Annotated in this window: 48 protein-coding genes (2 of these 48 only partly in view); 21 read left to right on the top strand and 27 right to left on the bottom strand. The window is 65.8% G+C overall.

Going from position 1 to position 55,942, the window contains the following annotated elements; genetic code table 11:
• The 3 genes from mreD to ACG0Z6_RS07050 all read right to left on the bottom strand — a co-directional run.
• A protein-coding gene (mreD, locus tag ACG0Z6_RS07060; protein ID WP_394459884.1) for a rod shape-determining protein MreD crosses the window boundary here: on the bottom strand, positions 1-485 show its 5' portion. The gene continues 37 nt to the left of window position 1, outside the view; only the first 485 of its 522 coding nucleotides appear in the window; it begins with the start codon at positions 483-485; its stop codon lies off the left edge, out of view.
• Entirely contained in the window at positions 482-1,498 is a 1,017-nt protein-coding gene (mreC, locus tag ACG0Z6_RS07055) for a rod shape-determining protein MreC (protein ID WP_394459882.1), read from the bottom strand. The genes mreD and mreC overlap by 4 nt, the downstream gene beginning before the upstream one ends.
• Before the next feature lie 62 nt (positions 1,499-1,560).
• On the bottom strand, positions 1,561-2,604 hold the full coding sequence (locus ACG0Z6_RS07050; protein WP_394459881.1) for a rod shape-determining protein: 1,044 nt from the start codon (positions 2,602-2,604) through the stop codon (positions 1,561-1,563).
• Positions 2,605-2,939: 335 nt separating this feature from the next.
• Here ACG0Z6_RS07050 and gatC point away from each other — a divergent pair, with 335 nt between their 5' ends.
• Genes gatC through gatB form a run of 3 tightly spaced genes read left to right on the top strand, consistent with a single transcriptional unit; the run spans position 2,940 to position 6,191 of the window.
• Positions 2,940-3,239: an Asp-tRNA(Asn)/Glu-tRNA(Gln) amidotransferase subunit GatC gene (gene gatC / locus ACG0Z6_RS07045; RefSeq protein ID WP_394459879.1), complete on the top strand. Its 300-nt coding sequence runs from the start codon at positions 2,940-2,942 to the stop codon at positions 3,237-3,239.
• A 7-nt stretch (positions 3,240-3,246) separates the two neighbouring features.
• On the top strand, positions 3,247-4,734 hold the full coding sequence (gene gatA / locus ACG0Z6_RS07040; RefSeq protein ID WP_394459877.1) for an Asp-tRNA(Asn)/Glu-tRNA(Gln) amidotransferase subunit GatA: 1,488 nt from the start codon (positions 3,247-3,249) through the stop codon (positions 4,732-4,734).
• Between the two features lie 8 nt (positions 4,735-4,742).
• Complete coding sequence (gatB, locus tag ACG0Z6_RS07035) at positions 4,743-6,191, top strand: Asp-tRNA(Asn)/Glu-tRNA(Gln) amidotransferase subunit GatB (RefSeq protein WP_394459875.1); 1,449 nt, start codon at positions 4,743-4,745, stop codon at positions 6,189-6,191.
• A gap of 51 nt (positions 6,192-6,242) precedes the next feature.
• Here gatB and ACG0Z6_RS07030 read toward each other — a convergent pair whose 3' ends face one another.
• The 3 genes from ACG0Z6_RS07030 to ACG0Z6_RS07020 all read right to left on the bottom strand — a co-directional run bounded on the left by ACG0Z6_RS07030 (position 6,243) and on the right by ACG0Z6_RS07020 (position 9,940).
• Positions 6,243-6,899, bottom strand: a complete 657-nt coding sequence (locus tag ACG0Z6_RS07030; protein ID WP_394459873.1) for a hypothetical protein — start codon at positions 6,897-6,899, stop codon at positions 6,243-6,245.
• Positions 6,896-7,570, bottom strand: coding sequence for an orotate phosphoribosyltransferase (gene pyrE / locus ACG0Z6_RS07025; RefSeq protein ID WP_394459871.1), 675 nt, complete (start codon positions 7,568-7,570; stop codon positions 6,896-6,898). The genes ACG0Z6_RS07030 and pyrE overlap by 4 nt, the downstream gene beginning before the upstream one ends.
• Before the next feature lie 126 nt (positions 7,571-7,696).
• Positions 7,697-9,940 (bottom strand): TonB-dependent receptor, encoded by a 2,244-nt coding sequence (locus ACG0Z6_RS07020; RefSeq protein WP_394459870.1) that lies wholly within the window; start codon positions 9,938-9,940, stop codon positions 7,697-7,699.
• A gap of 205 nt (positions 9,941-10,145) precedes the next feature.
• On the opposite strand from ACG0Z6_RS07020, the gene ACG0Z6_RS07015 reads away from it, so the two are divergent.
• The 6 genes from ACG0Z6_RS07015 (at position 10,146) to ACG0Z6_RS06990 (ending at position 16,677) form a co-directional block, all read left to right on the top strand.
• A complete protein-coding gene (locus ACG0Z6_RS07015) occupies positions 10,146-10,940 on the top strand; it encodes an exodeoxyribonuclease III (RefSeq protein ID WP_394459868.1) in 795 nt (264 codons plus the stop codon).
• Between the two features lie 67 nt (positions 10,941-11,007).
• Positions 11,008-12,000 (top strand): KpsF/GutQ family sugar-phosphate isomerase, encoded by a 993-nt coding sequence (locus ACG0Z6_RS07010; RefSeq protein WP_394459866.1) that lies wholly within the window; start codon positions 11,008-11,010, stop codon positions 11,998-12,000.
• Positions 11,997-12,584 carry a KdsC family phosphatase gene (locus ACG0Z6_RS07005; RefSeq protein WP_394459864.1) on the top strand — a complete coding sequence of 196 codons (588 nt, stop codon included), beginning with the start codon at positions 11,997-11,999 and terminating at the stop codon, positions 12,582-12,584. The genes ACG0Z6_RS07010 and ACG0Z6_RS07005 overlap by 4 nt, the downstream gene beginning before the upstream one ends.
• Positions 12,581-13,234 (top strand): LPS export ABC transporter periplasmic protein LptC, encoded by a 654-nt coding sequence (lptC, locus tag ACG0Z6_RS07000; RefSeq protein WP_394459862.1) that lies wholly within the window; start codon positions 12,581-12,583, stop codon positions 13,232-13,234. The genes ACG0Z6_RS07005 and lptC overlap by 4 nt, the downstream gene beginning before the upstream one ends.
• A complete protein-coding gene (locus ACG0Z6_RS06995) occupies positions 13,231-14,007 on the top strand; it encodes an SDR family oxidoreductase (RefSeq protein ID WP_394459860.1) in 777 nt (258 codons plus the stop codon). Before lptC ends, ACG0Z6_RS06995 begins: the two co-directional genes overlap by 4 nt.
• A 318-nt stretch (positions 14,008-14,325) precedes the next feature.
• Positions 14,326-16,677, top strand: coding sequence for a DUF5916 domain-containing protein (locus tag ACG0Z6_RS06990; protein ID WP_394459859.1), 2,352 nt, complete (start codon positions 14,326-14,328; stop codon positions 16,675-16,677).
• Positions 16,678-16,787: 110 nt separating this feature from the next.
• Here ACG0Z6_RS06990 and ACG0Z6_RS06985 read toward each other — a convergent pair whose 3' ends face one another.
• The gene (locus ACG0Z6_RS06985) at positions 16,788-17,276 is read right to left on the bottom strand and encodes an RNA recognition motif domain-containing protein (RefSeq protein ID WP_394459858.1); all 489 of its coding nucleotides are present in this window, start codon (positions 17,274-17,276) and stop codon (positions 16,788-16,790) included.
• A gap of 360 nt (positions 17,277-17,636) precedes the next feature.
• On the opposite strand from ACG0Z6_RS06985, the gene ACG0Z6_RS06980 reads away from it, so the two are divergent.
• Together ACG0Z6_RS06980 and ACG0Z6_RS06975 are read left to right on the top strand one after the other, a co-directional pair.
• Positions 17,637-18,425 carry a hypothetical protein gene (locus ACG0Z6_RS06980; protein ID WP_394459857.1) on the top strand — a complete coding sequence of 263 codons (789 nt, stop codon included), beginning with the start codon at positions 17,637-17,639 and terminating at the stop codon, positions 18,423-18,425.
• Between the two features lie 112 nt (positions 18,426-18,537).
• On the top strand, positions 18,538-21,060 hold the full coding sequence (locus tag ACG0Z6_RS06975) for a sensor domain-containing protein (protein WP_394459856.1): 2,523 nt from the start codon (positions 18,538-18,540) through the stop codon (positions 21,058-21,060).
• A 16-nt stretch (positions 21,061-21,076) separates the two neighbouring features.
• Here ACG0Z6_RS06975 and ACG0Z6_RS06970 read toward each other — a convergent pair whose 3' ends face one another.
• Together ACG0Z6_RS06970 and ACG0Z6_RS06965 are read right to left on the bottom strand one after the other, a co-directional pair.
• The gene (locus ACG0Z6_RS06970; RefSeq protein WP_394459855.1) at positions 21,077-22,453 is read right to left on the bottom strand and encodes a leucyl aminopeptidase family protein; all 1,377 of its coding nucleotides are present in this window, start codon (positions 22,451-22,453) and stop codon (positions 21,077-21,079) included.
• A 117-nt stretch (positions 22,454-22,570) separates the two neighbouring features.
• Entirely contained in the window at positions 22,571-22,918 is a 348-nt protein-coding gene (locus tag ACG0Z6_RS06965; RefSeq protein WP_394459854.1) for a thioredoxin domain-containing protein, read from the bottom strand.
• Between the two features lie 174 nt (positions 22,919-23,092).
• On the opposite strand from ACG0Z6_RS06965, the gene ACG0Z6_RS06960 reads away from it, so the two are divergent.
• The 3 genes from ACG0Z6_RS06960 to ACG0Z6_RS06950 all read left to right on the top strand — a co-directional run bounded on the left by ACG0Z6_RS06960 (position 23,093) and on the right by ACG0Z6_RS06950 (position 25,159).
• Positions 23,093-23,254 (top strand): hypothetical protein, encoded by a 162-nt coding sequence (locus tag ACG0Z6_RS06960; RefSeq protein WP_394459853.1) that lies wholly within the window; start codon positions 23,093-23,095, stop codon positions 23,252-23,254.
• Positions 23,255-23,504: 250 nt separating this feature from the next.
• Positions 23,505-24,266: a sulfite exporter TauE/SafE family protein gene (locus tag ACG0Z6_RS06955; RefSeq protein WP_394459851.1), complete on the top strand. Its 762-nt coding sequence runs from the start codon at positions 23,505-23,507 to the stop codon at positions 24,264-24,266.
• A 68-nt stretch (positions 24,267-24,334) separates the two neighbouring features.
• A complete protein-coding gene (locus tag ACG0Z6_RS06950) occupies positions 24,335-25,159 on the top strand; it encodes an HDOD domain-containing protein (protein ID WP_394459849.1) in 825 nt (274 codons plus the stop codon).
• A 12-nt stretch (positions 25,160-25,171) separates the two neighbouring features.
• Here the strand turns inward: ACG0Z6_RS06950 and ACG0Z6_RS06945 are convergent, their stop codons facing one another.
• From ACG0Z6_RS06945 to ACG0Z6_RS06935, 3 genes are all read right to left on the bottom strand, one after another.
• On the bottom strand, positions 25,172-26,455 hold the full coding sequence (locus tag ACG0Z6_RS06945; protein ID WP_394459847.1) for a GGDEF domain-containing protein: 1,284 nt from the start codon (positions 26,453-26,455) through the stop codon (positions 25,172-25,174).
• 81 nt (positions 26,456-26,536) lie between these two features.
• Entirely contained in the window at positions 26,537-27,508 is a 972-nt protein-coding gene (locus tag ACG0Z6_RS06940; RefSeq protein ID WP_394459844.1) for a pseudouridine synthase, read from the bottom strand.
• A 44-nt stretch (positions 27,509-27,552) separates the two neighbouring features.
• The gene (locus ACG0Z6_RS06935; RefSeq protein WP_394459842.1) at positions 27,553-28,863 is read right to left on the bottom strand and encodes a UDP-N-acetylglucosamine 1-carboxyvinyltransferase; all 1,311 of its coding nucleotides are present in this window, start codon (positions 28,861-28,863) and stop codon (positions 27,553-27,555) included.
• A 119-nt stretch (positions 28,864-28,982) separates the two neighbouring features.
• On the opposite strand from ACG0Z6_RS06935, the gene ACG0Z6_RS06930 reads away from it, so the two are divergent.
• Positions 28,983-30,686, top strand: a complete 1,704-nt coding sequence (locus ACG0Z6_RS06930) for an AMP-binding protein (RefSeq protein ID WP_394459840.1) — start codon at positions 28,983-28,985, stop codon at positions 30,684-30,686.
• On the opposite strand, the gene ACG0Z6_RS06925 is transcribed toward ACG0Z6_RS06930, so the two are convergent.
• Entirely contained in the window at positions 30,662-34,537 is a 3,876-nt protein-coding gene (locus tag ACG0Z6_RS06925) for a two-component regulator propeller domain-containing protein (RefSeq protein WP_394459838.1), read from the bottom strand. The two genes, ACG0Z6_RS06930 and ACG0Z6_RS06925, sit on opposite strands and share 25 nt — an antisense overlap.
• Before the next feature lie 90 nt (positions 34,538-34,627).
• On the opposite strand from ACG0Z6_RS06925, the gene ACG0Z6_RS06920 reads away from it, so the two are divergent.
• On the top strand, positions 34,628-35,020 hold the full coding sequence (locus ACG0Z6_RS06920) for a YkvA family protein (protein WP_394459836.1): 393 nt from the start codon (positions 34,628-34,630) through the stop codon (positions 35,018-35,020).
• An 18-nt stretch (positions 35,021-35,038) separates the two neighbouring features.
• Here ACG0Z6_RS06920 and ACG0Z6_RS06915 read toward each other — a convergent pair whose 3' ends face one another.
• The 7 genes from ACG0Z6_RS06915 to ACG0Z6_RS06885 form a co-directional block, all read right to left on the bottom strand.
• A complete protein-coding gene (locus tag ACG0Z6_RS06915) occupies positions 35,039-35,941 on the bottom strand; it encodes a hypothetical protein (RefSeq protein WP_394459834.1) in 903 nt (300 codons plus the stop codon).
• A gap of 109 nt (positions 35,942-36,050) precedes the next feature.
• Entirely contained in the window at positions 36,051-37,871 is a 1,821-nt protein-coding gene (locus ACG0Z6_RS06910) for an ABC transporter substrate-binding protein (protein WP_394459832.1), read from the bottom strand.
• Positions 37,872-37,883: 12 nt separating this feature from the next.
• Positions 37,884-38,327, bottom strand: a complete 444-nt coding sequence (locus ACG0Z6_RS06905; RefSeq protein ID WP_394459831.1) for a type II toxin-antitoxin system VapC family toxin — start codon at positions 38,325-38,327, stop codon at positions 37,884-37,886.
• Positions 38,324-38,563 (bottom strand): FitA-like ribbon-helix-helix domain-containing protein, encoded by a 240-nt coding sequence (locus tag ACG0Z6_RS06900; protein ID WP_394459829.1) that lies wholly within the window; start codon positions 38,561-38,563, stop codon positions 38,324-38,326. The genes ACG0Z6_RS06905 and ACG0Z6_RS06900 overlap by 4 nt, the downstream gene beginning before the upstream one ends.
• Before the next feature lie 52 nt (positions 38,564-38,615).
• The gene (locus ACG0Z6_RS06895) at positions 38,616-40,472 is read right to left on the bottom strand and encodes an ABC transporter substrate-binding protein (protein ID WP_394459827.1); all 1,857 of its coding nucleotides are present in this window, start codon (positions 40,470-40,472) and stop codon (positions 38,616-38,618) included.
• Between the two features lie 80 nt (positions 40,473-40,552).
• Positions 40,553-42,373: an ABC transporter substrate-binding protein gene (locus ACG0Z6_RS06890; RefSeq protein WP_394459825.1), complete on the bottom strand. Its 1,821-nt coding sequence runs from the start codon at positions 42,371-42,373 to the stop codon at positions 40,553-40,555.
• Complete coding sequence (locus tag ACG0Z6_RS06885; RefSeq protein WP_394459823.1) at positions 42,373-42,558, bottom strand: hypothetical protein; 186 nt, start codon at positions 42,556-42,558, stop codon at positions 42,373-42,375. Before ACG0Z6_RS06885 ends, ACG0Z6_RS06890 begins: the two co-directional genes overlap by 1 nt.
• A 388-nt stretch (positions 42,559-42,946) precedes the next feature.
• Between ACG0Z6_RS06885 and ACG0Z6_RS06880 the strand changes: the two genes are divergently transcribed.
• The 3 genes from ACG0Z6_RS06880 to ACG0Z6_RS06870 are packed head-to-tail and all read left to right on the top strand — an operon-like array spanning position 42,947 to position 46,631.
• Positions 42,947-43,885, top strand: coding sequence for an ABC transporter permease (locus ACG0Z6_RS06880; RefSeq protein WP_394459821.1), 939 nt, complete (start codon positions 42,947-42,949; stop codon positions 43,883-43,885).
• Between the two features lie 8 nt (positions 43,886-43,893).
• The gene (locus ACG0Z6_RS06875; RefSeq protein ID WP_394459819.1) at positions 43,894-44,931 is read left to right on the top strand and encodes an ABC transporter permease; all 1,038 of its coding nucleotides are present in this window, start codon (positions 43,894-43,896) and stop codon (positions 44,929-44,931) included.
• 5 nt (positions 44,932-44,936) lie between these two features.
• Positions 44,937-46,631, top strand: coding sequence for an ABC transporter ATP-binding protein (locus tag ACG0Z6_RS06870; RefSeq protein ID WP_394459816.1), 1,695 nt, complete (start codon positions 44,937-44,939; stop codon positions 46,629-46,631).
• A gap of 179 nt (positions 46,632-46,810) precedes the next feature.
• On the opposite strand, the gene ACG0Z6_RS06865 is transcribed toward ACG0Z6_RS06870, so the two are convergent.
• The 4 genes from ACG0Z6_RS06865 to ACG0Z6_RS06850 all read right to left on the bottom strand — a co-directional run bounded on the left by ACG0Z6_RS06865 (position 46,811) and on the right by ACG0Z6_RS06850 (position 49,190).
• Positions 46,811-47,287 carry a DUF2269 family protein gene (locus tag ACG0Z6_RS06865; RefSeq protein WP_394459814.1) on the bottom strand — a complete coding sequence of 159 codons (477 nt, stop codon included), beginning with the start codon at positions 47,285-47,287 and terminating at the stop codon, positions 46,811-46,813.
• Entirely contained in the window at positions 47,284-47,676 is a 393-nt protein-coding gene (locus ACG0Z6_RS06860; protein WP_394459812.1) for a DoxX-like family protein, read from the bottom strand. The genes ACG0Z6_RS06865 and ACG0Z6_RS06860 overlap by 4 nt, the downstream gene beginning before the upstream one ends.
• Entirely contained in the window at positions 47,673-48,563 is an 891-nt protein-coding gene (locus ACG0Z6_RS06855; RefSeq protein WP_394459810.1) for an NAD-dependent epimerase/dehydratase family protein, read from the bottom strand. The genes ACG0Z6_RS06860 and ACG0Z6_RS06855 overlap by 4 nt, the downstream gene beginning before the upstream one ends.
• Positions 48,564-48,638: 75 nt before the next feature.
• On the bottom strand, positions 48,639-49,190 hold the full coding sequence (locus tag ACG0Z6_RS06850; protein WP_394459808.1) for a GbsR/MarR family transcriptional regulator: 552 nt from the start codon (positions 49,188-49,190) through the stop codon (positions 48,639-48,641).
• A 251-nt stretch (positions 49,191-49,441) separates the two neighbouring features.
• On the opposite strand from ACG0Z6_RS06850, the gene ACG0Z6_RS06845 reads away from it, so the two are divergent.
• A complete protein-coding gene (locus ACG0Z6_RS06845) occupies positions 49,442-49,636 on the top strand; it encodes a hypothetical protein (RefSeq protein ID WP_394459806.1) in 195 nt (64 codons plus the stop codon).
• A 29-nt stretch (positions 49,637-49,665) separates the two neighbouring features.
• Here ACG0Z6_RS06845 and ACG0Z6_RS06840 read toward each other — a convergent pair whose 3' ends face one another.
• The 3 genes from ACG0Z6_RS06840 to ACG0Z6_RS06830 form a co-directional block, all read right to left on the bottom strand.
• Positions 49,666-50,157 carry a hypothetical protein gene (locus tag ACG0Z6_RS06840; protein WP_394459804.1) on the bottom strand — a complete coding sequence of 164 codons (492 nt, stop codon included), beginning with the start codon at positions 50,155-50,157 and terminating at the stop codon, positions 49,666-49,668.
• Between the two features lie 10 nt (positions 50,158-50,167).
• Entirely contained in the window at positions 50,168-51,511 is a 1,344-nt protein-coding gene (locus ACG0Z6_RS06835) for an O-antigen ligase family protein (RefSeq protein WP_394459802.1), read from the bottom strand.
• Positions 51,512-51,730: 219 nt separating this feature from the next.
• On the bottom strand, positions 51,731-54,571 hold the full coding sequence (locus ACG0Z6_RS06830) for a TonB-dependent receptor plug domain-containing protein (RefSeq protein WP_394459800.1): 2,841 nt from the start codon (positions 54,569-54,571) through the stop codon (positions 51,731-51,733).
• A gap of 504 nt (positions 54,572-55,075) precedes the next feature.
• On the opposite strand from ACG0Z6_RS06830, the gene ACG0Z6_RS06825 reads away from it, so the two are divergent.
• Positions 55,076-55,942, top strand: partial view of a tetratricopeptide repeat-containing diguanylate cyclase gene (locus ACG0Z6_RS06825; protein WP_394459798.1) — the beginning only. 1,215 nt of this gene lie beyond the right edge of the window; only the first 867 of its 2,082 coding nucleotides appear in the window; the start codon lies at positions 55,076-55,078; its stop codon lies off the right edge, out of view.

Genomic DNA, 55,942 nt, shown 5'->3' with positions numbered 1-55,942 from the left:
CGCTGCGGCGCCAAAAGCAGCAATGCCGCCAGAGGCCACAGCAAGGCCTCGGCCAGGGGCGCGACAAGACTGGCCCAGCCCGGCCACATGCCGCCCACCATCACCCGCACCACCATGGCCACGACATGGGCCAACACAAACAAGGGCAGCACATGCAGCGCCTGCGCCCCCAGCGTGAACCACAGCAGGCGACGGTGCAGCGCCACCGCGCCAAAGGCCAGCAGGCTGTAGGCCAGCGCGTGCTGACCCAGCAAAGCACCTTGATGGACATCCATCAACAAGCCAAACACAAAGGCCCAGCCCACACCCACGCGGCGTGGCTGGTGCACATTCCAAAACACCAAGGTGATGGCCAGAAAGTCTGGCAGACCCGGCCAGCGCCCCACCGGCACCATATTCATCAGCAAGGCCAAAAACAGGCTGGCACCGATGAACCAGGGGTTGGCAGGCAGCAGCAGCTGGCTGGTGCCACGCGGCATGATCATGGCTTGTGCCCTCCAGGCGCAGAGGCTTTGCCCGCTGCAGCCGAGGCCCCGGGCCGCGCGGCGGTGGCAGCAGCACGGGCCTTGTCGCGAGCCCTGTCGCGGGCATGCAAACGGGCCTGCGCCTCAGAGGCCGCAGCGGCGGCGGCTTCAGCCTTGGTGGCCTCGTGAATGGCCAGTGGCGTGAGCACCAACACATGGCGAGCGGAGTCCGGACGCGAGGTCGGCAGCAGGCGCACGCGGGCAAAGCTGCTGTCGCCACGGCGCTCGACTTCGCTCACCCGGGCCACGGCCAAGTCGCTGGGGTAGATGCCGTCCATGCCGGAGGTGGCGAGCAAATCGCCCACCTGGATGTCGGCATCAGCCGGTGTGAAGCGCAGCTCCATCACGCCACGCTCGCCACCAAACGCCACACCGCGCTGCTGGGTGCGCGTGTTGAGCACGGGGATGGAGGCGTCACGGTCGGAGAGCAAAGTCACCTCGGAAGACAGGGTGTAGACACGCGTGACCTGCCCCAGCACACCACCTTCGTTGACCACCGGTGCGCCGCGCTGCACGCCATGCTTGGAGCCGCGGTCCACCACCACGCGGCGCGAGTAGGCGTCGCCCGACTCGTACAGCACCTCGGCCGATTGCCCCGCCACGGTGAGCGCCTCGCGCAGCGTCAAGAGCTGGCGCAGGCGTTGGTTCTCGGCCTGCAGCTGCGCCGCACGGTTGAGCACCACGGCCTGCTCCGTCAGCTGTTGACGGGCGCGGTCTTCGGCCGCTTGAGCGGCCTCCATGCCCCGCAAATAGCTGCGCAACTGCTCCCAGGCATCCACCGGCCCGAGCAGCGTGCGCTGCAGGGGGTGCAGCACCAGCGCCAGTGCGCTGCGCGCCGGGTCCATCAGTTTGAAGCGGGCGTCGGCCACCATCAGGAACAAGGCCAGAGCCGTGCAGAAGGCCAGTTTGGTCAGCGCCGACGGCCCCTCTCGAAACAGCGGTGGCGGTCGGCGGTCCAGGGTTCCGAGTGGCATCGAAAAGTCTTCAGCCGCAAAAACAAGCGTGTGGGCGGCCGCACGGCCGCCGCAGGGGGGAATTACTCAGACGTGAAGATCGCGCCCAGACGCTCCATGCGTTCCAGCGCCATGCCGCAGCCGCGCACCACGCAAGTCAGCGGGTCTTCGGCCACCAGCACGGGCAGGCCGGTTTCTTCGGCCAGCAGGCGGTCCAAGTCGCGCAGCAGCGCGCCGCCGCCGGTGAGCATCATGCCGCGCTCAGCGATGTCAGCGCCCAGCTCGGGAGGCGTTTGCTCCAGCGCGTTTTTCACGGCCGAGACGATCTGGTTGAGCGGGTCGGTCAGTGCTTCCAGAATTTCGTTGGAAGAGATGGTGAAGCTGCGCGGCACGCCTTCGCTGAGGTTGCGGCCCTTGACTTCCATTTCCTTGACTTCCGAGCCAGGGAAGGCGCTGCCGATGTTCTTCTTGATGGCCTCGGCCGTGGGCTCACCGATCAACATGCCGTAGTTGCGGCGGATGTAGTTGATGATGGCCTCGTCGAACTTGTCGCCGCCCACGCGCACCGAGCCCTTGTAGACCATGCCGCCCAGCGAGATCACGCCCACTTCGGTGGTGCCACCGCCAATGTCGATGACCATGGAGCCCGAAGCCTCAGACACAGGCAGACCTGCGCCGATGGCCGCAGCCATGGGTTCTTCGATCAGGTAGACCTCAGAGGCCCCTGCGCCCAGGGCTGCATCGCGGATGGCGCGCTTTTCCACCTGGGTGGAGCCGCAAGGCACGCAGATGATGATGCGGGGTGAAGGACGCAGCAGCTTGGTGTCGTGGACCATCTTGATGAACTGCTTGATCATCTGTTCGGTCACGACGAAGTCGGCAATCACGCCGTCCTTCATGGGGCGGATGGCTTCGATATTGCCGGGCACCTTGCCCAGCATGGCTTTGGCCTCGTGGCCCACAGCCTGGATGGTCTTCTTGCCGTTGGGGCCACCTTCGTGGCGGATGGCAACCACAGAGGGTTCGTCCAACACCACGCCCTTGCCGCGAACATAAATCAGCGTGTTGGCGGTACCCAGGTCAATGGCGAGGTCGGTCGAGAAATAGCGGCGCAGGGAGGCGAGCATGATCAGTGGTGTGCGCCCGGGCTGTTGCGGCGTCCCCGGCAGCGAACGCCGCAACAGCCCAGGTGGTGGTGATTCGAGTGTTTGGCAATGCATCGGTGCTGCCCCTGGACACAGGCGCGGCACACGTGTTCAGCCCCTATACAGAACGAGGCTGCCATGAGCAGCCCCGACCACAGGAGATAAGCGGAGATAATAACCGAACACCCCTTGCTTCACCCGCTGGGAACCCCCAGTTATACGCTGATTGATGCAGCAAGTGGGGCCAGACATCCACCCCCTTGTTTTCATCGATCCGATTCGATTCGATACCCCCCTGATTTCGGGATACATCCAACATGGCCCTGACCCAAGACGACGTCGGCCGCATGGCCCATCTGGCGCGGCTGGAGCTCTCAGATGCAGAGCGTGCCGCCCTGCTGCCGCAGCTCAACGGCTTTTTCAGCATCGTCGAGCAAATGAGCGCAGTCGACACCAGCGGCGTGGAGCCGCTCTACACGCCGCTGTCGGCCGTGCAAGAGGTGCAGCTGCGGCTGCGTGAAGACGCCGTCACCGAGAGCAACCAGCGCGAACTCAACCAACGCAGCGCTCCGGCCGTCGAAGACGGCTTGTTCCTGGTCCCCAAGGTCATTGAGTGATACCCCGATGAAACCTTTGCATGAAATGGGCGTGGCCGACCTGGGCCAGGCACTGCGCGCCAAGCGCATCTCCAGCACCGAATTGACGCAAGCCCTGCTCGCGCGCGCCACTGCGGCAGCCGATTTGGGCGCTTTCCTGCACCTGGACAGCGAGGCCGCACTGGCCAGCGCCAAAGCCGCCGATGCGCGCTTGGTCGCTGGTGACAGCAGCGCGCTGCTGGGCGTGGCCTTGGCGCACAAAGACATCTTTGTGACCGCCGACATGCCCACCACCGCGGGCTCCAAGATATTGGCCGACTACCGCAGCCCCTTTGACGCCACCGTGGTGGCGCGACTCAAGACGGCGGGCGCGGTGAGCTTGGGCAAGCTCAACTGCGACGAGTTCGCCATGGGCTCGGCCAACGAGAACAGTGCCTACAAGCCTGTGGCCAACCCCTGGGACCGCCAGCGCGTGCCCGGTGGCTCTTCGGGTGGCTCGGCCGCTGCCGTGGCGGCACGGCTGCTGCCAGCCAGCACGGGCACAGACACGGGTGGCTCCATCCGTCAGCCCGCGAGCTTTTGCGGCATCACCGGCATCAAGCCCACCTACGGCGTGTGCAGCCGCTTTGGCATGATCGCCTTTGCCTCCAGCCTGGACCAAGCCGGCCCCATGGCCCGCTCGGCCGAAGACTGCGCCCTGCTGCTGTCGGCCATGAGCGGCTTTGACGAGCGTGACGCCACCAGCGTGCAGCAGCCGCCGCAAGATTTCCACGCGCAAATGCTCGCCGCACGCGAGGGCGCCACGGCGGCCCAGCCGCTCAAGGGCCTGCGCATCGGCCTGCCACGCGAGTTCTTCCCTGAGGCCCTGAGCGAGGACGTGCACCGCGCCGTGCGCGCCAGCCTGGCGGAGCTGGAAAAGCTCGGCGCCACGCTGGTGGACGTGAGCCTGCCGCGCACCGAGCTGGCCATTCCGGTCTACTACATCATTGCCCCGGCCGAAGCCAGCTCCAACCTGAGCCGCTTTGACGGCGTGAAGTTCGGGCACCGCGCGGCGCAATACCAAGACCTGCTGGACATGTACAAAAAGACCCGCGCCGAAGGCTTTGGCGCCGAGGTCAAGCGCCGCATCATGATCGGCACCTATGTGCTGAGCCATGGCTACTACGACGCCTACTACCTGCAGGCGCAGAAGCTGCGCCGCATGATCGCGGACGACTTCCAGCAAGCCTTCCAGCACTGCGATGTGATCGCCGGCCCGGTGGCCCCCACCGTGGCGTGGAAGGCCGGTGAAGGCGCGGACGACCCGGTCAAAGCCTATCTGGCCGACATCTTCACCCTGCCCGCCTCGCTGGCGGGCCTGCCCGGCATGAGCGTGCCTGCGGGCTTTGGCGAAGGCGGCCTGCCCGTGGGCCTGCAGCTCATCGGCAACTACTTCAAGGAAGGCCAGCTGCTGCACGCCGCACACGCCCTGCAGCAAGCCACCGACTGGCACACCCGCGCACCGTCCGGAGTCTGACAACGACCATGAGCACCAGCACTTTGATTCGCGGCTACGAAGTCGTCATCGGCCTGGAAAACCACGTCCAGCTCTCGACCGATTCGAAAATCTTCAGCGGCAGCTCCACCGCCTTTGGCGCTGCCCCCAACACCCAGGCCAGCGCTGTGGACCTGGCCCTGCCCGGCACCCTGCCCGTGCTCAACCGCGGTGCGGTGGAGCGCGCCATTCGCTTCGGCCTGGCCGTGGGTGCCAAGGTGGCGCCGCTGTCCATCTTCGCGCGCAAAAACTACTTCTACCCCGACCTGCCCAAGGGCTACCAGATCAGCCAGTTCGAGATCCCCGTGGTGCAAGGCGGCACGGTGGACTTCTTCGTGGGCGACACGAAAAAGACCGTGCGCCTGACGCGCGCCCACCTCGAAGAAGACGCGGGCAAGAGCCTGCACGAGGACTACCACGGCATGAGCGGCATCGACCTCAACCGTGCCGGCACGCCGCTCTTGGAAATCGTCTCCGAGCCCGACATCCGCAGCGCCCAGGAAGCGGCCGAATACGCCAAGACCCTGCACGCGCTGGTGATGTGGTTGGGCATTTGCGACGGCAATATGCAAGAGGGGAGCTTTCGCTGCGACGTCAACGTCTCGGTGCGCAAACCCGGCCAGCCCCTGGGCACGCGGCGCGAGATCAAAAACCTCAACAGCTTCCGCTTCCTCGTCGACGCGGTGAACTTCGAGGTGAACTGGCAGATCGACCAGATCGAAGACGGCCTGCCCATCCAGCAAGCCACCGTGCTCTACAACCCCGACACGGGCGAGACGCGCGCCATGCGCAGCAAGGAAGACTCGGCCGACTACCGCTACTTCCCCGACCCCGATCTGCCGCCGCTCATGATTGGTGCGGACTGGGTGCAGCGCGTGCGGGACAACATGCCCGAGCTGCCCAGTGTGATGGTCAAGCGCTTCATCGAGACCGACGGCCTGCCCGAATACGACGCCACCATGATGACGCAAAGCCTGGCCACGGCGCGCTACTACGAGGCGGCCAAGGCCGCCGGTGCGGCGCCCAAGTTGGTGGCCAACTGGGTGATGGGTGAAATCAGCAAGCGACTCAACAGCGAAGGGCTTGAGATCAACGCCGCCCCCGTGAGCGCCGAGACACTGGCCCGACTGATTGCGCGCATCAGCGACGGCACCATCTCCAACAACGGCGCCAAGCAGGTGTTCGAAGCGCTGTGGTCGGGTGAGGGCCATGAGGTCGACACCATCATTGCTGCCAAGGACCTGAAGCAGTCCAACGACACCGGCGCCATTGAGGCCATCCTGGACGAGGTGCTGGCTGCGAATCAGAAGTCGGTGGACGAGTTCCGCGCAGGCAAGGACAAAGCCTTCAATGCGCTGGTGGGTCAGGCCATGAAGGCCACCAAGGGCAAGGCCAATCCGGCTCTGGTCAACGAGCTGCTGAAGAAGAAACTCGGCTGAGCCAGACCCAGCGGCGGCGCGGGCCAGAGCCACGCGCCGCTGTGGGGCGGCTTACTTGGTGGAGCCCGGGCGCTCGCCCGCCCAAAGTCGGCGCAGGCGCGCCAACTCGTCGTCGTAGAACTTGGTCAGGCGCTGGATTTCAGTGCGCTGGTTGTCCTGCAGCAAGCGCAATGCCTCTTGCGCAGCCTCGTTGGCCGACAGCTGCTGCTTGAGCGTCGCAGGCATTTCCTTGCCCTTGTAGAACTCGGCCTCAGAGGCCAATCTCTTGTATTCCTTGGTCAGCTCCGCCACACGCAAGCCCGATTTGGCGTAGGACTTTTGAATGTCATCCATGCCGCTGGTTCTGGCCTTTTGGTGTGCCGCTTCGTTGGGGTAGCGACTGAGCAAATTGCGGTCGCGGCGCACGGCATCGGCCTGCGCGGCGTTGTCCAACTCCTGACGCAAGCGTCGCGCGTCAAGTTGGGACTTTTCTTCCAGTGACGGCGTAGGCGGCACGATGCGCTGCACCGACCCGTCGGCGCGGTGCAGGCGCTGCTCACGCTCCTGGCATTCGGCAATGGGCCGATCGGAGGAGAGACGGCGCCCATCTGCGGTGATGCAGGAATAGATCTTGCCCACGCTGGCTGGCTCACGGTCGCGTGCCTGTGCCCAGCCCGAGGGGGCCAGCACCACCAAAGCCAAAAAGGCCAGCGCCGGGCACCCACTCATACGCCGTACCGGTCGCGATAGGCTTGCACGGCTGCAGCATGTGCCGACACTTCAGCGTCGCCTGTGGTGTTGAGGTACTGCAAGAGGTCCGTCAGGCCGGCAATGGCCACCACGGGCAGTTTGAGCTGCTGCTCCACATACTGCACCGCCGACCAGGGCAGCTCTTTGCCGTTCTCGGCGGCCTTTTCCTGACGGTCCAGTGCGATGGCCACGCCGCAGGCCGTGGCACCCGCGCCCTGAATCATGGCGATGGACTCACGCACCGACGTGCCCGCGGAGATGACATCGTCGATGACCAGCACGCGGCCGCGCACTGGCGCGCCCACCAGCGTACCGCCCTCGCCATGGTCTTTGGCTTCCTTGCGGTTGTAGGCGTAGGGTTTGTTGTGGCCGAGCCGAGCCAGCTCCATGGACACCGCCGCGGCCAGGGTGATGCCCTTGTAAGCGGGGCCAAAAATCATGTCGAACTGCAGACCCGAGGCCAGCAAGCGCTGCGCGTAGAACTGCGCCAGTCGCAGCAGTTTGGCGCCGTCGTCAAACAGCCCGGCATTGAAAAAATAGGGGCTTTGGCGTCCGGCCTTGGTGGTGAACGCGCCAAAGCGCAACACCCCCGCGGCATGCGCGAATGCGACGAAATCCTGCCCGAGTTGCTTGTGTACTGCTGTGCTCATGCTGTCGTTAGGGGCGAGAGTGCCCCGTGAATGTCGCTGGATTTTAGGCATGCGCCGCACACCCGCCCCTTACTTGAGGGAGCGAGTGTGCCTGCATGCATGTCTATTTGTCCCGGCAAGCAGGGCTTAGAACAGGGCCTTGAACTGCACGCCGACGCTGCGCGGGTCGTTGATGAAGCCCGTGAGGTTGTTGAAGTCGATGCCGCCGGTCACGCGCACTTGGTTGGTGATGTTGCGCACAAAGGCGGCGGCCTCGTACTTGCCGTTGTTCCACACATAGCCCGCACGCAGCCCGCCTTCGGTGAGGGACTTGCCGGTGTACTCGACCGAGTCGTACAGGAAGAAGCTGACCTTGCTGCGGTATGCCCAGTCGGTGTAGACGTAGAACTCGTTGCCGTCGGCGGTGGGGATGGTGTAGCGGGCCGTGATGTTGCCCACCCACTTCGGCGCGTTGGGCAGCGAGTTGCCGTCGATCAACACCGTGGGCGAGAACTTGAACACCGCAGGGTTGGCCGGCGTGATGATGGGGTCACGCAAGGTGCAGCCATTGCCGCAGGCTTCAACTTGCAGCGCGCCGTCCTTGAAGCGCGTGCTGTTGTAGCTGCCACCCAGGGTCAGCAGCAGGTTCTCCACCGGCAGCAGTTCGAGGTTGAACTCCAGGCCGTGGCCTTGGGTCTGCTTGGCGTTGATCAGCCGGTTGGCGTTGTTGCCGCCACCCACCGCGGTGAGCTGCTGGTTCTTGATGACGTAGCTGAATGCAGCGGCCGACAGGCGCGCGCGGCGGTCCCAGAACTCCGACTTGGCGCCCAACTCAAAAGAGCGCACGTCCTCGGGCTTGGCCAGAGACTGCGGATTGAACTCCGCAGCGGGCTGGATGGACGAGGCACGGAAGCCCGTGGCAAAGCGCGCGTAGACATTGCTGTCCTTGTCCAGCGCATAGCTGGCCGAGGCGTCCCAGTTCCACTTGGCGTCATCGGTGTGGGCACGGGTGCCCGCTTGAGACTGCAGTCGGGCGGTGTTGGTGGAGGTGGTCAGCAAGTCCTTTTTGTCCTGCGTGTAACGCAAGCCCCCGCGCAACTTGAAGCGCGAGCTCAGGTCGTAGTTGACCGAGCCAAACACCGCCCAGGCCTTGTTGGTCTGCTCGCTGCTGGTGGTCAGCGGGCTGAGGTGGTCCTTGCCCTCCATGGTGTAGCGCTCGTCAAAGAGGTAGAGCCCACCTTGCCAGCGCAGTGCGCCAGTGGCGGCCGACTCCAGACGCAGCTCCTGGCTGAGCTGGCGGTGGCCGCGCAGGGCGTCCGAAGTCTCGACCGAGAAGGGAATGAAGCCCGGGCCCATGGGCAGCTTACCTGCGTTGCCAAAGCCCCCATCGATGTCGCCACGGCTGAAGGGCTGCACCGTCTCGATGCCGGTGATGGCGTGCAAGGTCACATCGCCCAGGTTCCACTTCAGGCGGGCGCTGCCACCGGTGGCCGAGAGCTGCTGCTCGTTGATGCCGTCGATGGACATGCGGGCCGGGTCAAAGCCATCCACCAGATCGTTCGTACCGGGCTTGATGATGTTGGCGCGGAACAGGCGCGGCGAGCCCTTGAGCTCGCGGTTGTGCACATTGAACAGCGCGCTGAAGGTCTTGCTCGGCTCGTACAGGGCCTGCAGGCGCACGGCACGGTCGTTGTAGCCCTCGGTCTCCTGCGTGCCCGTGCTCTGTGTGTTTTTCACCCAGTCGTCGCGGTGCTGCACCTGTGCGGACAGGCGCGCAGACCAATCGCCACCCAGGGGCAGATTGAACGCACCTTCGGCGCTGGCCGTGTTGTGCTGACCCCAGGACAGGCTGAGGTAGCCGTCCTGGCGCTTGGAGGGTTTGACGGACTCAAACTTCACCACGCCAGCGGGCGTGTTGCGGCCAAAGAGGGTGCCTTGCGGCCCGGCAATGACTTCCACCGAGCGCACATCAAACACCGGGAAGCCCTTGAGGATGGGGTTCTCCTGCACCACGTCGTCATAGACCAAGGACACCGGCTGCGAGGCATTGAGGCGGAAGTCGGTGTTGCCATAGCCGCGGATGTAAAAGCGCGGGAAGGCACGGCCGAAGGACGACTCGATGTTCAAGCTCGGCACGCGGCCCGAGAGGAAGCGCACATCCTGACCGCCAGAGGCCAGCACATCGAGCTTCTCGCCCGAGATAGCCGACACGGCGTTGGGCACATCTTTGATGTTCTCGACGCGGCGCTCAGCCGTGATGACCACGGACTGCAGCACGTTTTTGTCGGGTTGAGGTGCAGCATCCTGCGCCAGCACGGGGAAAGACAGCGCGGCCAGGCTGGCAGCCAAAACAGCGCGGCGCGGTGCGCGCACAGAGCTTGCTCGCTTCATTGCGGACTCCAAAAGGCAAACGCCATCCGGCACCCTCTGCGGGTCGGGACGGCGTGAATTGAGGGGGTGCCCGGAATCTAGCAAGAGCATCGCCTTGTCGCCTAAACATAGCCAAGGTAGATGATCAGATGTTGGCAAAAAGCACCACTTCAAGCAGCTGACATGCGCTGCGATACTGCGCCCTCACCGAACTTCGCCCCCGCCCATGCGCTTCATCACACTCAACCTCAACGGCATCCGCTCCGCCACCACCAAGGGTGCTTTTGACTGGCTGAACACCCAAAACGCCGACGCGCTGGGCGTGCAAGAGCTCAAGGCCCAGGACGACGTGGTGGGCGCGCAGTTCGCGCAATGCGGCGACTTGCAGGGCCACTTTCACTACGCCGAGAAAAAAGGCTATTCGGGTGTGGGGCTCTACACCCGCGAGACACCCAGCGATGTGCGCATCGGCCTGGGCTGCGACGAATTCGATGCCGAAGGCCGCTGGGTGGAAAAGCGCTTTGACAAACCCGGGCGCAAGCTCTCGCTGATCAGCTGCTACTTCCCCAGCGGCTCCAGCGGCGAGGACCGCCAGGCCGCCAAATACCGCTTTTTGGACCTCATGGCACCGCACCTGCAGGCCCTGCGCCAGGAGCGCGAATTCATCCTGGTGGCCGACGTCAACATCGCCCACAAAGAAGCCGACCTGAAGAACTGGAAAGGCAACCTCAAAAACAGCGGCTTTCTGCCAGAAGAACGCGCCTGGATGAGCCGCTTGCTCGACCCCGCAGACGGCGGCCTGGTGGACGTCTACCGCACCCTGCACCCCGACACCACCGACGAGTGCTACACGTGGTGGAGCAACCGCGGCCAGGCCTACGCCAAGAACGTGGGCTGGCGGCTGGACTACCAAATCGCCACCCCTGCCCTGGCCGCCACAGCGCGCCACTGCGCCATCTACAAAGACCAGAAGTTCAGCGACCACGCACCGCTGGTGGTGGATTACGACTTCCAGCTCTGAGCGCAGCACCCGCCCGCAGCAGCGGGCGCTACCCTGCGCCCAAGGCCCCGTCGATATACTGCCCGGGATGAGTTCCAGCCGTACATCTTTTGACCCGCAACGCGCCCTGCTGATGGCGCGCGAGGCCCTATCCATCGAAGCGCGCGCGCTCTCCGAGCTGGGCCCGCGCCTGGATCAGCACTTCGCCAACGCCGTGGCTGCAGTGCTGCATTGCACGGGACGCGTGGTGGTCATGGGCATGGGCAAAAGCGGCCATGTGGGCCGCAAGATTGCCGCCACCCTGGCCTCCACGGGCACGCCCGCGATGTTTGTTCACCCCGCGGAAGCCAGCCATGGCGACTTGGGCATGGTCACCACCAAAGACGTGGTGCTGGCGCTGTCCAACTCCGGTGAAAGCGACGAGCTCAACGCCATCCTGCCCGTGCTCAAACGCCTGGGCGTGTGCATCGTGGCCATGACGGGCAAGGCCGACTCCAGCCTGGCCCAGCACGCCAACCATGTGCTGGACAGCCGCGTGGCACAGGAAGCCTGCCCGCTCAACTTGGCACCCACCGCCAGCACCACCGCGCAGATGGCGCTGGGCGACGCGCTGGCCGTGGCGCTGCTGGACGCACGCGGCTTCAAGCCCGAAGACTTCGCGCGCTCCCACCCCGGCGGCTCGCTGGGCCGCAAGCTGCTCACCCATGTGCGCGACCTCATGCGCAGCGGCGAAGCCCTGCCCTGCGTCAGCGCGGACTGCAGCTTCACCGACATGATGCGTGCCATGTCCGCCAAGGGCATGGGCCTGGCCATCGTGGTCGACGCGCAGCAGCAGGTGCTGGGCGTGTTCACCGATGGCGACCTGCGCCGCCTCATCGAGCGCGGTCAAGACCTGCGCCAGCTCTGCGCCGGGGATGTCATGTCCAGTCAGCCCAAGCGCGTGCGCCCCGACGCGCTGGCCGTGGATGCCGCCGACCTCATGGAAGACGCACGCATCACCGTGGTGCTGGTGTGCGAAGACGACGGCACGCTGCTGGGTGCCATCCACATCAACGACCTGATGGCCGCCAAAGTCATATGAGCCTGCGCCCCGCTTTGCAATTTGCACCCGAGCTGCTGTTGCGCGCTCAGGGCGCAGCCCTGGGCCTCAAGGCCGCCATCTTTGATGTGGACGGTGTGCTCACCGACGGACGCATCTACATCGGCGAGAGCGGCGAGAACTTCAAAGCCTTCTCCACGCTGGACGGCCACGGCCTGAAGCTGCTGGCCGAAGGCGGCATCACGCCCATCATCATCACCGGGCGCGACTCGCCAGCAGTGCGCCGCCGCGTGGCCGATCTGGGCCTGCGCCATGCCGCCTACGGCGCGCGTGACAAGCTCGCCGCTGCCGCACCGCTGCTGGCCGAGCTGAAGCTGCAGTGGCAGGAGCTGGCAGTGATGGGCGACGACTGGCCCGACCTGCCGCTCATGACGCGCGCTGCCTTTGCCTGCGCTCCGGCCCAGGCCCATGCCGAAGTGCGCGCCATCGCCCACCACATCACCACAGCCCCCGGCGGCCACGGCGCGGCGCGTGAGCTCTGCGACTTGCTGCTCATGGCCAATGGCCAATACCAGCGCCTGCTGCACAGCCATATGGTGACGCTGGACGGAGGCACGGCCGGATGACGCAGCGCTGGCTGCCCTGGGTGTGGCGCGTACAGACCTGGCTGGCGAACTATGTGCCCCTGCTGCTCATGGCCGCGCTGGCGGCACTCACCTGGTGGTTGATCAAGAACACCCCACTGCTCGCCCCTGCGGGCGAAAAGCTGCCACCGCGCCACATCCCTGACTACACCATGGAAGGCTTTGAGCTCAGCCGCTTCGACAAAAGCGGCCAGCTGCGCGCGCAAGTGCTGGGCAAAGCCATGCGCCACTACCCGGACACCGACACCTTTGAGCTCGACGGCGTGACGCTGCGCGCGCACGGCAACAGCGGCGAGCTGACCTTGGTGGATGCGCAGCGCGCCGAGTCCAACGGCGACGGCAGCGAGCTGGTGCTGCGCGGCCAGGTGCAGGTGCGGCGCTTTGAGCGCGATGCCCAAGGTCGGCTGCGCCCGCTCCCGGCGATGGAGCTCCACAGCGAGCACCTCGTGGCCTACGTGAAACAAGACCGCCTGGTGGCCGAGCAACGTGCCACCTTGCGCCTGCCCGGTGGCGAACTCTCGCTCAGCCGTTTCGACTACCAGCACCGCAGCGGCGTGCTGCAGTTCAGCGGCCTCACACGCGGCCGCATTGAAGCGGCCGCCCGGCGCGGCGCACTCAAGGTCAGCCCATGAACCCCTTGGTCTACATCACCGGCGCTTCCAGCGGCATTGGCCAGGCCCTGGCCTTGCGCTACTACCAGGCGGGCTACGCGCTGGCGCTGGTGGCGCGGCGCGAGGAGCTGCTGCGCAGCTGGATGCATGAGCAAGGCCTGGACCCGAGCCGTGTGCAGCTCTACCCCGCTGATGTCTGCGACATCGAGGCCATCACGCGGGCCGGACATGAGTGCATGGCACGCCAAGGCCTGCCTGATGTGGTGATTGCCAACGCCGGCATCAGCATCGGCGTGGACACCGCGCACTTTGAAGATTTGGCCGTGATGCAGCGCGTCTACGCCACCAACAACCTGGGCCTGGCCGCCACCTTCCAGCCCTTCATCGCCCCCATGTGCGAGCGCCGCAGCGGCACGCTGGTGGGCATTGCCAGCGTGGCTGGCATTCGCGGCCTGCCCGGCCACGGCGCCTACTGCTCCAGCAAGGCCGCCGTCATCAGCTACTGCGAAAGCCTGCGCGGCGAATGCCGCCCACAGGGCGTGCGCGTCGTGACGCTGGCACCGGGCTATATCGACACGCCGCTGACGCGCGAGAACCGCTATGCCATGCCGTTTTTGATGTCGCCCGAGTCCTTTGCGCAGCAGGCCTTCAAGACCATTGCTGCGGGCTGCAGCTACCGCGTCATTCCCTGGCAGATGGGCGTGGTGGCGCGCTTGCTGCGCCTGCTGCCCAATGCCGTGTTTGACCGCGCGCTGCAAGGCCGCGAACGCAAGCACCGCGGCAGCGGGCACTGACCGCTGAGGCGCGCGTCGCGCACAAACCCGCGAACCAAGCACTCCCTGCCAAGGCCCTGCTGCACTACACTGCGGCGCTTCGTGCTCCCCATCGGCAGCCACCTCCTCGGTCGAAAAAGGGAGTTCAACATGGTCAAGGTCCTCCACCCCTGCTAGGTTTGGCCCACGCGCCAAACACCTACCCTACCTGCCCGCGCCCAGCGCGCCGGACGGGCTGTTGACACCCTGCTGTTTGCAGCGCCTGCTGCGGCTCACTGAATGCCTGGCATCAGTATTTGCCGCGCAAGTCAGCGCCTGCAAAGCTTTTCTGACACCAACATGTTGATCTCAAGTTCCGCATGGGCGCAGTGGCGCGCGCATGGCTGTGCCGCTCTGGCGCTGTGGACCCTCAGCACAAGCCCGGTCTGGGCCGACACCGCTGTGGACGCCAGCGCCGTCCAGGCCCTGAGCATCACCGGGGCCGCGCCGCGCATTGACGGCAAGCTCGACGAAGCCGCCTGGCGCAAGGCCCCGCTGCACGAGCACTTTGTGGAGCTCCATCCCGTGGAGCGCTCCAACGCCCGCTGGCGCACCACGGTGCAAGTGCTGGCAACCGAGGACGCCCTGGTCTTTGGCATCCGCGCCTGGGACCCCTCGCCCGAGCTGCTGCGCGCGCCCCTGGTGCGGCGCGACCACATCACCGGCGGGCACGACCACATCGCCGTGTTCCTGGACCCCAGCGGCGCCCGTCGACACGCTCAGTTTGTGCGCGTCAGCGCCAGCGGCGTGCTGGCCGACGGAGTGTTCAGCGCCCAGGACGATGAAGAAGACTACGCCGCCGACTTCGATGTCCAAGCCGCCGTGCAGCGCCTGTCCGATGGCTACAGCGTGGAACTGCGCTGGCCACTGTCCCAGCTGCGCCACCCGCCCGCGGGCCAAGCGCCCTGGCGCATGATGGTGTTGCGCCGCATTGCCCGTGACGATGCGCCCCTCCTGGTCAGCGTCCCGCTCACGCAGTCAGCGCTGAGTTTTCTGTCCGAGCTCGCCCCCATCACCGGATTGGACGAGTGGCAAGCGCAAGCCGCCCAGCACCAATTCGTGCAATGGCGCCCCGAGTTGACCTGGCGCCGCCAGCGCCAGACCGACGCACACCAGCCCTCAGCCCCTTTTCAGCAAAAGGTGCAGCTGGGCATGAATGTGAAGTGGCAACCGCGCAGCGACTGGGTCTTGGACGCCACCCTCAAGCCCGATTTCTCGCAAGTCGATCAGGACCAGCCTCAGCTCAGCGCCAACACCCGCTTCGCGCTGTTCCAGCAGGAAAAGCGCCCGTTCTTCCTGGAAAGCCAGGAGCTCACCGGGCAAGCCCCCACCGACCCCGATGACAACCCGCGCGGCCTGGCGGGCTTTTACTCGCGCGCCATCACCCAGCCCGATTGGGGCCTGCGTGCGAGCTGGCGCGGCGCCCGCAGCCAGGCCACTGCCATGAGCCTGCGCGATCAGGGCGGCGGCATCGTCCTGCGTCCCAGCGCCTACAGCACGCGCAACATCCCGCAGGACCTGCCCTCGCAAGCCAGCTTCGCGCGCGTCCACCATCAATGGAGCCCAAGCTGGGACAGCGCCGCGCTGCTGTCCCACCGCGACTATCTGCACGGCCGCGCCAACAGCGTGCTGGGCACGAGCCTGAGCGTCCAGCCCGGCAGCAACGCCATGCTGCGTGCTCAGTCCCTGTGGTCACGCACCAGCGTCGCCTTTGACGATGAAGGCCGCGGCCAGCCACAAAGCCCGCAGCTGGGCCACCGCCTGTGGCTGCAAGGGCGCCAGCGGCTGGACGCATGGACGGGGGAAGTCAACCTCGAGCGCATCAGTGCCGGCTTTGCCAACGACAACGGCTTCGTACCCCAGTCCGGCGTGCTGCGCCAGGAGCTCAATCTCGAGCGCAAGCTGGAGCCTCCCGCCTGGCCCGAGCACTGGCCGCTGTGGCCCATCCACGCCGCAGGCTGGGTGACCGATTGGACCCAGGTGCGCACCCTGGACGACCCCGTCCACCAAGTGCGCGGCGGCGAGCGCGTCAGCCAAGTGCTGAGCACCGGCATCTGGATGGAGTCAAAGCACCAGTCGGAGTTCTGGGTGTTCCACGACTGGAAACCCCAGCGCGTGCAGCACCAGGGCCAACTCCACGCCGCCAACAGCTGGGTGGTCGGTTTCAAAATCAGTCCCAGCGATTGGCTCTCACCGCTGGAGCTGACGTGGTCGAGCGGGCGGCACTTGGACGTCGATGCCGACCGACTCGGGCGCGGCCAAACCCTCTCGCTGAGCGGCCGTGTCTTTGCCAGCCTGCCAGGCGGCTGGGGCTTGGAGTGGGAACCCCTGCTCTCAGCCAGCCGCATTCTGCACAGCGACGGTGCAAGCCTGCGCGAATGGACCGGCCAATCCATGGCCGTGCTGCACATGAGCCCACGCGACACCCTGCGCCTGCTCTGGCAGGGCGGGCAAGCGCAGCGGCGCGGCGGCGGCACTCAACGCGAGCCCAGCCCTTTTGAGGAGCGCCACCACGGCCTGTCGCTCATGCTGCAGCACCGGCGCAGCCTGGGCGAGGTGTTCAGCCTCGGCTGCCAGCGCCAAGGCGCACAGCCCGACGCGCAGCGCAGCTGGGAGTGTTTTGCCAAGCTCTCGGTCGAGCACTGGCAGTAAAACAAATCGGGGCTGCCCGCTGCAGCCCCAATAAAAAAGGCACCCGAAGGTGCCTCGCTCTATCCGGTGGGCGCCTTCAGGAAGGCGCCGTGCCTGTGTGAGTGTGGTGCTCAGTAGCCGCCGCCGCCGTAGCCGCCACGGCCACCGCCGTAGCCACCACCGCCGCCGCCGCCGTAGCCGCCGCCACCCGAACGGCCACCGCCGCCGCCGTAGCCGCCGCCACCCGAACGGCCACCGCCGCCGCCATAGCCGCCGCCACCGGAACGGCCACCGCCGAAGCCGCCGCCGCCACCACCACCGAAGCCACCGCCACCGGAGCGGCCGCCGCCACCGAAGCCGCCTGGGCGCTCTTCGCGCGGACGTGCAACGTTGACGACCACAGCGCGGCCTTCGATGGCCTGACCGTTCATGCCGTTGATGGCCGACTGCGCTTCTGCGTCAGACGCCATTTCCACGAAACCGAAGCCCTTGGAGCGGCCGGTGTCGCGGTCCATCATGACTTTGGCCGAGTTGACCGTGCCAAACTGACCGAAAACCTCTTGCAGCATCTCGTCACGCACGGTGTACGCGAGGTTGCCAACGTAAAGCTTGTTTCCCATGGGGAAGCCCTTTCAAAACCAAAAAACCAATGTGCTGCTTCAACCCATCGTGAACCATTCAAACGAAGGCGCTGCATACAGGCGCGACGATTATGGTTGCTACATTTAGGCATAAGCAATCCGTCAACCGGAATGTTGTTTTTCGTTCTCTAAGAATAAACCCTCGCAAATTCAAGCAGCGCACGCACCCCAAACGCGGTAGACAGCCGCAAACTGGCATTTTCGCCCTCCCGAACCATGGCCCTGCACCTCTCTCACCTTGCCCTGAATCGCATCCTTTCTAGTGTGGACGCCCTGCGAAATGGGCCCGCGCTGTATTCACTGTTGTGCGGTTTTTGCGTGGCCGGGTTGCTCCTGGCCATGACAGAGTCCGCGCTGGCCCACGAACAGCGCCTGCTCGCCGGCGTGTACGGCGGTGGCGCACTGGCCGTCGCGTTTTATGGGGTCCAGGCCACCGGGCTGATGTTGATGGATCAGGCCATGGGCCTGGTGTCGCGCGACCCGGTGCAAGCCTGGCGCGACGCGTTGCAGGTCGGACACCGCAGTTTGTTGAGCGTCTTGTGCTGGGCCCTTGGCGTGGCTATGGCTCTGACGCTGTTGGGAGCGCTGATGTGGGCCGTGCGACTGCCGGTGGTGGGCGTGCCTTTGCTGACGCTGGTGTTGCCGCTGGGCGTGGTGGGCTGTGGGCTGACCATGGTATCGACGGGCTTGGTGGTGGGGCCACTCAGTGGGCCCAGCGTATGGGCCGGTGGCGACACCAGGCAGACGCTGGCATGGATCAGGCGCGTGCTCACGCGCCAGCTGCCTGAGGCGGCTTTGCTGAGTTTTGCCGTGCTGCTGCTGACGGCCCTGGTGAGTGCGGCGGTCAGCGCCGTGGTGCTCAGTGGTGCGCGCCTGATGGGTTTGCTGCTGCCCTGGGTGGCGCAGCTCGACCTGCCGCCCCAGCAGCTCATGGCTGGCCTGTTCGGTTACGGCCTGCGCAGCCTGGGCGCCAGTGGCGCGCCGGTGACGGCCTCCCCCCAGGGTATAGCCTCGCTGGCCGGCGGGGGCATGGTGTTTGTGCTGGCGCTGGTGCTGCCCGCACTGGTCTACATCCGCGGCAGCTGTGCGGCCTATCTGGCGCTGGACGAACTGGCCGAGCCGCGCTGAATTTGCCCCCGTTGAGGGTGACATCACCCCCCTGCCCTTCCGCAGTCCTAAGGATCAAGATCAGGGTAATCCCGTGAAAGCGTCCCGCCCCGCGACGCGAGAAGGATTCCCCATGCCCCCCTCAAAGCTCCATAGCGTTGGGCCGTCGGTGCTGACGCCCCCGGTCATCGACAAGCTCTTGCACCTGCTGCTTAACGACGCGCAGCTGGGCGTGGGCTTGCTCGACAACGAGGGACGCATGCTGTTCTTCAACCATGAGCTGCAGCATTGGTTGGATGTGCCCGCCGAGCACGTCGCGGGAATGCCGCTGAGCCATTTTTTTGACGCTGAGCAAGCGCAGGCCTTACAGCAATGGCTGCAGAACGCGGGCGCGGCTGACCAGACCCTCAGCGTGCGCCGGGCCGTGTCATTGGGGCCCATGCGCTGGGCCACGCTGCGCTGTCACACGCTAGGGCTGACAGGCGCCAGCGCCGGGTGGCGCGTGCTGCTGCTGGACGATGACACCGACCGCAAGGCCCAGGAGGACGCATTGCGCGAGAGCGAGTTCATCTTTCGCTCGCAGTTTGAGCACGGCAACATCGGCATGGCACTGACCTCCCCAGACAAGGGTTGGATGCGCGCCAATGCCAAGCTCTGCGAGATGCTGGGCTACACCGAGGCCGAACTGCTGGCCACCACCTGGGATGTGCTGACCCACCCGGACGACTTGGACCTTGACCTGTCTCAGTTCCGCCGCCTATTGGCCGGCGAGATCGACGGCTACGAGTTGGACAAGCGCTTTTTGCGCAAAGACGGCAGCGTGGTGGTGACGCACCTGACAGTCTCGTCCTACCGCCGCGTGCCGGGGCCTTACGAATATGTGATTGCTTCGCTGCAAGACATCACCGAGCGCAAGCGCGCTGAAGGCGACCTGAAGCTTGCGGCCTGTGTGTTTGCCAACAGCCAAGAGGCCATCTTGGTGGTGGATGAAAAACGCCATGTGATGGACGTCAATCCGGCGTTTTGCAAGATGAGCGGCCTGACACGCGAAGACTGCCTAGGCCGCAACATGGACCTGCTGATGGTGGCCCCCGATCAGCAGACGCTGCTGCAGCAACTGCGCAGCTCGCTGCAAGCGCATGGGCGCTGGCAGGGCGAGCTGGACTTGCGCCACGCCAGTGGCCGTATCTTCCCCGCACGCATGAGCATGGATGCCGTGCGTCACGAGTTCGGGCAAGGTCATGCCTACGCCTGCATCGTCTCGGACATCAGCTTGGCGCGGGCGCACCAGCGGGAGCTCGACCGCATCGCACACTACGACATGCTCACCGGCGTGCCCAATCGCCGCATGCTCGACGAGCAGCTGCCACTGGCGCTGGCGCTGGCACGCCAGGCCGGGCACAAGCTGGCGGTGTGTTACATCGATCTGGATGGCTTCAAGCCCATCAACGACCGCTACGGGCACCCCATTGGCGACCGCGTGCTGGCCGAGGTGGCGCAACGTCTGCAGTCGCATGTGCGCGGCCACACGCGTGGTGCTGACGAAGGCCCGCGCCACACAGATCTGGTCGCGCGCCTGGGCGGCGATGAATTCGTGCTCCTGCTCAACCATCTGCAGGACGCCGATGAGTGCGCCCACACCTTGCAGCGACTGCTGGAGCTCATCTCCTACCCCCTACATATCGCCGGGCTGACCTTGAATGTGTCGGCCAGCATTGGCGTGAGCCTCTACCCGGACGACGATGTGGACGCCGATTCACTGCTGCGTCACGCCGATCAAGCCATGTACCAAGCCAAAGACCAGGGCAAAGGTCGCTTCCAACTGTTTGACGTGGGCAGCGGCCAGCGCAGCCGCTCGCGCCGCGAGACGCTCTCGCGCATCGAGCACGCGCTGACACGTGGCGAGTTCTGCCTGCATTACCAGCCCAAGGTGAACATGCGCCTGGGGCGCATCGACGGGATGGAGGCGCTGCTGCGCTGGAACCACCCGGAGCTGGGCATACAACTGCCAGGCACGTTTTTGCCCATGGTCGAGGACAGCGACTTGGACGTGCGCATCGGCCGCTGGGTGATTCACCAGGCCGTGCAGCAAATGGCCCGTTGGGCCCAGGCCGGGCAGCTGCTGCCGGTGAGCATCAACATCTCGGCCACGCATTTGCAAAGCCCGGACTTCGCCAGCTTCCTGTTGGAGACGGTGCGCCTGCACGCCCCCGTGCGCCCCGAGCATGTGGTGCTGGAAATCGTCGAAACCACGGCCGTGGCGGACATCGAGCGCGTCAGCGCCATCCTGCGCCATTGCCGCGAACTGGGCTTTCAGTTTGCGCTCGACGACTTCGGCACGGGCTATTCCTCGCTCACCCTGCTGCGGCGCCTGCCGGTGCAAGAGCTCAAGATCGACCAGTCCTTCGTGTACGACATCCTGGAAGACGACGGAGACCTGGCCATCACCCAGGGCATCGTGGCACTGGCGCACGCCTTTGGCTGCAAGCTGGTGGCCGAGGGTGTGGCCAGCGAGGCGCATGGGCAGCGCCTGCTGGCCTTGGGCTGCGACTGCGCCCAAGGCATGGGGGTGGCCGCGCCGCTGGCCTCCGACGCCGTGCTGGCCTGGTGCCATGACTGGCGCCCGCCGAGCTCATGGCGTCAATGGACCCATTGACGGGCGCTGCGGTGCCTCAAGCGGCGAAGCGCTCTTCCAGATAGGCCAGCAGGGTGCGGATGGTTTGCGCCTCGCCGCCGATGGGGCGACCAGGGCGGTTGATGTCGTTCCAGGCGAACAAGTCGATGTGCAGCCAGTCTTGCTGCTCAGGCACGAAAGCCTCCAGGAACAGGGCGGCGTTGATGGCGCCGGCCAGCGCGTTGCGTCCGGTGTTGACGATGTCGCCAATGCTGGAGGCAATGCCTTCCTTGTAGGGCGCCCACAGCGGCATGTGCCACAGGGGGTCGTCCAGCTTCAGGCCCAGGTCCACCAGATCGCGCGCCGTGTCCATGTGCTTGGCGAACAAGGCGGGCAGCTGGGCGCCCAGGGCCACGCGGGCCGCACCGGTGAGCGTGGCCATGTCGATGATGAGCTCAGGCGCAGATTCCGCGGCATAGGCCAGCGCATCGCACAGGATGACGCGGCCTTCGGCGTCGGTGTTGCCGATCTCGATGTGCACGCCCGCGCGGGTCTTGATGACATCGCCGGGCCGGTAGGCGTTGCCCGCCACCATGTTTTCCACGGCGGGGATGAGCAGCTGCAGGCGCACCGGCAGCTTGAAGGCCATGATGAGCGTGGCCAGGCCCAGCGCGTTGGCCGCGCCGCCCATGTCTTTCTTCATCTGGCGCATGCCGTCGGCGCTCTTGAGGTCCAGGCCGCCGCTGTCAAAACACACGCCCTTGCCCACCAGCGTGAGGCGCGGGTGCTTGTCGCTGCCCCAGTTGAGCTCAATCAGGCGCGGCGCGCGCGTGCTGGCGCGGCCCACGGCATGGATGGCGGGGAAGTTCTTTTTGAGCAAATCGTCGCCCGTGATTTGCTTGAACTTGGCGCCATGCTGCTTGGCCAAGGCCTGAGCGGCCGCAGCCAGCTCCTGCGGGCCCATGTGCTCGGCCGGAGTGTTCACCAGGTCGCGCGTCGCCACCATGGCGGTGGCCAAAGCCAGGCCACGCTGGGCATCGGCGCTGTTTTTCATCCACAGCTGGGCCGGCAGACGCTTGCGCGGCTTGTAGAGATCAAACTGGTAGCAGCCCAGCTCCCAGGACAGCGCAGCGGCCTCATCGCTCAGCGCCACGCCCTCGCTGGACAGGGCGTAGGCGCCTTCGGGCAGCTGCTGCGGCAGGGCCGACAGGGCAAAAGGGTGGGCGGCGTTGGCCACGCCCGCGAACACCTGAGCCAGCTTGCCGTCCTCACCGGGCACCAGGGCCAGGCTGTCAGGAGCGGCCTTGAAACCCACGGTGGTGAGCCAGGCCTGCGTGCGCTGGGGCAGCTGGGCGCGAAGAGCGGGCCAAGTGGCGGCGTCGACGGCAATGATGGGGGTGGCGCGCGCCAGGGAGGTCTTGAAAAGTACGTTCATACAGAAGGGTCCCGTTGATAAGGCAAGCGTCAACAGCCCTCAAAGGGCGCGGGCGACGCACACGGCTCAAGCGCTTGCGATTGTCACGCCGGAGCCCCGCCCCATAGTGAACAAGACTTATGCGCCGTTGAACAGACGTTGTGCCACCTGCTGCGCCAGCGCGTCTTGGCTCAACACCGCCTCGCCCGCCGCCTGCACCAGGCGCTCCACGGCAGCGCCCTGGGGCGCGACGGGCCCGAAAAAGCGCAGCTGCCCGGCGCTGGCCACCAATAGGCAAGGAAAGGTCTCGACCTCCAGGCCCAGCAATTCGCTCTCTTCGTCCTCCACATCCACCCAGCGCCAGACCACGGTGGACTCGAAACGCGCCGCCAGTGCGTCGAACTCCGCGCGAAAGCCATCGCACACCCGGCACCAGGCGGCGCACAGGCAGGCCACCTGCAGCTTGTTGTCGTTGCTTGCTGTCATGACGCAAGCATAACGAGGCCTGGGGAGCAGCGGTCAGCCCCGCTTCAGCCTGCGTTTGCCCCAATTTGGTGCGCTGCAAAAAATCTTGTTGAACTTGTCAACGCCCTGCGCATGTCCCTCGTTACGGGCATACCAGCGAGTGGTTTCGCTGGCCTCCCGTAAAAGGTCCCAACCATGTTGAAGTCTCAATCCCGCACCGACACCGCTCCCCGCCGCATGCCGATGCCTGAGTGGATCGCTGACAAAGGCCGCAAGCACGAAGCTTTTGAGGGTCTGAGCCTGGGCAGCGAGCGCCGCAGCCACGCTCAGGTCATCCAGTTTGACCGCAAGCGCTGAGGTGCTGGCACCATCGCCGCTAGGGGCAAGCCCCAAGAAGGCCCCGTGAGCGTTTGACCTACAGTCGCGGCGCTTCGGTCTGATTCCACCACAGGGATCACTCCGGAGGCCGAGGAGACAGATTCAAGCCGCTGATACATCAGCGCAGCAGGCATCCAACAATAATGACAGTGACTTCGTCACGTTCTCGGGCACCCTAGGGTGCCCGATTTGTTTTTGGGCCCGACTTGGGCCTGGAAAGGCACAGCGCATGTGGGAGATGGTGACAGTAGCCCTGGCCGCCTTGGCCGCCGGGTTTGTAGACGCCGTGGTGGGCGGCGGTGGGCTGATTCTGGTGCCAGCGCTGTTTTCCACCTTCCCCAACGCCGCTGCCGCCACACTCTTTGGCACCAACAAGGCTGCGGCCATCTGGGGCACGGCCTGGGCCACACACCAATACGCACAGCGGGTGCGCATGCCCTGGGGGGCGCTGCTGCCTGCGGCCTGTGCGGCGGGCCTGGGGAGTTTGGCCGGGGCATGGACGGTCACACTCGTCAGCACCGCAGGCCTGCGCCGCGCCCTGCCCTTGGTGCTGTTGGCGGTGCTGATCTACACCCTGCTCAAGAAAGACCTGGGGCGCGAGCACGCACCGCTCTATGAAGGCCGCCGCGAGGCTTTCGTGGCCAGCATCATTGGTCTGGTGATTGGCTTTTACGACGGCTTTTTTGGCCCCGGCACGGGCAGCTTTTTTGTATTCCTGTTTGTGCGCCTGATGGGCTATGACTTTTTGCATGCCTCGGCCAGCGCCAAGCTGTTGAACATGTCCACCAACGCGGCGGCCATCGTGCTGTTTGGCCTCAAAGGTCATGTGTGGTGGCATTTGGCCCTGGTGATGGCCGTGGCCAATGTGTTGGGCAGCGTGGTGGGTGCTCGCATGGCGCTGGCGCGCGGTTCGGGCTTTGTGCGCGCCATGTTTGTGGTGGTGGTGGGCGCCCTGATCGTGAAAACCGGGGCAGATGCCCTGCTGCACTGAGCTTTAGCTGCGGGGCTTTGGGTCTAGCATCGCTGCAGGGTTCTTTGTTTCGACCCCGCCTCACGCCCATGCCTGTTGCTCCTGAATTGCGCTCGCTGCAGATCGACATCCCGGCTCAGCCCGAGGTGCTGGTGCGGCTGTCGCTGTTGATGGCCCGCGATGATGCGGAGCTCTCGGCCATGTCGGCCCTGATCGAGCAGGACATGGCGCTGGCCTCGGCCGTGCTGCGTGCGGTGAACTCTTCCATGTACGGGCTCAACGGCCGCGTGCAAAGCGTGCAGCAGGCGCTGACTTACCTGGGCATGCGCGAGGTGGCGGGCATCACCTTTGAGATGGGGCTGCGGGCCGCCTTTCCACCAGCACCGGAGCTGGATGTCATTTGGCAGCGCGCCGCGCGGCGCGGGCAGCTCATGGGCCGCCTGGGCCAGCTGCTGCACATCGACCCCTGGAGCGCACATTCAGCAGGCTTGTTCGAGGAATGCGGCAAAGCCGTGCTGTACCGCCACGCACCAGCCCAATACCCCGCCCTGTTGCGAACGGCTGGCAGCGACGTGCAGCAGCTGTGCGCCATGGAACACGCTATGTTCGGGGTGAGCTATGACGCGCTGGGCGCGGCGCTGTGCGAAACCTGGGGCCTGGCGCCAGCCGCCACCGCCAGCGTGCGCCACCACCTAGCACTGCGCCAGGGCCGGGACTGCCCGGCGCAGCTGGAGCGCCGCGGCGTCGCCGTGGTGGGCGCCTTGGCGTGGGCACTGACCGAAGCGCCACAGCAGCTCGAGCCACTGGCGCTGGCCTTGGCTCCGCTGGCCCAGCTCGACGAGCTGCTGGTGCAGCGCGCGCTGGTCAAACTGGAAGAAGAAATTCAGCAGGCTCAGCGCCACGGCCGCACCTGAGGCCTCAAAGCCTCAGGCGGCCATGCTCAGGCGGTCGCGCCCGCTGTGTTTGGCCAGATGCAGGGCGTCGTCGGCCGCTTGCAAAAAAGCTTGCGGGCTGAGGTAGGGCCGCCCGGGCTGCAGCACCGCCAGGCCGATGCTCACTGTCACCTGCTGGCGTTCGGCACCCTGCCCGATGCCCAAGCTGCCGAGCTGGCTGAGCACCTGCAGCTGCTGGCGCCAGTCGTCACGCAGCTGGTCCAGCAGGTTTTGTGCGGCCTCCACATCAAAACCAGGCAGCAAGGCCACAAACTCCTCGCCGCCCAGACGCGCCACCAGATCGGTGTCGCGCTTGAAGCGCTCGCCCAGCATGCGCGCAAAGCGGCCTAGCAGTTCGTCGCCCGCTGGGCGCCCATGGGTTTCGTTGAAGAGGCGAAAGCGGTCCAGGTCCAGAATGGCCAGGGCCAGCCGCCCGCCATCGCGCTGGGCACGCTTGAATTCGCGGCGCAGCACCTCGTCGAACTCACGGCGGTTGACCAGGCCGGTTTGCGGGTCGTGGCGCTCCAGCGCGGCGAGTTCGCGCCCACGCAGGGCCAGAGCCCGCTCCGCCTGCTCCAGCGAGTGCTCGCGGCTGCGCACCAGTTCGCGCAGCTCGCGCACCTGAGATTGCTCGCGCATGAGCTCGTCACCCAAGCAGCTCTGCACATGGGCAATGGCCTGCTCGAGTTGTTTGACTTCCCTGGGCAGTTCGCGGCTGGTGGGGGCTTGCAGCGGCGGCTGGGTGGAATCGAAAGCGCGCGCCTGCGCGGAGAGCCGCCGCAGGTGTTGCAGCACCAAGCGGTCAATCAAGATCACCGCGGCCAGCCCCAGCACCAGCACCAGCAGCACCATCTCCATCAAGGTCTGCATGTGTTGGGGCTCCCACATGAGCGCACTGGCCTGAACCACAGGCGCTACCACACGCACCTGGGCTGCGGGGCTGCCACTCAAGGGGAAGGACATGGCGCGCCCCGGTTCAACCTGACTGCGGGGGACCACGCGCAGCGGCGCTCCGGCGTCCAGGCGCAACTCCACGCCTTGCAGATCATGCCGCAGGGCGATGAGTTCGAGCTGGCGCTTGACTTTATCCAGCCGCCCTTCGGCCACGGCACGCGAAAGGGGCTCGGCATAAAGCAGCGGGATCTCGCGCAGGTCGGCGTCGATGCGCGCCTCGCGGCGCTGCACTTCGGACCACAGATGCCAGACCGTCACCAGCGCGGCCAGCAGCAGGCCCACGGCACAAAAAGCCAGCACGGCGCGCCACTTGACGGAACTCACGCTTGATTTCATGCGCCTGACTCGGGAACACCCTGGGGGAGAGGGCGATTGTGCCGAGGGCATCCTTCACGAACATCCCATTTATGGTGGCAGCACACCCTGGTTCGCGGGGTTGAAATTCGGCATATCCAGACCATTCAGCATGCGCTCGCTGCGCCAGCGGTGGCAAACGCCACTGAGCGGGTCCTGCAGCGCCAGTTCGCGCGCCAGCAGCTGCAGCGGCGCGCTGAAGTCAGGCTGCTCCTCGTGGGGCAGCAGCGTGGGGTAGATGCGGTCGCCCAGCAGCGGTGCGCCGACAGCGCACATCTGCGCACGCAGCTGGTGCTTGAGCCCGGTGCTGGGGCGCAGCCCGTAGCGTGCCCAGGCCTGGCCGTGCGCATCGGGCAGGCGCTCGATGAGGCGCAGCTGCGTCCAGGCATTGGGCTCGCCGTCGAGCACCTGCATTTGCATGAAGTGCTCGGGGTGTTGTTGCAGGCGGTGCGCCAGGCAGCGGGGTTCGCTCAACTCGGGCCGCCACGGCGCGATGGCCTCGTAGACCTTGTGCACGCGGCGTTCGCGAAACAGGGCCTGGTAGGCGTCGCGGGCCTGTGCGTGCACGGCAAACAGCACCAGCCCGGCGGTTTCGCGGTCCAGCCGGTGCAGCGGGCTGAGCTCGGCCAGCCCGGTGGCGCGGCGCAGGCGCGTCAGCAAGGTTTGCTGCACATAACGGCCCTTGGGCGTGACGGGCAGAAAGTGCGGCTTGTCAGCCACCAGCAGGTGCTCGTCGCGGTAGAGGATGTGGGCCTCGAACGGCACCTCGGGCTCCTGCTCGCGCCAGCGCCAGTAGTAGAGCCGCGTGCCGCCGCGGTAGGGCGCATCCAGCGCCAGCGCCAGGCCCTGGGCGTTGAGCACCGCGCCCGAGCTCAGCCGCTGGGCCCAGTCTTCACGCGCCACCAGCGGCAGGCGCTCGCTGAGAAAGTCCAACACCGTGGCCCAAGGACCGCTGGGGCAGGCCAGCACGCTGGCGGCCACGCCGTCGCGCAGCGGCAGCTCAGGCTTGGGCGGGCGCGCCATGGGCGAGGAAGCGGCAGTGGGTGCGGCGGGGCCTGAGCCGGGGCTCAGTCGCCTTCCACCCACTCCACACGCGCGCCCAGCCGCGTGATGTTCTCGGCAAAGCCCGGGTGCGCACGGCGCACGGGGTTGGCGTTGAGGATGGTGGACTTGCCCGGAATGCTGGCAGCCACCATGAGCAGGGCAATCGCCACGCGGATGATGTAGGGGCTCTCGACCTCAGCTGGCGCCAGCGGCTTGCCGCCGAAGGTGACCATGCGGTGCGGATCAGACAAAAAGGCATGGGCGCCGAATTTGGAGAGCTCGCTGGTCCAGCCCATGGCGCCGTCATAGACCTTGTTCCAGAACATCACGCTGCCCTCGGCCTTCACGCCCAGCGCCACAAAGATGGGCAGCAGGTCCACGGGCAGATAGGGCCAAGGCGCGGCCTCGACCTTTTGCAAGATATTGCGCGTGAAAGGCTCTTTGACGCGCAGCTTGCCGTCGGCCGCGCTGATGCGCGTGCGCGACCAGCCGTCCTCATGCACGATCTCGACACCGAACTTGGCGAAAGTGCGGTCGATGAGCGGGAACTGCTCGGGCTGGCTGTTCTTGACCTGCACATCGCCACCGGTGATGGCGCCCAGCGCCAGGAAGGTGACGATTTCGTGGAAGTCTTCGGCGAAGGTGAAATCCGTGCCGCCCAAATCGCTCACGCCATGGATGGTCAGGCGCGAGGTGCCCAAGCCTTCGATGCGCGCCCCCAAGCTCAGCATGAACTGGCAGAACTCCTGCACATGGGGCTCGCTGGCGGCGTTCATCAGCGTGCTGCGGCCCTCGGCCAGGGCCGCACAGAGCACGAAGTTTTCGGTGGTGGTGACGCTGGCGTAGTCGGTCCAGTGGTCGTTGCCGGTGAGTGGGCGCTGCACGCGCAGCACCAGCCCGTCGCTGCCGCGCTGCACCTCGGCGCCAAAGCGCTGGAACACCTCCACGTGCGGGTCGATCTCGCGTGCGCCCAGCGTGCAGCCTTTGACATCGTCTTCAATGCGCGCCGCACCAAAACGCGCCAACAAGCCCGGCACCAGCATGATGGAGCTGCGCATCTCTTCGGGCAGATGGTCGCGCGCGGGGTCAAACTGGGTGTGCTCGTGGTGCAGCTGCAGCACGCCGGTGGCGAAGTCCACATCCACATGGCTGCCCAGCTTGCGGAACACCTCAAGGATTTTTTTCACGTCCGTGATTTCCGGCACCCCACGCAGCGTCACGGGCTGGCGTGTGAGCAGGGTCGCGCACAGAATCGGCAGCACCGCGTTCTTGTTGGCGGAAGGGATGATGCGGCCCTGCAAAGGCGTGCCGCCGTGAACAATGAGACTGGACATGTGTGGAGACTGCGACTGGTGTGGCCAAACGCCATTATCCAGCGCCGCCCCTCCCCTCGATGACCGACTTGACCTAGCATCGGGGGTTGCCGTCCGGCTGGCTACACAACGGAGTTCACATGGCCGATCAATCCACGCCACTGACCTTGGCCTTGCAGCAGCTCTACCGCTGGGAACGCGAAGCTGCCACCGACCCGGTACTGCACCAGCCGCTCGAAGGCGCAGCGCTGCGCAGCTACACCTGGGCGCAGGTGGCCGACGAAACCCGACGCATGGCCGCACACCTGCGCGCACTGGGGCGCGAGCAAGGCTGGGAGAGCGGCGCACGCGTGGCCATCCTCTCCAAAAACTGCGCCTGGTGGCTGATGAGCGATCTGGCCATCTGGATGGCGGGCTATGTCTCGGTGCCGCTCTACCCCACGCTGGCCCCCGAGACCATTCGGCACATTCTTGAGCACAGCGACTCGCGCGCCATTTTTGTGGGCAAGCTCGATGGCTGGGAGGCCATGCAAGCCGGTGTGCCTGCGGGCATGAGCGGCATCAGCTACCCGGTCTCACCCGCTTCAGCGCGCCAGCAATACGAGGACTGGGACACCATTTGTGCCCGCACCGAGCCCGTGCTGGGTGAGCCGCTGCGCGGCGCCGATGAGCTGGCCACGCTCATCTACACCTCCGGCACCACCGGCATGCCCAAGGGCGTGATGCACAGCTTTGGCAATTTCGCCTGGGCGGTGCGCGCGGGCCTGCAGCGCCTGCCGCTGCACCGCCATGACCGCATGCTGTCCTACCTGCCTTTGGCTCACGTGGTGGAGCGCGTGCTGGTGGAGCACTGCTGGCTGGCCACGGGCATGCAGCTGTACTTTGCTGAGAGCCTGGACACCTTCACGGCCGACTTGCAGCGCGCGCAGCCCACCTTGTTCTTCTCGGTGCCGCGGCTGTGGACCAAATTCCAGCAAGGCGTTCACGCCAAACTGCCGCCGCAGCGCCTACAGCTGCTCTTGCGCCTGCCCCTGGTGGGCTGGCTGGTGCGGCGCAAGATTCTCAAGGCGCTGGGTCTGTCCAAATGCCGCGTGGCCGCGGGCGGCGCAGCCCCCATGCCCACAGCGCTGCTGCAGTGGTTTCGCCAACTGGGCCTACCCATCTGCGAGGGCTACGGCATGAGCGAAAACCTGGCGGTGAGCCACATCACCGTGCCCGGCCAGGATCAGACCGGCACCGTGGGCATCCCTTACGAGGGCGTGGAGACGCGCGTTGACCCCGTCAGCGGCGAGCTGCTCATGCGCAGCCCGGCCTTGATGCTGGGCTACTTCAAACAGCCCGAGCTCAGTGCCGAGGTGCTTGACGCCGAGGGCTGGCTGCACACCGGCGACAAGGCCGCCGTGGACGAACGCGGCTGCACACGCATCACCGGGCGGGTGAAGGATTTGTTCAAAACCAGCAAGGGCAAGTATGTGGCGCCCGCGCCCATTGAGGACCGCCTGGGCATGCACCCCGCCATCGAGGCCTGCGCGGTGGTGGGCGCCAATCTGGCCCAGCCCCTGGGCCTGCTCATGCTCAACCCTCAAGCGGCGGCACAGCGCAGCGACACCACCGAGCGCGCGGCGCTGGAGGCCTCGCTGCGCGCGCACTTGCAGGCCGTCAACGCGCATCTGGACCCGCACGAGCAGCTCGGCGCGCTGGTGCTGCTGTGCACGCCCTGGACGGTGGACAACGGCCTGGTCACGCCCACGCTCAAAGTACGGCGCCCGCGCGTGGAAGAGCTTTTTGGCGCCCAGCTCGAAGGCTGGGCCGAGGCGCGTCAGCCGCTGCTCTGGGGCGACTGATCGGCAGCAGGCTTGTGCTGCGGGGCTTGTAGCGGCAAGTCCATGATGACGCGCGTGCCCTGCCCGGGCTCGCTCAACACACGAATCTGCCCACCCAAGAGCCCGGTGACGATGGTGTAGCAAATGTGCATGCCCAGCCCCGAGCCTCCGCGCCCCATGCGTGTGGTGAAGAAGGGTTCGAACACGCGCTTGAGGTGCTCGGCCGACATGCCGCGCCCGTTGTCCATGACCTCCAGACGCAGGCTCTGAGCGCCGCTGCTGTGTGCACTGATGCGCACCAAACCGCTGCGCTGCCCATCAAAGCCATGCAGCTGGGCGTTGATCACCAAGTTGTTGAGCACCTGCCCCAGCGGCCCGGGGTAGCTGTCCATGTGCAGGTCGGGCGCCACTTGCAGCATCAGCTGGTGGCCGCCGCGGTAGAGGCGCCGGTCCAGGGTCTGCGCCACCTCCTGGCACAGGGTGGCAAGCTCAAAGTTGCGGCGCTGTTCTGAGGCCTGGTCCACCGCCAATTGTTTGAAGCCGGAGATCATGCTCGCGGCCTGCTCGAGGCTGCGCTGCAGCAAGGTGGCGGCCTCGCTGACGTGCTCGCAAAACTCCTGCAACGCGCTGCGGCGCAAGCCCGGCTGCTGCAGCTGGCGGTTGAAGTCCTGCGTGGTGTCTTTGAGCGTGGTGGACACCAGCAAGCTGTTGCCAATGGGCGTGTTCAGCTCATGCGCCACACCCGCCACCAGTCCACCCAGCGCCGCGAGCTTTTCCTGCTGCATCAGCAAGGAGCGCGCCTGCTGCAAGCGGCCATAGGCCTGCAGCTTGTCGAAGGCCACAGCGGCATAGGCCCCGAGGGTGCGCAGCATGTCCAGGTCCACGCTCGTCCAGGCGGCGCTGCGGTGCGCGCCCAGCACGCCCACCACGCGGCCTTGCTGCACCATGGGCACATAAACACTGGCTTGCAAACCGCCGCTGCCGCTGGCCAGCTGCAGGTCTTGCGCCTGCAGAGCGCAACGCACGGCGGGGTGGGCGGCGGCGTCCTGCAGCGAGAGCGGCGCCAGCAGCCGGTGCTGGCCGCGCTCGATGACGCGCTGCAACTGCAGCTCACTGGTCGATTCATCCACCTGCGCCACCACCAAGGCGCTGAGGTCCAACAGCGTGAAAGCCTGCTGGCACAGCCGCTCCAGCACCTCGTCTTCGTTGTGGGCGGCACTGATGTCGCGGCCAATTTCGCCCAGCCGCGCAATGTCCAGCCGCGCTTGTTCGGCGCGCTCGCGCTGTTGCTCGGCCTCGCGCTTTTCCAGGCTGAGCTGGCGGCCCTGCTCTTGAATTTGTGCGGTGCGCGCCTGCACCTCCAGCTCCAGCACATGGCGCTGGCGCAAAGCATCACGCAGCCGCCAACGCAGCGCCGCCGCGCCCAGGCCCAGCAGAGCCAAAACCACCAGTGTGCGGAACCACCAGGTGCGCCACCACGGCGGCAGCACTTCGATCTCCAGTATTTTTTGCGGCGCGCTCCAGCGCCCGTCTGGGTTGGCGGCCTTGGCCATGAGCACGTAGCGCCCGGGGTCCAGATTGGTGTAAGTGGCCACGGCGCGGTCTTTCTGGCCGGGAATCCAGGTCTCGTCAAAGCCCTCGAGCTTCCAGGCATAGCGGTTGAGCGAGGGGCGCGCGAAATGCAGGGCCGAGAACTCAAAGCTCACCATGCTGTCCTGCGGCTGCAGGCTGATCTGGCGCAGGCGCGAGCTGGGCACATCGCCGGTGAGGCGGTGCAGCGCTGCCTCCACCCCAGAGGCGGCCGTGGGGGTCTGCAAGGAGTGATTGAACAGGCGCAGGTCGCTGAGCACCAGGTCCGGCGCATGGGCATCAGAACCAAACATCGAGGGCTGCAGCCGCACCACACCCGGGCCGCCAAAATACAGGCTCCCGCCCGGCCCCTTGTGGCTGGCGCCAAAGTTGAAGCCGCGCCCGAACCAGTCTTGCGCCGGGTAGCTGCGCAGGCTGTCCGAGGCGGGATCCCAGCGCAGCAGCTCATGCTCGTTGCCCAGCCACAGCACGCCCTGCTCGTCGAGTTCCAGGCTTTCAAACACGGTCTGGCTGAGCTCGGCCAGCTGCCCGGCGGGGTGACTCACTTCCCAGCCACCTGGCACGAGGGTGGCCTGCATCAGACCTTGGTAGGTGGCGAGCCAAATCCGGCCATCCGGTGCTTCGCGCACCACATGCACAGCCACAGGACCCGCAGCGGCCGCGCGCAGCGAGGGGGCCAGCGGCAGTGCCTGAAAGTCCTGCCCCGCTGCCGCCTGCAGCCACAGTCCACGCTTGGCCCCAACCCACAGGCGGCCATGGTGGTCTGCGTGCAGACTGTCCACCGGCATGGGTCTATTGCCCTGCCCCGGCAGCACCAGCCACTGCGCTTGCAGGCGCTGCGTGTCCACCTGAAGCAGGCCTTGGCCAGTGCCCGCCCACAGCCTGCCATCGGGCCCGCGCGCCAGGGTGTTGATAGATGCCAGGAGCGCACCCTCCCCGAGCAGCTGCACAGCCGTGCTGCGGCGGCTTCGAGGGTCCCAGCGCCACAGGCCGTGATCACCGCCCACCCACAAGCTGCCATCGGGTTCGCGCAGCAAGGCCTTGATGTGGCGCAGCGGCAGCTGGCCTTCGGGCACGCGCTGGCTGTGGCCATCGGACAGCGACAACAGGTTGAGCCCGCCGCCGTAAGTGCCGACCCAGAGTTGTTCCGGCGTGGGCCCATCGGCAAAGGCCTGCACCATGTCGCTGGAGAGGCCTCGCGCCTCGCCCGGTACAAAAACGTAGCGGCTGATACCCTCGTGCGCCAAATCCGCCAGACCCAGCCCTTGGTCCCAACAGCCCACCCACAGCGTGCCGTTGCGGTCTTGCAGCAGCGCGCTGATGGAGTCGCCGGGCAGGCTGCCCTGCACGCCGTGCTGGTGGCCAAAGCGCTGCAGCGTTTGGCCTTCGCGCCAACGCACCAGGCCCTGACTGCCTCCCATGCCCACCCACAGGCTGGCGTCACGCGCCCAGAGCATGTCGTAGACCAAGCCGCGCGGCAGCCCAGGGTCGGGCAAGGCGCGTGCCGGTTCGGCCGACACGTCCCACACCCGCACGCCACCGGTCAGGCCCAGCCACAGCCGCCCTTTGGGGTCGCGCAGCAAGACACGCACTTCGCGTTCACGCGGTGCCAAGCCCCGCAGCGACTCGCTGACGTCCAGCTGCTGCTGCACACGCCCCCGGCTGTCGATATGCCAGACAAAGTGCTGGTGCGCCACCCACACGCCGCCCTCCCCATCACTGGTGAGCGCCTGTGCACCCTGCAAGCCTTCTTGGGTTTCAGGCTGCCAGCGTTGCCATCGCTGTTTGTCACGGTGGTAGAGGTAGAGGGCATCGTTGACGATGACCCACAGGCGCTGCGTGCCCGCGCTGGCCAGGCCCCGCACCCAGCCCTCGGCCAGCTCGCTGGGGGCATCAACGCGGCGCAGGCGCTCCGTGCTGGGGTCCACATGGTTGAGACCCTGGTGCGTGCCTACCCACAGCCCGCCTTGCTCGTCTTGCAGCAACGCCGTCACATAGGGGTGGCTGAGCCCGCCGGGCTGCGCCGCAAACACGCGCAGACGCCGACCGTCATAGCGCACCAAACCGGCTGCCGTGCCCAGCCACACCTGGCCGTCGCGAGCCTGCAGCATGCGGCTGACGCTGTCGCTGGGCAGGCTCACATCCGCGGGCAGGGGCATGAAGCGCTGGGCCTGCAAAGACTGCGCCTGCACACCGTCGGTGGCCCCGCACAGCGCCACGCAAAGCCACAGCCCCACCAGGCGGCGCAGCACCGCGAGCTGAGCCTTGCTCATAACAAGCATGCTGGATTTCCCATGGGTGACAGCGTACCCTGCGCCCTCCCGCTTGTCTGCCGTTGCCACAACACAAGCGAGGATGTGAGAAGAAAGTCCATGAGACCTTGGTGGAAAAAATGGGCCCTGGCCCTGAAGTCCGAGCTGCTGACAGTCTGGTACGCCGCACGCGACCCGGCCACGCCCTGGGGCGTGCGCCTGCTGGCCTTGGCCGTGGCGGGCTACGCGTTGAGCCCCATCGACCTGATTCCCGACTTCATTCCGGTGCTGGGCTGGTTGGATGATTTGGTGCTGGTGCCGCTGGGTCTGTGGCTGGTGCTGCGCCTGCTGCCCGAGGCCGTGCTGCAACGCGCCCGCTTCAAAGCCGCCCAGCGCCGCGAGCGCCTGCCACGGCAAATGGTGGTGGCAGCGTTGATCGTGTTGCTGTGGCTGGGCCTGGCGGCCGCGCTGCTGTGGTGGGCGCTGGGGCGCATCTTTGCGCTGGCGGGCTGAAGCGCCTGGCCAGCCCACTCAAGCCAAGGGGGCAAGCAGCGGCCAGCCCTGCACGCGGGCATTGAAAAATCCGCACTCGGTGTAGGCGCGCTGCACCTGCCCGTCGCGGCGCAACTGCGCCAAACCGGCGTTGATCTGCTGCAGCACCGTGGCGCTGAGCGCATGGCCGTTGGCCACCACATAGTGGCGCGTACCCGCCAGCGCCAGGCGCAGGCCAGGAATGGGCCGCAGCCGCAGACCCTCGACCTGCCACGACAAATCGGGCGTGGGCTGAAACGGCGCCAGCACCACATCGGCACGGCCGCTGGCGAGCATGCGTGGCATCTGGCTCCAGCTGCCCGCATGCACCAGCCTGGGCAGCTGCAAGGCCTGCAGCGTGCGCCAGTCCACGCGCCATTGGCGGTTGGACAGCACGGTGAGCTGGCGCAAGCCCGCCAAGTCTCGAACCGCCAACGCCCGTGTGTTGCCTTCGAGCACGTAAAACCCCGCCTCGAACTCACCCACACGCAGCAAGGGCTCGGAGGTCAGGAGCTGATGGTGGCCGTGAATCAGATCGTCGCGCCAAAAACTCGTGCCGCCACACAGACCATGGCCGCCCACCAGCTCGCGCTGCAGGCGCACGTCTGAGGGCATGCCTTCGAGTTTGATCGTCCAAACCCGCCCTCCACCAGCGGCCAAGGCATGGTGCAGCAGCAAAACCTCGGCCACATCGCGCCGCGCGTGCGGCCCGCTGTAATGGTGCACGGTTTGTGGCGCCCGTCCGCGCAAAAACAGCTGCCAGTCGTCCAACACATCCTGCGGCACCAACACCAGCAAACCGGGCGCATCGGCACGCGCGCCACCCAGCGTCAAGCCCAGGGCTGCGCCCATCCAGGCACGCCGACGCAGCGCACAAGACCAGCAAGATGCAAACAAGCCCATGGCACAGCGCCCGCACGCGCCACAGTGCACGGCGGGCCCGCACAGTCTAGTGCGGCATCAGCGACCTGCGCCAGCCCATGCCACAAATCCGCCTGCCGCAGCGCTCTGCTCAGCGCTGCACGTCCACGTAGTGCCAAAACACGGAACCAAAGGCGGGGCGGCGGTAGCCGATGAGCCAGGGCTGGCTCATGTCGTTGAGGTAGCGAAACACATGACTTTTGAGCGGCATATAGGCCACCTGGATGCGCTCGGCCTCGCGAAACAGCGCCCGGCGCTCGGGGCCGTCGGGCAGCTCCTGCAACCGCTCGTAGAGGCGGTCATAGGCATCGAGCTGAAAGCGTGAATAGTTTTGCGCCCCGATGCTGGGCCCGTAGAGGTATTGCAGCATGTAAATGCTGTCAGGCGTGTTGGCGCTCTCGCCCAAAAACCAGAGCATGAGCTGGCCGTTGCGCGCCTGCTTGAGCTGCTCGGGCCATTTGCCCGACGTGAAGTGCGTGCGCACCCCCACGGCGGCAAAGTTGCGCTGCCACAGCTCGTTGTACTGGCGGTCCAGCGCCGTGGGCTGGGAGGCCACCTCAATCACCAGCGGGCTGCCGTCGGGCATGTCACGCCAGCCGTCGCCGTCGCGGTCTTTGTAGCCGTACAGGTCCAGCAGCGCGCGGGCGCGGGCGGGGTCGTACTCGCCGTTTTCGCTTTTGAAGCTGGGGTCGAAATCGTGGGTGTTGGGCAGCACAAAAGACTGCGCCACCACGGCCTGGCCGCGCCGCACCTGGCGCACCTCGGCGCCCACATCCAGCGCCAGCGACAGCGCTCGGCGCAGCGCCACGCGCTCGGGCGACATGCCGCCCAGCATCGGGTGCTGCACATTGAAGAAGGTGAAGGCCGTGTCCGCGCCCAGCATGCGGTGCAGCCGGATGCCGCGCGCGGCCAGATTGGGCGCCACACGGCCATGCGGCAACGCCACGTTCACAAACTCCGGCGGCACACGGTCCACCAGGTCCATCTCGCCATTGACGAAAGACAACCAACGCGGCTGGCTCTCTTCAATGATGCTGATCTCCACGCGGTCCAGCATGGGCAGGCGACGTCCCTTGAAGCGCGCCAGCAAGGCTTGACCCTCGGCGTCGTCGGCAGCGGGTTCGGCCTCGTAATAGCGTTCGCGGTAGCCCGGGTTGCGCTGCAGCACGATGCGGCTGGAGCGGCGCCACTGCGCCAGCACAAACGGCCCCGTGCCCACCGGGTGGGCCATGATTTGCTGCGGCCCATGGGCCTGCACCACCTCACGCGCCACGGCGCCGGTGTAGGCCGCCATGGCCAGGGTGTAGATCAAGCGCGGACGCGGTGCGGCCACCTTCAGCTGCAGGGTGTAGCGGTCCAGCGCGCGCAGGCCCTCGATGGGGGTGTCGTAGTCAAAGGGCTGGCCGGTTTTGAGGGCGCGCTCGCGCTGCGCATCCAGGCCCAGCAGGCCAAGGTTTTGCACCTGCACCCAAAACGGCGCCTTGAAGGCCGGGTCGGCAAAGCGCTTCAGGCTGTAAACATAGTCCGCCGCCACCAGCTCGCGGCGCTGGCCTTTGAAGACGGGGTCGTCGGCAAAGTAGATGCCGGGCTTGATGCGGATGGTGAAGGTTTTGAAATCCGCACTGACCTCGGGCAATGCCGCTGCCGTGAGCGGGCGCACCTTCACCGGGCGTGCCAGGTAGTCGTACTCGTAGAGCGGCTCAAAGATGTGGCTGATGACGGCGGTGGAGTACTGGTCGCTGACCTGTGCGGGGTCAAAGCCGGTCTCGGCAATCAGAAAGGCGTAGCGCAACACCTTGGGCGCAGCGGCGCTGGCGCTGGGAGACTGCGCCCCGGCACCGGCGGCGAACACGAGCGCTGCGCTGCACACGGCAGCGGTGCGCAGACGGGCAAGGAGAGTGCAAAACGCCATGAAGCGGTGTCCTTAAACGGGGTCGAGGGGTGGCGGGGTGGCGGTCCAGGGGTTGATCACCGGCAGGCCCGCGGCGGCAAAGGGGGCGGTGTCGCGCGTGGCCACGGTCAGCGCGTGGGTGCGGGCAATGGCGGCGATGTAGCCGTCGGCCGCGCCAATGGCCCGCCCTTGCGCGCGGGCCTGCGCCATGAGCACGCCATAGGCCTGGCTGGCAGCAGCGTCAAAGGGCAGGATACGCCCCTCAAACAGCGGCAGCACGCGCTCCTGCAGCGCGCGCTGCAGGGCCTCGCGACGTGCCCCTGCGGGCAGAGCGGCGATGCCAAAACGCAGCTCCGCCAGGCTGATGGCCGATAGGTAGAGTGTGGGCAGGCTTTGGGCGTCCAGCCACGCCACCACGGCCGCATCCGGGGCGCGGCGCAGGGGCTCGGACACCACGTTGGTGTCCAGCAGAATCATTCCAAGCTCAGCGGCTGCGCAGCGCGGGTGTCGCGCTCCAGGGCCAGATCAACGCCCCCGGCTTCTTGACCAATGCCCGCCAGCACCGAGCCCAGCAGCACCCGCCCGGGCGGGCGGGCGGCGGCGTCCAGGATGGCGCGGATTTCCGCCTCCGTGCTGCGCCCGGCCTGCGCGGCCCGCAGCCGCAGGGCGCGGTGGGTTTCTTCAGAGATTTGGCGCACCGTGATGGCAGGCATACATCACTCCCGGGCAAATGATTGCAGTGATGTCACTATAGCTATTTTGATATCAATTTGCCAACTCCACATACTCCCACCAGTTGTTCCAGAACAGCGGGCGGCGGTAGCCCACGAGTTCGGCCCGGGAGATGTCGGTGTGGAAGCGGTGGCCACGCGCGAAGTACGGCATATAGGCCGTGGCCAGGCGCTGGCTGTGCTGGAACAGGGCCTGGCGCTCCGGGCCATCGGGCATGAGGTCGGTGCGCGCCACCAGGGCGTCGAGCTCAGGGAGCTTGATGCGCGCGTAGTTGGACGAGCCAATGTGCGTGCTGCTGAACATATTGAGCACGTCCTGCGAGTCGGGCTGCGAGGCGCTCACGGCCAGCCACCAGATGCTGAATTTGCCGTTGCGCATGGCCTTGAGGTTCTCGGGCCACTTGGCGATTTTGAGCTTCACGCGCAGGCCCACGGCGGCCATGTTTTTCTGCCACAGCTCGTCAATCTGGCGCTGAAAGCCCTCGGGGATGGAGAGCGCTTCGAGCACCAGCGGCGTGCCATCGGGCTGCTCGCGCCAGCCGTCGCCGTCCACGTCCTTGTAGCCGTAGAGCTCCAGCAGGGCGCGGGCACGCGCCGGGTCGTAGGCCGACATCTCGCTCTTGAACTGGGCGTTGTAGCCCCGCGTGTGCGGCTGGAACATGGCTTGCGCGCTGATGGCTTGGTTGCGGCGCACCACGCTCATCTCGCGGCCTTTGTCGGTGGCCAGGCCGATGGCGCGGCGCAGCGCCACCTTCTCCGGCGTGTAGCCGCCCACCACGGGGTCTTCCATGTTGAAGACGGTAAAGAGCGTGTCCGCAGCGAGCTGGCGGTGCAGCCTCATGCCCTGGCGTGCGAGGTTGGGCGCGAGCTGGCCGCCGGGCGCGGCCTGGCCGATGAAGTCCTCGGGCACGCGCTCCAGGAACTGGAATTGACCGTCCAGAAAGGACAACCAGCGCGGCTGGTTCTCTTCGATGATGCTCACCTCCACGCGGTCCAGCATGGGCAGGCGACGGCCCTTGAAGCGCGCGGCCAGGGCTTGGCCTTCGGCGTCGTCCGCCGCGGCTTGGGCGTCGTAGTAGCGCTCGCGGTAGCCCGGGTTTTTCGACAGCACGATGAGGCTGGAGCGGCGCCACTGCGTCAGCACAAAAGGCCCGGTGCCCACGGGGTGGGCCATGCTTTGGTCGCCATAGGCCTCGATGACCTCGCGCGCGACCGCGCCGTAGAGGCTGGCATCGGCCAGGAACTCCAGCAAGCGCGGGCGCGGCTCTTCCAGCTGCAACTGCAGGGTGTAGCGGTCCAGGGCGCGCAGGCCCGGCAGCGGGCGGTCGTAGTCAAAGCGCCCGCGGCTGCGCAGCACCGTGCCGCGGTACGCGTTCAAGCCCAGCAGCTTTTGCGCCTCCACACTGCCCCAGTTCGGTGAGTTCACGGCCGGGTCGGCAAAGCGCTTCAGGCTGTAGACATAGTCCGCCGCCACCAGCTCGCGGCGCTGGCCTTTGAAGGCGGGGTCGTCAGTGAAGTAAATGCCGGGCTTGAGGCGGATGGTGAAGGTTTTGAAATCCGCGCTGACTTCAGGCAGGGCCGCTGCCGTGAGCGGCACGATGCGCACAGGCCGCGCCAGGTGGTCGTAGCCGTAGAGGCTCTCGAACATGTGGCTGGTGATGACGCGCGAGTACAGGTCGGTGACCTTGGCGGGGTCGAAACCCGTTTCGGCCACACGAAAGCTGTAGCGCAGCACTTTGGCGGCTGCGCCCGCAGCCGAGGCTTCAGCAGGCGCGGCGGCGCCGGGTGTTGGCGCCTGGGTCTGGGCCTGAGTCAAAGGGCCGCTCAGCAGCAGGGCCAGGCCCAGCAGCGCGCTGCGGGCTGGGGCTCCAATCAAAGGGGCAAGGTTCACGGGACGAGTTCCAGCAATGCACCGCACCCAGCACGGGAGTGCGGCCAAGAGGCCGCAGTATCGCCGCGCCGCGCCAGGCTTCAGCGCTGGACGTCCACGTACTCCCACCAGTTGTTCCAGAACAGCGGGCGGCGAAAGCCCTGCAGCGCCGGGTGCCACATATCGGTCTGGATGCGGTGCATCTGGAACTTGTAAGGCGCGTAGGCCGCGGCAATGCGCTTGGCCTCGCGGAACAGGGCCTCGCGCTCGGGGCCATCGGGAATGACCATCATGCGGCGGTACACATCGTCAAAGGCCTTGAGCTCAAAGCGTGCGAGGTTTTGTGCACCCTTGGACGGCCCGTACATGCGGCCCAGCAGGTCCTGCCCGTCCAGGCGCGTGGCGCTGGAGGCCACGCCCCAAACCATGAAATTGCCTGCGCGCACGCTCTTGAGGTTTTGCGGCCATTTGGCGGTTTTGAACTCGGTGCACAGGCCCACGGCGCTGTAGTTCTTGCGCTTGAGTTCGTCGAGCTGGCGGTGGCGCGCCTCAGGCTGGGTGTTGAACACCAGGCGCAGCTTGCCGCCATCGGGCAGCTCGCGGCAACCGTCGCCGTCAAGGTCTTTGTAGCCGTAGGTGTCCAGCAGGGCGCGGGCGCGGGCGGGGTCGTAGTCGCCCATCTCGCTTTTGAAGTTGGCGTCGTAGCCGCTGGTGTGCGGTGCCACCGGGCTTTGCGCAGGAATGGCTTGGCCGCGCCGGGCCAGGCGGATTTCGCGCTCGGTGTCGGTGGCCAGGCCGATGGCGCGGCGCAGCGCCACTTTCTCGGGCGTGTAGCCGCCCACGGTGGGGTCTTCCATGTTGTAGACCTGCAGCACCAGCTCAGGCACCACGCGGCGCTCCATGGCCACGCCTTTGGCTTCGAGGTTGGGCGCAATCTTGCCGTTGGGCGCGGCTTGCAGGATGAACTCTTCGGGCACACGCTCGATGAAGTCTTTCTCGCCGTTGACGAAGGACAGCCAGCGCGGCTGGCTCTCTTCGATGATGCTCACCTCCACACGGTCCACCATGGGCAGGCGCTGGCCTTTGTAGCGCGCCAGCATGGCCTGGCCTTCGGCGTCATCGGACGCGGGTTCGGCGTCGTAGAAGCGCTCGCGGTAGTGGGGGTTTTTGTTGAGCACGATCTTGCTGGAGCGGCGCCATTCGCCCAGCACAAAGGGCCCCGTGCCCACCGGGTTGCTCATGATTTGGTCGGGGGCGGCTTCCACCACCTCGCGCGCCAGGGCGCCCATCAGGTCGGATTGCGCCAGACGCTCGATCAGGCGCGGGCGTGGCTCGTCGAGCTTGATTTGCAGCGTGTAGCGGTCCAGCGCCTTGAGCCCGGGAATGGGCGTGTCGTAGTCAAACGGCTTCTTGGTCTTGAGGGCCGCTTCACGCAGCGGCAGCAGGCCGCTGATGCGCATTTCCTGCACGTCAATCAGGCTGGGGCTTTTGAACGCGGGGTCCATGAAGCGCTTGATGCTGTAGACGTAGTCTGCCGCCGTGAGCTCGCGCTTTTGCCCTTTGAAGGCCGGGTGCTCGTGGAAGTAAATGCCGGGCTTGACACGGATGGTGAAGGTCTTGAAGTCCGCGCTGATCTCGGGCATGTCCACGGCCGTGAGCGGCTTGATGCGCACCGGCCGCGCCAGGTGGTCGTAGTGGTAGAGGCTCTCGAAGATGTGCGCGGTGATGATGCGCGAGTAGGTGTCGCTGACCTGCACCGGGTCAAAGCCCGTCTCGGCCACCTGAAAGGCGTAGCGCAGTACCTTGGGTGGTGCGGCATTGGAGGTCTGCGCGCTGAGCTCGGCGTGCAGACCCAGGGCCGCGCACAAGATCAACAGGGCCGCGCTGTAGCGCGGCGAGCGGGAAATGCTGGGCTTGTTCATCATGGGTTTTGTGCGGCGCGTTGCCGCTCGGTGTCGATGTCGACAAAGGTCCAGAAATCGCGCACGTCAATATTGCGCTCGTAGCCCATGACCCAGGGCTGGGCCATGTCGGTGTAGATGCGGTGCGCCTGCAGCTTGTAGGGGCTGTAGGCCGCCGGCAAAGCGGTGAGGAACAAATAAGGCATGAGCCGCCCGACGCAACAACGCACAAAGCAAGAAGCGCACGGCGCACGCGCTGTGTGGGCGCGCGAGTGTCCGTGCAACGGCCGCGCATTGTGCCCAGTCTGAGCGCAAAAAGCCTGCGCTAGGGCATTACGAATATTCAGGCCGACTCGAACCTCGGGCTATGTGCAGTGAGGCGTGTCTGCACTAGACTCGCGCCTGCTTGAGCCAGGCGCTCACGCTGCGCCTGAGCAGTGTGGGGGCCGTGGGCGCAGCACCGGGGGCCCCTCTCGCCGGCATGCGGTGAGCGGGGTTCAGTTTTATGGCGGCGGAGGCCGTACGCGCGCATGAGCGCGGCGCCAGACGCAACGCCACTCCAAGAGACTCGCGCGCACAAGGAGCCCGACAGCAATGGCGGCTTATCTGATCCGGCGCCTGTGGCAAATGATCCCGACCTTGTTGGGCGTCGTGCTGCTGGTGTTCTTCCTCTTCAAGTGGTTCGGCGGTGATCCCGCCGAGGTGCTGGGCGGCCTCAATGCCACGCCCGAGCAAATCGATGCCATCCGCGAGCAACTGGGCCTGAACAAGCCCGTGTGGGAACAGCTGCTGATCTTCCTGAAGCAGATCGTGACCTTCGACTGGGGCAAGAGCTGGGCCACCAACGAGCCGGTGTCCAGCCTGTTCGCCAGCCGCATGCCCGCCACGCTGACGGTGATGGTGCCCATCCTGGTGCTGGAAGTGCTGTTGGCCATCCCCTTCGCGCTGGCTGTGGCTTACCTGCGCGGCAGCAAGATTGACCGCGCAGTGATGATCTTCACCACCGTGGCGGTGTCGGTGTCGCTGCTGGTGTATGTGATCGTGTTCCAGTATGTGTTTGCCTTCAAGCTGGGCTGGTTCCCGGTGCAGGGCTGGAGCGACAGCTTCTGGACCAACCTGACCACCTACGCGCCGCTGCCCATTTTTGTGGCCGTGGCGGTGGCCTTGTCGCCCTACACGCGGCTCTACCGCACCTTCTTCCTGGATGAGATTGGCCACGACTACGTGCGCACCGCACGCGCCAAGGGCCTGACCGAGCGCACCATCTTGCTCAAGCATGTGCTGCGCAACGCGCTCATTCCCATCCTGACCAACATCTCGGTGGCGCTGCCCGGCGTGTTCGTGGGCTCCTTCTTGCTGGAGGTGTTCTTCGGCATTCCGGGCCTGGGCCGCGAGATCTTGCTGGCCGTCAACCGCAGCGACTACCCCGTCATCCAGGCGTTTGCGATCTACATCGCCGCCCTGACCATGGTGGTCAACCTGATCACTGACCTGCTGTACAAGCTGGTCGATCCGCGCGTGGTGCTGAAATGAGTGCAGTGATGAGTTCTTCTAGCAATGCAGCGCCCACGCGCTCGCAAGGCGTTTGGGCCGCCGCCTGGCGGCGTCTGCGGGCCGACAAGATGGGCATGGTGTCCATGGTCATCGTGGCCCTGTGTCTGCTGCTGGTGACGGCCTCGGGCCTGGGCCTGGTGGCGCAGAACTGGCAAAAAGAAGTGGCCGTGCCCAACGCACCGCCCACCTTCATGGGCCCGGCACCCGCCGAGAACACGGGCGTGATTGCCCAGCCCAAAGGCCCCAACGTCGACATCTCGGACATCGACCCGCTGGCCCCCAAATACAAAGAGTGGGAAGAGCTGGCCAAGACTTACCACACCGAGGACACCGTCAAGGCCGAAACCCTGCCCGCAGGCGCCGACCGGCTGGGCCGCGACGTGCTGGCCAAGGTGGTCAAGGGCGCGGAAATCTCCATCATGGTGGGCGTGCTGGCCGCGCTGGTGGCCACCCTCATCGGCACGGTGCTGGGCGCGATCTCGGGCTTTTTCGGCGGCAAGGTGGGCGACTTCCTGGAGTGGGTCTACAACGTCTTCACCGCCATGCCCAACATCCTCCTGATCTTCGCCTTTGCGGTGATCTTCGGGCGCGGCGTGCTGCCGGTGGTGATGATTCTGGGCCTGGCAGGCTGGACGGGCATTTACCGCCTGGTGCGCGCTGAGTTCATGAAGCACTCGGTGCGCGAGTACGTGCGGTCGGCCGAGGCCATTGGCGCCTCCAAGACCTCCCGCATGTTCAAGCACATCCTGCCCAATGTCTCGCACGTGGCGCTGGTGCAGCTGTCGCTGCATGTGGTGGGCTTTATCAAGAGCGAGGTCATCCTCTCCTACCTGGGTCTGGGCGTGAGCGTGGACCAGGTGAGCTGGGGCACCATGCTGTCCGAAGCCCAGAGCGAGCTGATCCTGGGCTACTGGTGGCAGCTGGCCGTCGTGACGGGCTTTATGGCCATCTTCGTCACCGCCTTTGCGCTCTTTACCGATGCGCTGCGTGATGCGCTCGACCCCAAACTGCGCGGCCTGGAGTGATCCCAATGTTGCTTTCAATTCAAGACCTGAAGGTCGGCTTTCGCATGGGCAAGGTGGGCGGGCAGATGCAGCGCCAGCTCGCCGTCAAGGGTGTGAGCTTTGACATCCCCGAAAACAGCACCGTGGCCCTGGTGGGCGAATCGGGCTCGGGCAAGAGCGTCACGGCCATGTCCATCCTGAACCTGCTGCCGGACAACGCCGAGCGCGAGGGCCGCATCCTCTTCCAGGGGCGCGACCTGCTGCGCACCAGCCAGCGCGAGCTGCAGTCCATCCGCGGGCGCGAAATCGCCTGCGTGTTCCAAGACCCCATGAGCTCGCTCAACCCGGTGTTCACCGTGGCGACGCAGATCATGGAGCCGCTCATCAAGCACCTGGGCCTGAGCAAAAAACAAGCCCTGGTGCGCGCCGAAGAGCTGCTCAACGAGGTGGGCATTCCCGACCCCAAGCGCCGCCTGCACACCTACCCGCACGAGATGTCCGGCGGCCAGCAGCAGCGCGTGATGATTGCCGTGGCCCTGGCCTGCAAGCCCAAGCTCTTGATTGCCGACGAGCCCACCACGGCACTGGATGTGACCATTCAGCGCCAGGTGATGGAACTGCTGGCCAAGCTCAAAGACTCGCACAAGATGAGCCTGCTGTTCATCTCGCACGACCTGGGCGTGGTGGGCGAAGTCTCCGATCAGGTGGTGGTGATGCGCCACGGCGAGATCCGCGAAAAAGCCCCCGTGGCCGAGATCTTCCACAGCCCGCAAGACCCCTACACGCGCGCCCTGCTGGCCTGCCGCCCCAGCCTGACCGAGAACCCCGGGCGCCTGATGGTCATTGACGACCACATCGCCGCCGAGGCCGGCCAGGCGCGCCAAGCGCGCGAGCACAGCGTCAAAGACCCCAACGCCCCCGTGGTGCTGGAAGTGCGCAACCTCAACAAGAGCTTCTTCTTCAAGACCGGCCTGTTTGGCACCAAGGAGTTCAAGGCCGTCAAGAACGTCAACTTCAAGCTCAGAAAAGGCTACACCCTGGGCGTGGTGGGCGAGTCGGGCTCGGGCAAGACCACCATGGGCCTGACCCTGCTGCGCCTGCACGAACCCACCAGCGGCGAGGTGCTGTTCGAAGGCAAAGACCTGCTGAAGATGAGCGGCAACGACTGGCAGAAGATGCGCCGCCGCATCCAGGTGGTGTTCCAAAACCCCTATGCCTCGCTCAACCCGCGCTTCACCATCGCCCAGGCGCTGCTGGAGCCCATGGAGATCCACGGCATCGGCGCCAACCACGCCGACCGCCTGGCACGCGCCACCGCGCTGCTGCACAAAGTGGGCCTGACCGAAGCCGCGCTCTCCAAGTACCCGCACGAGTTCTCCGGCGGCCAGCGCCAGCGCATCGCCATCGCGCGCTGCCTCACGCTCAACCCCGAAGTGCTGGTGCTGGACGAATCGGTCTCGGCGCTGGACGTCTCGGTGCAAGCGCAGGTGCTCAACCTGCTCAAAGACCTGCAAGACGAATTCGGCCTCAGCTACATCTTCATCAGCCACGACCTTGCGGTGGTGAAGTTCATCTCCGACGAGGTGCTGGTCATGCAGCACGGCGACGTGGTGGAACAAGCCAGCTCCGAAGAAATCCTGGCCGCCCCCAAGCAGGAATACACACGCCGCCTGCTGGGCGCCGTGCCCAAGGGCTACACCGGCGCCGCCCCCGCGCACTGAGCCACCTCAAGCGCTGCCAGGCCGCGCCAACAAAAGCAAAACCCGCCCCGGGAAACTGGGGCGGGTTTTTTATTGATTTTTGAACTGCCCTGTGTACCGCTGATCGAATACATCCAGAACACCAGGCATGATTTGCACGCCAGCTTGGGCAAATATTGGTGCCTAAAGCTTCTTGCTGTTCAGCCCCACAGCGCGGGCTTTTGCACCATCAGACCAAACACCAGCACCATGGCCACAAAGGCGGGGTAGCCCAGGGCCTCCCACCAACGCGCGTAGTGCCAGTACTGGGCAGGCAGCGCGCGGTTTGTGGCCAAGGCTTCATCGGCCAGGGCGGACATGCGAATCTGCAGCCACACCACGACCAGCCAGCAGGCACCGGCCAGGGCGTAGAGCAGCAAGGCGCTGACCAACCAAGGTGTACTCAGCGGCCAGCCACCAGCCTGAGCCAACCACAGGCCGCTGGCCGGTTGGATCAAAACCGTAGGCGTGGTGAACCACCAGTCGGCCCGCTTGACCAGGCGGCACACCACGGCCTGCGCAGCCAATGAGCCACTGCGGTTGGTGAAGAACAAGAAAAAGGCCGTACCAAAGCCTGTGCCCACCAGCAGCACGCTGGACAGGATGTGCAGGGTTTTGACAAGCAAGTAGGTATTCATGATGCAGTGGCTGGGGGTGGAAATGTCTGGGACGCGTCGTCGAACAGCAGCAGCAGCAACGCCGCAACGACCACGTTTTTGCTCAACGGGCCCAAAGGGTGCAACCAAAGGCCCGGCAGCATGAAGGTGGCCACCAGCGTCATCAGCAGCATGGCCAGGCCGCAAGCGAGATAGACGCTGCGTCGGTGCCAGCACAGCAACGCCAGCCCAAGCAGGATGTCCAACAGCGCGCCAGCCACCACCAGGGGAAGCTCAAAAACCGCCGGCGTGTGCGCCGCGCGCAGCAGCGCAAGGGATTGCCCGTGCAACTCCCAAAGACTGACCAAGCCGGTGAAGAGCCACAGCAGCACCAAGCTGCCTCGGGCCAGAAGGCGTGTGCGTGCTTTCATGCCTGCAAGGCCTCCATCAGCCGATCAGGTGGCAAAGCCGGATGCCCCAGCAGGCTCGCAAAGGGCTGGGCAGCCGCGACATTGGGGGCTTGCAGAAGCTGCAGGGCTTCGCGCCCCCAGGGCTGCCAGGGCAGCCCATCGCCCACCCGGGCGCTGAACTGGGTCAGGCACTCAGGCAAGGTGACTGTACGGGCAGGTGTTCGCCCCAGCTGCTGGCGCAACGAAGCCAGCAACTCACCCAGGCTCAAGGCCTGGGGACCGACAGCATTCACCAACTCAGGTGGCTGCTCTAGGCCGAGCAGCCGGACACACACCTGAGCCAAGTCCTGAACAGCCACAGGCTGAACCAGGCAGCGCTTGACGGCACGGGGCAGTGGTAACACGGGCCAATGCGCCAAGTGGACTAAGAGCGCCGTGCTCGCGCCGCCCGGGCCAAAGACAATGCTGGGCCGCAGCACCGTGCCCTTCAAGCGCCTCTCACGATTGAGCCGCCACAGCGCTTCTTCCGCCTGGCGTTTGGTGCTTGCGTAAGCACTTGGGCTAGCGTCAATACCCAGCGCCGAAATGTGCAAAACACGGCGGATCCCTTGCGCAGCACAAGCCTCGAATAGCGCGATGGGCGCATCAGCATGCAAGGCCTGCATGGGCTGAGTAGCGCGCTCGCGCAGCACACCCACGGCGTTAACCACGGCATCGACACCGGCCAGAGCAGCGCGCCAATCCTCGGCCCGAGTAAAGCGTGCAAAGTCCACCACACAGCCCGCGCCCGGGGTGGCTGTGCGCACAGCTGGCACCACCTCATGCCCCTGCGCCCTCAGCGCCGCAGCCACTTGTCTGCCGATAAATCCGCGAGCCCCGCACAGCAGTATCTTGTAAATATTCGACATTTCGGTATAAACAGAAATTCAAATCTCAAACAAAGGGGCTGAAGCCCCTGGAAGTGCGCACCGCCCCGATCGCACCTACTTCTTTGACGCCTTGACCGGAGGCGGGTCGCCACGCACAAACTTCTGCACACTGGCCCCCATCTTCAAAAACTTCTCCAGCGTGCTGGGCGACAGCCGCAGCATCTCCTCAGACCAAGCGCCCAAGGTCTGCATAAAGCGCAGCGTTTCGCGCACACGGTCTTGCGCATCTGGCGGCTCGTCGGCAAAGCCTGGGTCAACCAAGAGCTCGCCAAGCAAGCGCACGGTGGGGTCGTATTCGCGTTCCTTGCGTTCGCGCACGATGGTGCGGAACAACTCCCACACATCGAGCGAAGTCTCGAAGTAGTCACGCCGGTCCCCGAGCTGCTGGGTGACGCGAACCAGATTCCAGTTCTGCAACTCCTTGAGGCTGGTGCTGACATTCGATCGAGCCACGACCAAGGTGTCAGAAATCTCTTCAGCATGCAGCGGCCGCCCGTGAAAGTAGAGCAAGGCGTGAATCTGAGCCACCGTGCGGTTCACCCCCCATGCTGTGCCCATTTCACCCCAGTGAACAATGAATCGACGTGCTGTGCTGCTGAGTTCCATGGCTACATAATGTAGCCAAGCAGAAATTTCTGTCAATACAGAATTTCATGACAGAGCATCGCACTTAGTGGCCCTGCAGCACACCCGTTGGCGTTATCAGCGCACCCACGTACGCACCAGCCTTCCCGAGGCTGCTGTGACTCAGATACAGCCCATCCTCCCCATCTTGCAGTTCGTCGCAATGGGCTGGGTACCGCAGGGGCTGCGGCCTACATTGGCCTGCTCACCAACACACCCTAGAGGGATTTGCCATGAACCTGACCCGTGCTCTGTCTTTGTCCGCCGTCGTGGCCACCGCTGTGCTGTGCAGCGCCTGCATCTCCGTCGAAAGGCAGTCGGTGGTGGATCAAGAAAAACAGCTGGAGAGGATGACCGAGCAAGCCGTCAAAGCCTGCGGCGCTGGCAACGTCAAAGAGGTGAGCAACAAGGGCTTTACTTGCCGGTGACGGTCTGAGGTGGGGCGGGCGCACAGCCCTCAGCGCGCGCCACCCCACCACAGCCACAAGCCCCAGGCGTGGACCGCGCCGAACACGCCGCACACCACCGAGCTCCACAGCGCAAAGCTGTCCACCAACTCGGGCTTGAACCACCACACCGGCAGCAGCAGCACGGCACGCAGCAGGTAGATGGCCGTGATGGCCAGCAGCGCTGCGCCCATCCACGGCAAGGCGCGCAAAGCCGGCACATAGCCGCTGGCTCCCAAGGCGTAGCCGGACCACACCAACAGCACCACGGTGATGCCCAAAGTCAGCAGCGCAGGCCAGCCCTGGCCCGCAGCGGCCATCTGCGCCATGCGCTCGCCCGCACCAAAGTAGCGGTACCAAGCGGGGCCGCCGACGATGCAAGCCAGGTGCATCAACGCCGCCGCAGCGCTGAGCACGCCAGCCCATAACAAGGGCGAATTCAAGACCTGCGGGTTCATGCCCGCCGCCGCCAGCGCGGCAGAGTCCAAAGTCTGCGTTGTCATGCTGTCCCTCCTAGATATTGCCGTCCACCCAAAATCGGGGCTGCAGCTTTTCCCGTGCCAGGCTCGGAGCGCCATGCAGCGTCGGCCCGTTGGGGTGCCACTCCTGCGCCGTCACCAGGGCTTGCGCCAACAAACCCAGCAGCAGACACCCGCACAGTATCCGTGCAGGCCAGGCTGGGCTCCGACTCGGGGCTGGAGCGGCTGCACCTTGTGCTGCCAGCACGCCCAGCAGCACCGCCAGCAGAGTTTGGGACTGCGGCATGACCCAGTTGCCGGAAAAACACGCGTCAACCAGGGATGCCAGAAATGCTGCCGCAGCTCCCAACGCTAGCCCCTCACCGACCCCAGCCGGTGTCGCTGGATTTGCGAGCACGCCATAGGCCCGTCGAGCCATAGACAAAAACAAAATGCCAGCACCGAGAGCCCAGAAAATGCCCCATTCGGTCAGCAGCTGTACATAGGCGTTGTGGGGGTGGGCTGCAGGCAACCCTGTATTGGCAGCCAAGTGCATAGGACCAACACCCAAGATCGGAGAGATAGAGAACTGCATCAATGCATCAGCGCATAAGCGCCACCGGGTTCCCAATGAGCTGGGGTCGCTAAGTGGGGCATATCGGTAGCTCTGGTGCGCTATCAGCCCGCCCCAGAGCCCGTATAGGAGTGCCGCGACGACTACACCGACCAAAGCTGACACAAGCAGCGGTCGTAGCGCCAGCAACATGGCACGAGCCGGCAAAAACCGCCATTGCCAAAGCAACAAAGCAGTAACACTCGCCAATGACAGAAAGGTGGCTCTACCCTGACAGCTCGACAGCACCACACACTGCAAGGCCAGGGCCACCTGCGCGGCGCGTGCCAGGCGCTGCTCGCTCTGCAGCGTGAGGGCGGCCAGCACTGGCAGCAGCAGGGTTTGCACATGGTTGAGGTGGCGGGGGTTGGCATAGCCCATGGCCATTTCCTCGCTGAGGAAATTCCCCTGCGCCAGCGCCAGCACACTCACCAGCACATAGAGGACACCATAGAGTGCGCTGCTACCCACCAAGAGCCAGGCCAGCGCACGCGCGGCCTGGGGTGAGGCTTGCATGAACTGGCGCACCGCAAGCGCCAGCGCCGCCATGCCCAGGAACAAGCCGGCCTCGCGCGCCGCAGCCCAAGGCTGCGCGGCGGCCCACACACTGGCACCGCCCCAGCCCAGCATCCACAGCGCCCACAGCCCAGCAGGCCGTGTCACGCCCCCGCGCCAAGCTCCCAGCAGCAAGGCCGCCGCCGCTGCGGCAAACAGCCAGACTTGCAACAGACGCGCCATGTCCTGGGGCGATCCAGGCCACAGGGCCAGGGCGGGTTGGGTCAACAACAGGCCCAGGGGGAGGAGCCAAAGACCGCTCGAAGAGGGGCCAATGCAAAGCGCCACCGCGGGGGTGGCGCTTGATGAGGGTGTACTGCGCATGCGGCCGATTGTCGGTGTCGCGTCTTGCAAATTTGTCGTGCAAGACCAGGACAGCGGCGCCACCCATCGCACAGCACCTGCTGGCCACCGCAAGCTTGCGTTTGCGGCAGCAGCAGTTTGCAGGCCTTACTTGAAGCGGTACTGCAGCCCCAGCGTGAAGACGCGACCCTTGACGTCGTCTTTGTTGGTGGGCAGCACGCCGGTGTCGCCACCGAAGGAACGCATATTCACCGGCGCGTAGTCGTTGAGCACATTGCGCACGGCCAGGCTGACGGTGAGGCCTCGAATGCCGCTGTAGGCCACGTAGTAGTCAAAGCGCTGCTTGACGGCGATCTTGCACAGCTCGGCGCTGACGCCGTTGTCCGCACAGTAGTCCTCGTTCCAGTCGGTGTCGCTGGCCTTGGTGGTCAATGGCGTGCCGCTGAGGCGGTTGTAGGTCAGGGTGTGGGTCCATGCGCCACGGGTCTGGGTCAGCGACATCTTGGTGGCTGTGCGCGGGTAGTCGTAGTAGCCCACACCGTTTTCGTCCCAGGTGTTGGCGTTGTAGTCCCAGTACTGGCGCTGCAGCAGGTGGCTGATGTCGGTCGTGAACTTGAAGCGGCCCGCGCCGGTTTCATCGCTGCTGAGCACCAGGCGCCAGTCCAAACCGGCCGCGCGTGTGCGGGCCTCGTTGGTGAAGGGCGAGTTGATGCGCAGCAGGCGGCCCACTTGCACACCGTACTGCTGCGCCTCCGTGCCGCGGAAGGTGGTGTCGCCCACCGCGGGGTTGAAGGCGGTCCGATCGATGCTCACACCGGGCGGGAGGTTGCCCTCGCGCTCCAGGAGCTTGTCGTTGTCGGGTGTGCCGATTTCGTCGCGGCGCACGATGCGGTAGTAGTCCACCGAGGCTGACACGTGGGCATTGGGTTCAAACAAGAGGCCCAGCGTGGCGATGCGTGACTTCTCAGGTTTGAGCGCCGGGTTGTGCGTGGTGGACACGCCCACCGAGCCGCATTCGGCGTTTTCCACCGCATCGGCCCGCGCATACAGCAGGGCTTGCTGGGTGTCGCCATCGGGCAGTGTGGCGGCCTGGGTGCGCAGGTCTTCGGCCAACTGGCGGGCAGGCTGGCAGCGCTTTTTGTCGTCCACGGAGCTGAAGGCGAACTTGGTGGACTTGGCCGTTTCGGTCAGGTTGGGTGCGCGAAAGCCATTTTCCAAGGTGGTGCGCAATGCCACGCTCTTGACCGGCTGGAACACCAGGCCCACTTTGGGCGCCCAGTTGCTGCCAAAGCCGGGGAAGCGGTCCATGCGCACGGCCACTTCACCGGTGAGCCATTTGGCCAGGGGCAGCTTGGCTTCGGTGAACACGGCGCCAAAGGTGCGCTGACCATCGGCGCTGGACACGCCCAGGCCCACGGCATCACCTTCCATCTGGTTGGCGCTGGGCGACACGGTGAAGCGCTCATGGCGCAGCTCAAAACCTGCGGCCACCCCGATGGCGCCGCCGGGCAAATGCCCGAACTCGCCGCTGATGCGGCCGTCCCAGAAGATCTGGCGGTTGCGGCCCACGTCTTGGGTGGGTGCGAACAGCTTGTTGATCACCGCCGCGCTATTGGGGCCGCCGATCTTGTAGCCGCCGGGCTTGTTGAAAAAGTTGGCGTCCAGCACTTCCTTGTTGGGGTCGCCAATCAGTTCGATGAACCCTTTTTCAGAGAACGTGCCTTGCCAGGTGGAGGTGGCCTGCGCGCCCATCACGCCCACCGCGCTTTCCCAGTCCCAGTTCTGCCAGGTGCCACGCACCCCGGTCAGCGCCCGGTACTGGCTGGCCTTGGTGCTCATGCCCGACGGTGCGTCGGCAAAGCGGTAGCGCAGCTCGGTGTCCTCGTCAGGCAGGCCCAGCGGGTGGCCTGCCGGCAGCAGCCGGTACTGGAAGGTCTTGCGGTCGCCGGTGGTGGGGTTGCCCCAGACCGAGGTGGTGTCGTAGGAGTCGTAAATGCTGTGCGGCGAGCTGTAAGCCGTTTTGGTGCCGGCCCAGGTCAGCTCCGCAAAGGCCTCGGTGCCACCACCGAGGTTCAGGGTGCCCGCCACAAAGACATTGGCACGCTTGGATCCGGCCACGGGGCCGTAGTTGGAAAAGCGGTCGTAGCGGCACAGGCTGCCTTCAATCAGCTCGGGCTTGCAGCCAGCCACGGGCGCGGCGTAGTCGCTGGCCGTGCCAAAGATATTGCCCGGGAAGGAGTAGGTGGACTTGGCCCCAATGCGCTTGGACACCTTGGCATACACCGGGTTGGTATCGCCCAGCAGCGGGCGCCAGGCGGGCACGGCCTCGCGCTCGTACAGCTCCACGCCGGCCAGCACATTGAAGCCCTGGGTGTCCAGATTGCCCAGGCCGCCGGACAGCGACACGGCGTTCTCGCCAAACTTGGCCGTCTTGCTGGCCTGGGTGCGCGAGGCGGCCATCTCCAGCCCCTCGTAGTCGCGCCGCGTGATGACGTTGATCACACCGGCCACAGCGTCCGAGCCGTACACGGCCGAGCCGCCGCTTTTGAGAATTTCCACGCGGTCGATGGCCGAGGCGGGAATGGCGTCGAGGTTGCTGAAGATCTCGTTGTAGTCGGCCAGCGCGAAGGGCGCGATACGACGGCCATTGAGCAGCAGCAGCGTGCTTTGCTGGCCCATGTCGCGCAGGTTGGCCGAGCTGGCACCGGGCGCAAAGCTGTTGCCGCGCCCCAAGTCATTGAGCGTGCCGCCATTGGGCAGGGCTTCGATCACCTGGGCCAGGGTTTTGGCGCCGGTGGCTTGAATGTCCTGACGCGAGATCACCTGCAGCGGTGTTGAGCCTTCTTGGTCAATGCGCTTGATGTTGGAACCCGTCACCTGCACGCGTTGCAGCTGGATGGGTTCGGTGCTTTGGGTTTGCGCCAGGGCGAGTTGGCAGGTGGCCAAGCAGGCCAGCGCCACCACGTGGCGGCTGAGGGTTGTGCTCATGGATCGACGTCCTTGTTGTGCTTTCATATTGAGGGTCGCTTCTTGCGACCTCGAACGCGAGTCTTGCGCACAGCTCGCACTTCTCAGCGTGAACATTCCCCAATACCCCCCTGATTCAGCGGGAGTTTGTGCCGCAATGAACACGGCTCGCGACAGACATCGGGTTTGTCATGACGACAAGCACACACACCCCCGTGACCCACCACACCGCCAGGCACCACTTGTTCAAGGGGGTTCAGCATGCTCAGGCCCTGTCGAAAACAGGAGCGTTATGGTCGCCTCCAGTGTTCAGCCCCTCTTTTCCCATGCGCTCCAGCCGCGATTGCGGAAAGCGCTTGGCTGCATCAACCAAGCTGGGCCTGCAACTGAGGCGGCCACCGTCCAAGCAGTACTTGTCAACGCGCTACGGCGGGTTTGCCCTTGGCTGTTTGGGGACACCACTGCACGCAGCGCCAATGCCGTTCGCGCTGCCACACGCACAGCGCGGACGCCTACGGGCGCCCGATGAAGCCAAGTACCTCTCTGCACCCTCCCAGCACGCTACAGCGCCGCGCAGCGGCGGCCCTGCTGGGCCTGGCCGTGGTGCTGCTGGCACAGCTCTGCATGCCCGGCGCAGCGCGAGCCGACGACGCGACCCCAGCGCAAGAAGCTGAGCTGCAGCTCAATGCGCTGGAGCGGCGCGGGCTCATGGACGCCGCCACGCTCAAAGCTGACATTCAACGCCTGGATCAGGCGCTGCCGCTTGCCGACGCAGGCCGCCTGCGCCTGCGCCTGCGCCTGGTGCTGGCGCGGTTGCTACACGACCTGCACGATGTGCCTGCACAAACAGCTCTGCTGCAAGAGCTGGACCAGTGGCCCGAGCCAGAGCTGCGCATGCAAGCCCAACTCACCGCACACCTGGTGCGCGCCATGGAGCTGAGCGAGCAAGGTGACCTGGTAGCCTCACGCAACTACCTGCGCACAGCACTGGTACGCGCCCCTGAGGCCATGAGCCCGATGCTGCGCTGGCAGGTGCTCAACGCTCTGGCCGAGGCCGAAATTGCGCTGGGCGAGCTGACTGAAGGCGTGCGCCACCTGCTCGAAGGCGTGCAGACACTGCGCTCGGAATCCTTTCCGTGGCTGCAAGCCCATGTCCAAATTGAAATGGCTCAAGCCTACCTGGCAGGCCAGCAACTGGACCGCGCCGAACAGGCCTTGTTGCAAGCCCAGCAACTCAGCGAAGCGCTGAACGACCCCTGGCTGCAGCTGAGCCTGCACAACGCCAACAGCCGCCTCTACCGCGCCATGGGTAAACCGGAGCTGGCGCGTGCAGCCGTGGACAAGGCGCTGCACTATGCCCAGAGCACCTCGCGCAAAGAGCTGGCCCGAGCG

Origin of the sequence: Roseateles rivi (genome assembly GCF_043555845.1) — a bacterium.
GTDB classification, from domain to species: domain Bacteria; phylum Pseudomonadota; class Gammaproteobacteria; order Burkholderiales; family Burkholderiaceae_C; genus Roseateles; species Roseateles rivi.
This window is presented reverse-complemented; position numbering and strand designations above follow the sequence as displayed.

Excerpts from the sequence above, each read along its gene's own strand:
- ACG0Z6_RS06985 (WP_394459858.1), bottom strand. The coding sequence starts at position 17,276 with ATGGGAAACAAGCTTTACGTTGGCAACCTCGCGTACACCGTGCGTGAC.
- ACG0Z6_RS06850 (WP_394459808.1), bottom strand. The coding sequence starts at position 49,190 with ATGGAACTCAGCAGCACAGCACGTCGATTCATTGTTCACTGGGGTGAA.
- ACG0Z6_RS07050 (WP_394459881.1), bottom strand. The coding sequence starts at position 2,604 with ATGCTCGCCTCCCTGCGCCGCTATTTCTCGACCGACCTCGCCATTGAC.
- ACG0Z6_RS06885 (WP_394459823.1), bottom strand. The coding sequence starts at position 42,558 with ATGCCTTATTTGTTCCTCACCGCTTTGCCGGCGGCCTACAGCCCCTAC.
- ACG0Z6_RS06970 (WP_394459855.1), bottom strand. The coding sequence starts at position 22,453 with ATGAACGTACTTTTCAAGACCTCCCTGGCGCGCGCCACCCCCATCATT.
- ACG0Z6_RS06875 (WP_394459819.1), top strand. The coding sequence starts at position 43,894 with ATGAGTTCTTCTAGCAATGCAGCGCCCACGCGCTCGCAAGGCGTTTGG.
- ACG0Z6_RS06900 (WP_394459829.1), bottom strand. The coding sequence starts at position 38,563 with ATGCCTGCCATCACGGTGCGCCAAATCTCTGAAGAAACCCACCGCGCC.
- ACG0Z6_RS06935 (WP_394459842.1), bottom strand. The coding sequence starts at position 28,863 with ATGTCCAGTCTCATTGTTCACGGCGGCACGCCTTTGCAGGGCCGCATC.
- ACG0Z6_RS06890 (WP_394459825.1), bottom strand. The coding sequence starts at position 42,373 with ATGAACAAGCCCAGCATTTCCCGCTCGCCGCGCTACAGCGCGGCCCTG.
- ACG0Z6_RS07020 (WP_394459870.1), bottom strand. The coding sequence starts at position 9,940 with ATGAAGCGAGCAAGCTCTGTGCGCGCACCGCGCCGCGCTGTTTTGGCT.
- ACG0Z6_RS07015 (WP_394459868.1), top strand. The coding sequence starts at position 10,146 with ATGCGCTTCATCACACTCAACCTCAACGGCATCCGCTCCGCCACCACC.
- ACG0Z6_RS06965 (WP_394459854.1), bottom strand. The coding sequence starts at position 22,918 with ATGACAGCAAGCAACGACAACAAGCTGCAGGTGGCCTGCCTGTGCGCC.
- ACG0Z6_RS06940 (WP_394459844.1), bottom strand. The coding sequence starts at position 27,508 with ATGGCGCGCCCGCCCAAGCCTGAGCTGCCGCTGCGCGACGGCGTGGCC.
- ACG0Z6_RS06855 (WP_394459810.1), bottom strand. The coding sequence starts at position 48,563 with ATGTCGAATATTTACAAGATACTGCTGTGCGGGGCTCGCGGATTTATC.
- ACG0Z6_RS06960 (WP_394459853.1), top strand. The coding sequence starts at position 23,093 with ATGTTGAAGTCTCAATCCCGCACCGACACCGCTCCCCGCCGCATGCCG.
- ACG0Z6_RS06865 (WP_394459814.1), bottom strand. The coding sequence starts at position 47,287 with ATGAATACCTACTTGCTTGTCAAAACCCTGCACATCCTGTCCAGCGTG.
- ACG0Z6_RS06840 (WP_394459804.1), bottom strand. The coding sequence starts at position 50,157 with ATGACAACGCAGACTTTGGACTCTGCCGCGCTGGCGGCGGCGGGCATG.
- gatB (WP_394459875.1), top strand. The coding sequence starts at position 4,743 with ATGAGCACCAGCACTTTGATTCGCGGCTACGAAGTCGTCATCGGCCTG.
- gatA (WP_394459877.1), top strand. The coding sequence starts at position 3,247 with ATGAAACCTTTGCATGAAATGGGCGTGGCCGACCTGGGCCAGGCACTG.
- ACG0Z6_RS06950 (WP_394459849.1), top strand. The coding sequence starts at position 24,335 with ATGCCTGTTGCTCCTGAATTGCGCTCGCTGCAGATCGACATCCCGGCT.
- ACG0Z6_RS06880 (WP_394459821.1), top strand. The coding sequence starts at position 42,947 with ATGGCGGCTTATCTGATCCGGCGCCTGTGGCAAATGATCCCGACCTTG.
- ACG0Z6_RS06990 (WP_394459859.1), top strand. The coding sequence starts at position 14,326 with ATGTTGATCTCAAGTTCCGCATGGGCGCAGTGGCGCGCGCATGGCTGT.
- ACG0Z6_RS06920 (WP_394459836.1), top strand. The coding sequence starts at position 34,628 with ATGAGACCTTGGTGGAAAAAATGGGCCCTGGCCCTGAAGTCCGAGCTG.
- ACG0Z6_RS06905 (WP_394459831.1), bottom strand. The coding sequence starts at position 38,327 with ATGATTCTGCTGGACACCAACGTGGTGTCCGAGCCCCTGCGCCGCGCC.
- ACG0Z6_RS06860 (WP_394459812.1), bottom strand. The coding sequence starts at position 47,676 with ATGAAAGCACGCACACGCCTTCTGGCCCGAGGCAGCTTGGTGCTGCTG.
- ACG0Z6_RS07010 (WP_394459866.1), top strand. The coding sequence starts at position 11,008 with ATGAGTTCCAGCCGTACATCTTTTGACCCGCAACGCGCCCTGCTGATG.
- ACG0Z6_RS06830 (WP_394459800.1), bottom strand. The coding sequence starts at position 54,571 with ATGAGCACAACCCTCAGCCGCCACGTGGTGGCGCTGGCCTGCTTGGCC.
- pyrE (WP_394459871.1), bottom strand. The coding sequence starts at position 7,570 with ATGAGCACAGCAGTACACAAGCAACTCGGGCAGGATTTCGTCGCATTC.
- ACG0Z6_RS06925 (WP_394459838.1), bottom strand. The coding sequence starts at position 34,537 with ATGCTTGTTATGAGCAAGGCTCAGCTCGCGGTGCTGCGCCGCCTGGTG.
- ACG0Z6_RS06870 (WP_394459816.1), top strand. The coding sequence starts at position 44,937 with ATGTTGCTTTCAATTCAAGACCTGAAGGTCGGCTTTCGCATGGGCAAG.
- ACG0Z6_RS06915 (WP_394459834.1), bottom strand. The coding sequence starts at position 35,941 with ATGGGCTTGTTTGCATCTTGCTGGTCTTGTGCGCTGCGTCGGCGTGCC.
- ACG0Z6_RS07030 (WP_394459873.1), bottom strand. The coding sequence starts at position 6,899 with ATGAGTGGGTGCCCGGCGCTGGCCTTTTTGGCTTTGGTGGTGCTGGCC.
- ACG0Z6_RS06845 (WP_394459806.1), top strand. The coding sequence starts at position 49,442 with ATGAACCTGACCCGTGCTCTGTCTTTGTCCGCCGTCGTGGCCACCGCT.
- ACG0Z6_RS06910 (WP_394459832.1), bottom strand. The coding sequence starts at position 37,871 with ATGGCGTTTTGCACTCTCCTTGCCCGTCTGCGCACCGCTGCCGTGTGC.
- ACG0Z6_RS06930 (WP_394459840.1), top strand. The coding sequence starts at position 28,983 with ATGGCCGATCAATCCACGCCACTGACCTTGGCCTTGCAGCAGCTCTAC.
- ACG0Z6_RS06955 (WP_394459851.1), top strand. The coding sequence starts at position 23,505 with ATGTGGGAGATGGTGACAGTAGCCCTGGCCGCCTTGGCCGCCGGGTTT.
- ACG0Z6_RS06980 (WP_394459857.1), top strand. The coding sequence starts at position 17,637 with ATGACAGAGTCCGCGCTGGCCCACGAACAGCGCCTGCTCGCCGGCGTG.
- ACG0Z6_RS06975 (WP_394459856.1), top strand. The coding sequence starts at position 18,538 with ATGCCCCCCTCAAAGCTCCATAGCGTTGGGCCGTCGGTGCTGACGCCC.
- ACG0Z6_RS07005 (WP_394459864.1), top strand. The coding sequence starts at position 11,997 with ATGAGCCTGCGCCCCGCTTTGCAATTTGCACCCGAGCTGCTGTTGCGC.
- lptC (WP_394459862.1), top strand. The coding sequence starts at position 12,581 with ATGACGCAGCGCTGGCTGCCCTGGGTGTGGCGCGTACAGACCTGGCTG.
- mreC (WP_394459882.1), bottom strand. The coding sequence starts at position 1,498 with ATGCCACTCGGAACCCTGGACCGCCGACCGCCACCGCTGTTTCGAGAG.
- gatC (WP_394459879.1), top strand. The coding sequence starts at position 2,940 with ATGGCCCTGACCCAAGACGACGTCGGCCGCATGGCCCATCTGGCGCGG.
- ACG0Z6_RS06995 (WP_394459860.1), top strand. The coding sequence starts at position 13,231 with ATGAACCCCTTGGTCTACATCACCGGCGCTTCCAGCGGCATTGGCCAG.